We start from the raw sequence: 57,671 nt of genomic DNA on the forward strand, positions 1-57,671 counted from the left end.
AAAAGGCAGGTAAACCAGGGGGTACTCCAACCCTTTAGACGCATGCATGGTGACAATTTTAACCAGATCGGCATCACTCTCCAGACGCAGCTGAGTGCCCTCGTAGCTCGGATTAGCACACTGAGATTGTAACCAACGCATGACCCGCTGCGTACCTTCAAGTTCGATTTGTTTATGTTGCAACAACTCGGCCAGGTGGCGGTAATCAGTCAGCCAACGCTCTACTTCAAAGCCTGCTTGCTGCCACAGTCTGACTAATTGGTTGTCTACCAGTAAAGACTCCAAAGTGGCCATGGCTCCCTGTTGATACCAAAGCTGTTTCAAGTGGGCAAACTGCATCAGATAACGCTGCCATTGCCCTTCCTGGGTACGCAGTGCAAAAATTTGCTGTTCACTCAACGCAAACAAAGGCCCGGCCAGTACGCCACGCAAAGCCGCCTCATCATAACTGCCATGCACCACGTGTAATAACTGCCACACAGCAACGGCCACGGGCTGTGAAAAAACACTGTCCCGGGCCAGGTATACGCTGCTCACACCAGCCGCCTGTAAAGCATGTTTAATAACGCCCGCTTCTCCCCTGTCACGGACCAGTACACAAATATCTGCTGCCAGCACCGGACGCTGACCTATACAAGCACGCCCTTGCTGAGCCTGAGTGAGGATCTGCGCAATCTGTGCGGCAAACCCCTGCGCTAGCAGTGGGTAGGCAGTGGCCTTGGTCGTAACGGGCGAATCGTCGTCCATGAGTACATTGAATTGCAGGGCCGCAGGTTCAACACCATCCAGAGTAAACGTATTGTCGGCGTCTTTACCTGCCGCCTCAACTTCAATAAAAGGTATGTCGCGATTGAATATAAAACTATCTGCCTGCGCTGTAAAAATTGCATTCACGGCAGCAACTACCCGCTTGGCTGAACGATAGTTCTTATCCAATGTAAATTGCCGGGCTTCGTCGACCTGATGTTTGGCACCGATATAGGTGAAGATGTCCGCCCCCCGGAAGCCATAAATGGCCTGTTTCGGATCCCCTATCATGGTCAGACCGCAACTGCTGTCAGTGCCATAAACACGTGAAAATATGCCAAACTGGATCGGATCTGTATCCTGAAACTCATCAATCATGGCGACCGGATAAAGCTGTGCAATTTTCTCTGCCAGCGCCTCACCTTGTGCGCCATGCAATGCCTGGTGTAAATTCTGTAGCAGGTCATCGGGCGAGATCAGGCTGTGTTCGAGCTTAGCTTGCGCCATCAGAGCACGCACTTCACCCAGTGCATGTTGTAACAATGCAATAGGCAGTCCCCTGGCGACACTCTTATGTAACTGCGCCATTTCATCAAACCAACCCAGCGCCGGATGTACAACCGGTTTACCTGTTTTAGTGTAGTTCTTCGGATCGCCTAACTGCGCCTCTCCCCATAAAGCAAAGGAATGTTTACTGGTACCAAACTCAAAATACCAGCCATCCCCCATACAGTAGTCGATTAACGCCTGTATATTGGCAGGTCGCCCGGGCGCTTTATTCTTCGCAATACCGGAATCGCGCAGCACCTGAAAAAAGTCTGAGTTTAACAGTTGCTGTTTAAACTTACCTGCGCGGCTCTGATATTCGGCCCGCTGCGCCAGCACAACTGCCAAATCCAGTTCTGGCTGTAATCGAGCGTCACCGCGCTTAAGCAAGGGATAGAGGCGTTTTGCCAGCGCCTGCGGATGAGAGAAATGCGATAAAACCAGCTCAGTTTTGTCTGAGTCTAACGGGTAAACAAAGCGCCGCCAGTGATCCTCCACAGCCGCGTTAAACAACTCGCTGTCATCCAGAATGAATTCCAGATTAAAGCTGAGGTTAGATTCAAATGCATGCTGCTTTAGCATGCGCTGGCAAAAGCCATGAATGGTGAAAATGGCCGCTTCATCCATGGACTTAGCGGCAGCATCTAGTAAGTGATACGCAGATTCCTGATCAGCCACTTGTGCCAGCAATTCGATGATCAGCGTGTCATTGCATTCACTACCCAACAAAGCATCCCGCGCCTGTACGATCCGTTTGCGTACCCGATCTTTGATCTCCTGGGTGGCTGCATCGGTAAACGTCACCACCAGGATTTGCTCAACACTAAGTGGGGTGGTTTGAGTCTCGGTATCAATTAACCCCAGTAAGTAACGCAAATACAACCCTGTGATGGTGTAAGTTTTGCCAGTGCCGGCACTGGCCTCAATCAGGTTATGGCCCGACAGAGGCATGGTTTGGGGATCAAGCCGTCTCATAGCGGGTCTCCTGTGCAAGATCAATAAGGGGAGTCAGCAGATCACCACTCAACTGAACAAACTCGGCTTCACACGCCTGTAAAGACGGGAAACTCAACGCGACATAAGGGTCCTCACTGTCGCCAAACCCTATGTACTGACCGCCCACAAATTTATTCAGGGCTTTGCTCATATCTTGCGTTTTACAATATTCGTAACTGGTGGCGGGGAAAAATGGCACAACATGGGTAACCAGTTGGCTATAGAACGCCAACCATTTTGACAGCTGCGTATGTGCCACATCACGGCCAAGCGGTGCAAACACAACTTGCTCATCCAACCCATAGATATGGGTTTCTATATCCTGGGTTACACAATTAGCTATCAGATGCATCAAATAGCCACGGATCCTATCTTTACCTTTGATGCTGGCTGTACGATAAAATACCTGTTTGCTCTGATAGACATTGGCAAGCCAACCGAGTAAGTGTGTTGCTCCAATTTGCAGCGATACTTCTATGGGTTCCGCATGCTCAGTCATCACGTCTTTTAAACGCCCCGACATGGCAGCAACACGCCCTTTAAGCTTTTGTAGTTCCACCACACCCACATTAGCCTGCGGCAGCTGAGCTCGCTGTAGCAGCTGGGCTTCAGACAAAGGGGCATCGGTCAGTTCACTGTGCAAAATTTCATCCAGATATTGATAGCGCGTCATAGGGTCTAAAGCAAATGGTTCACTGTCCGGCGTGTCCTCTTCCAACGTGACCAGACGTACGCCCAATGTATGTTGATAAAACCAGCGCTGCGGTGCCAGACAGGCACGCAAAAAGTCGGGTAACTCCAGCTCTTCAGCCAACTTAACCTCAATATTGGACTCCGTGCATTGTTGCGCCAGTTCACTCTGTATCTCTTGCTGTGACGGGCACCAGTTGGGATTAAAGCTATGCAATGTGCCCGGCTGATAATGCAGGTTGCTGAACGGCTGCAAAGGGGCCTCGCGATACACCTGCTCACTGGGTTTGAGTGACTCATCGGAATAGCAAAAAGCCCGGTCCAGATATTCACATAGCTCGCTGACCAGGATCGACGGTACCTGCGGCTCATTGTTATAACAAGAGCGCCCCAGATAACTGATATAGAGATGCTGACGTGCACTGAGCAGTGCTTCCAAAAACAAATAACGGTCATCCAGCTTACGGGAGCGGTCCCCTTTCCGGCGGCGCGAATAAGGCACTAAATCAAAACCAATGGGTTGCACTTGTCGCGGGTAATCGGCGTCATTCATACCCAATAAGCAAACGACTTTAAACGGTACCGCCCGCATTGGCATCAGAGTACAAAAGTTCACAGCACCGGCCAAAAACCGTTGTCCTACACCCTTATCTTTGATTCCCTGACGAACTTGATGCAACACAATTTTTGCGTCAACGGCACCTGAAAAGTCGCCATTCTCATGGTGCTTTTCCAGTCCATCGATCACCTTATGCAACTGCATCAGATCCCAGCTCTGCTCTGTGTCCTGGTCGTAAAAGTCTGCCAGTATCTGTCTCAACACTGCGCATTTCTCATTCAGCGGTGTCGCAACTAATAACTGCTCACGCGCCTGTGCCAGTGCTTCAATAAAGGCAATCAGCTTACTCAGTGTATTCACTGCCATACCTTCTACCGCATCTGCCGGATATATCTCATTGTACGCCGTCAGCTCATCGGCACTCGCAATCCCCAAAAGCAGCCGTCTGAGTCCGTGTCGCCAGGTATTGAGAGCAATCTCCGGTAATCCATAATCACCTTTGTGTTCACCATTAAGCCCCCACTTTACAGCCACCTGTTGAAGCCAGGTCTGGATCTGAACAAATTCACTCAGCTCAACATCAAAGCGGTTACTGATGGGTTCAACCCCCAACAGGTCCAGTATATCCGACACACTAAAACGACTAAATGGCAGGCCAACCAGCGTTACAAACGAGTTCAGCACAGGCTTTTCTTGATCTATGCTCATATCGGCCAGTGCAAAAGGTATTTTTCTCGCTCCCGATGCACTGCCAAATACGGCTTCAATATACGGGCTATAGGTACCCACGTCTGGCATCATCACAATGATGTCTTTGGGCGTCAGCGTTGGGTCTTCGTGAAACAAACCCAGCAGGTGATCATGCAACAGCTCAACTTCACGCAAAGGAGTATGGCAATCACACAGTAGCAACGAGCTATCCGCCTGATCTATGGTCAGACGTCCTTGGGTACTCACGTACCAATTTGGATCATCGACCAGAGACTCACCTTTAAAAGCAAGTTGATATATTTCCTGCTGCAACTGGGCCAGCAAACTGTCGCCAAACTGATCAACAAAACCATCCAGCCAGCGTGCATCAGTTTGCAATAGCTGCTCCAGATAATCTCGCCCAAGCTTACCCCAGGACGACAACAAGGGATTACCTGTATTGTAATAGCTGGCTTCCCCTGATTGTTTTTGCAGCTGCGCATCCACTGCTGGCCTTACCTGATACTTGGCCAGGATCTTAGCCTGAGTTTTCTCATCAACCAGATCGCCCCAATAATGCTCACTGGGATTAAAAAAGAACAGTATTACATCACTCTTTTGCGCCAGTGCGGTAAATATCTCTAACTGGTTAGTCGCCATGGCTGAAAGACCAAATATGCAGATCCGCTCAGGCAACGTTGCCGGGTCGGCTTCGGCCAGTTTAATCAGCAGCTGCTGGTGCATATTAGCCCGGTTATAAGGGCTTTGCCCCAGACTATGGGTGTGTGCGACCAGTATCCGCCACAGATCAGGCTGCCAGGGCGCGATACTGATATCAACATCCTCAAGCGTATCCGTGCCTTGCTCCCACTGCTCTAACCAGTTTGGTCGGTACATTAAATATTGGTCATACACGTCGGCGATTTTCTCACACAAAGCAAAGCGCTTTAGCTCACTTTGTGGCTGGTCACTGGCATCCTCAAGGTAGACTCTGAGCGGCTCGTAAAGCGGATTTGAGAGCTGCTGTGGTAGCAAAGTGAAAAGCTTCCAGCTCATGTTATTTTTATTAAACGGCGACTCTTTCGGTACATCTGGCAGAAACTGTTGATACAGCTGCCAGATAAAGCTCAGTGGCAACGGAAACTCCACCTGTGCAGCATACCCAATATCCCGGCTCAATCCGTTCTTGAGCCACTGAGACATGCCCGGAGACTGAACCAGTACAATGTCATTGGCAAAGGGATCCGTGAGCGGAGCCTGCTTCAGCAAGGTCGTAAATTGCGCTTGAAGGGCTTCCATGCGATTTGATTGGATTATATGCAACATAATGATGTCTCGGGCTTTTTAACCAAGTATTCGGGCATTGGTCAGTGTAAGAGATTTCGCAGGCTAATATCAACGTGCCTGATCGCCTGTAACCTGAGGAAAATGAATAAAGGGCGCGGTAACTGAATGGTGTTACCGCTGAATGTGCGAGCCGTTTAAAATAAGTCGATCCCGGAGCCTTCGTCATGACGCTCCAGTTTATGTTCATTTAACAGCGCCTCAAAAAACGCCAGCTTATCGCGGCCATTTTCTTTTGCATAATACAAAGCTCTGTCTGCATTCTCTAATACATTGATTGGGAAATCATAAGGGCTGATCCGCGCAAGCCCGGCACTCACCGTAAGGTTCTTTACAAACGGAAAGTGCGTTTCACGAATAAGCGCTAAGAACTCTTCTAGTTTTGCCTCAATGGACGCCTGATCTGTGGGCTCAAACACTAAGACAAACTCTTCGCCACCAAAGCGAAATAACAAGTCCGTTGAACGGAAGAACTGTTGCATTTTTTGCGCAACCAGCAGGAGCACTTCATCACCGCATACATGACCATAGTTATCATTCACTTGTTTGAAGTGATCTATGTCTACCATAGCTAACCAGGATGTGGCACCTTGGTGAAATGTGCGTGGATCCTGATCATCGCGAATATGGCGGTTTTGTTTTATAACTTGCTTCTCTAGCAGCTGCTTGAGTTTTTTCTCAAAGGTCTGGCGATTCAATAACCCGGTCAGTTTATCCCGCTCATTTTCGTGCAATATGGTCAGATAATTTTCGTAAATGCGCACAAAGGCATTAAGCAGCACCTGCTCACTACTGTTCAGGCCACCTGAGTGCACTTCTATAGCACCCACCGGCGTTTCATGGATGTTGATAGGCAGCCAGCGCTTTTCTATGCCATCTGCGCTTTGCACCGTAATAATACAGGACGACTGCAAACAAGAAATCAACTCGGACTGAGGTTGCTCAATCACTTGTCTGTCGAGCCATTCAAATTCCCGCTCACCATGCATGGTTAATCCAATACTCCGCTCAACCGCCAGATCTTCCTGAGTATTAAAGTTTTTATACACACACAGATGCTTACACCCCACCAGCTCCTGGATCGTCGAAAGCAGGCTATACTCGAGTGAATCTATGTCTCTTGTTTTTGTTATTTTGATGACTGAATTGAGTAGTTCTTCTTGCATTGGATATTCGCAGACTCGATTAATGCCGAATATAGTAACGGCTTTTTAGCCAACTGTGTACTACCAAGTATAGCGTCACCAGAAACTATTAGGCGATAAGACAGGAAAAATAAAACGCAAAAAGGCGTCCGATGGACGCCTTTTTTAAATTAGGAATGGCGGAGAGAGAGGGAGTCGAACCCTCGATACGCTATAAACGTATACACGAGTTCCAGTCGTGCGCCTTAAGCCACTCAGCCATCTCTCCGCACTGTAGCACCGCTAAGGTGCGGCGCTAATACTATGAAAAGCGTAACACTTTAGCAAGTATTTTTTGTAAAAACACACCTAAGTGCTTAGTATCTAAGCAACTTAGCCTACTTTCGCAGACTTGCTGAGAAGTCCAACATGCGATTCAGTGAGCGCAAAGCACCTTCACGAAGTGCCATATCAACGAAGACTTCTTTGCCATTCGGATCAATCAAGGCTTCTTCAATGGCTTTAAGGCCATTCATCGCCATCCACGGACAATGCGCACAGCTCTTACAGGTTGCCCCTTCACCTGCAGTAGGTGCTTCAAAAAACTCTTTTTCAGGACACAGCTGCTGCATTTTGTAAAAAATACCGCGGTCAGTTGCCACTATGAACTTCTGATTCGGCATATCCTGTGCAGCTTTAATCAACTGACTTGTTGAACCAACGGCATCTGCCAGGTCAACAATTTCAGCCGGAGATTCAGGGTGCACCAATACTGCTGCATCCGGGTGCAATGCCTTCATGTCTTTCAGTGCCTTGGTTTTAAACTCATCATGAACGATACAGGCGCCGTTCCACATGATCATATCCGCACCGGTTTTCTTCTGAATGTAAGAACCAAGGTGTTTATCAGGGCCCCAGATGATTTTCTCACCTTCAGAATCCAGGTGCTCCACAATCTCAAGTGCACATGACGAAGTAACAATCCAGTCGGCTCGTGCTTTCACCGCGGTTGAGGTGTTTGCATACACAACCACTTTTCTGTCCGGGTGTTGATCACAAAACGCAGAAAACGCATCTATAGGGCAACCTACATCCAGTGAACAGGTTGCTGCCAGAGTTGGCATAACAACGGTTTTTTCTGGTGTCAGGATCTTGGCCGTTTCACCCATGAAGCGTACACCAGCAACGATGATCATATCAGCATCTTGTTGCTTAGCACCAAAACGCGCCATTTCCAGTGAATCAGCGACACATCCGCCCGTTTCTTCAGCCAGAGCCTGGATCTCGGGATCAGTATAGTAATGGGCAACCAAAACGGCGTTCTTTTCTTTTAACAACGCTTTAATTCTGGTTTTATATTCGGCTTGTTCCTGCTTAGTTAAAGGGGCAGGTTTTGGAGGAAAAATATAATCCTCCGGCATAATTTGTTCTGCTAGACTCATTCTCTCGACCACTAGTCCACATATACGGGATATTCGCGAATTATACGAAAATCGGGGCGATAATCCTAGTTGAAGTCGGTATTTTGAAGGAATATTTAAAAGATTATGATAAGAAAGAGAGGTAACGAGAATGGTGGGTCATGATGGACTCGAACCATCGACCAATGGATTAAAAGTCCACTGCTCTACCAACTGAGCTAATGACCCGCTCGAAGATACTTAAGTAATACACCAAATTTAAAATGGTGGGTCATGATGGACTCGAACCATCGACCAATGGATTAAAAGTCCACTGCTCTACCAACTGAGCTAATGACCCGCTCGAAAGTTACTTAAGTAATACGCCAAATTTGAAATGGTGGGTCATGATGGACTCGAACCATCGACCAATGGATTAAAAGTCCACTGCTCTACCAACTGAGCTAATGACCCGCTCGAAAGTTACTTTAGTAATACACCAAATCTGAATGGTGGGTCATGATGGACTCGAACCATCGACCAATGGATTAAAAGTCCACTGCTCTACCAACTGAGCTAATGACCCGCTCGAAAGTTACTTAAGTAATACATCAAATCTGAATGGTGGGTCATGATGGACTCGAACCATCGACCAATGGATTAAAAGTCCACTGCTCTACCAACTGAGCTAATGACCCGCTCGAAAGCTACTTAAGTAATACACCAAATTTAAATGGTGGGTCATGATGGACTCGAACCATCGACCAATGGATTAAAAGTCCACTGCTCTACCAACTGAGCTAATGACCCGCTCGGAGTTACTTAAGTTATAGACCAAATTTGAATGGTGGGTCATGATGGACTCGAACCATCGACCAATGGATTAAAAGTCCACTGCTCTACCAACTGAGCTAATGACCCGCTCGGAGTTACTTAAGTTATAGACCAAATTTGAATGGTGGGTCATGATGGACTCGAACCATCGACCAATGGATTAAAAGTCCACTGCTCTACCAACTGAGCTAATGACCCGCTCTGGTTTTACTTAAAGTAAATATAACAAATTTGAATGGTGGGTCATGATGGACTCGAACCATCGACCAATGGATTAAAAGTCCACTGCTCTACCAACTGAGCTAATGACCCACTAAATTGTTTCGCTGCAAGAAGTGTGTAACACTATCGGCTGCTGCGGGCGCTTATAATACTTATTTAAAAATCTTGTGCAACCGAAATCGCCTGTTTTTTTCATTTTTCGCGTCTAAGCGCCTAATTTTAAATCACTCTGAGAAAAATTCAGCCATTTATATTTTGCTGAGTCGTTCTGTCGCCAGTTTTGCCGCTGTGGTACTGGGGTATTCTTTGATTAAATTCTCAAACAGAGCCTTTGCATCAGCAGATTGCCCCACTTTTTGCAGTAAGGTTCCCAGCTTTAACATCGCATCAGGTCGCTTATTTGAGTCAGCAAACTGATCAACCACTGTGCGAAAGTGCACCATAGCCTGAGCATCCTGATTCTTAATAGACTGAAGCTGACCCAGCCAGTAATGTGCATTCGGAATATAAACAGAATTTGGGAACTGCTTTAAGAAGCCTTCAAATTCAGGAATAGCAGCATCGTAGCGCTTATCCTTCATGATCAAAGCAACCGCTCTGTCATAGGCTTCATTTTCAGATAAATCTGTGCTCACAGCCTGCGCAGTCGCACTATCAGGCGTCACAACGGGTTGTAGCTGCTTACTTTGCTCATAAACTTGTGTAACACGTGTTTCGATTTCCTGATACAGCTCACGTTGGCGCTGCAGTACTTTTTCGAGCTTGTAACTTTGCTCCTCTGTCACACCACGGATCTGGCTCACTTCATCCTGAAGTTGATCAAGTTGCGTTTGCAGTTCAGCCTGGATCAAGTTGCGATTACGCATCAGGTTTTCAAGCACAGACAAACGTTGTTCAATAGTTTGGTTAGCACCAGCAGCATCAGATACAGCAGCGGGAGCTGCCCACAATTGGGAGCTCCCGCTGACTAAGATGATGGCTGCCAAAATAGTATTCGGCTTCATAGCATCTCTTTACAATTAGTATACCAGTACCGCGCGGCGGTTCTTAGCAAAAGCTTCTTCGTTGCGCGCTTTGTCCATTGGCTTCTCTTCACCGTAGCTCACAACAGAAATTTGGCTGTCAGATACACCCAGGCTCTGTAAGTACTTAGCAACGGCTTTACCACGGCTTTCGCCCAGTGCGATGTTATACTCAGGCGTACCACGCTCATCGGCGTGACCTTCAATCAGTACTTTTACGCTTGGGTTTTTAACCAGGAAATCAGCGTGTGCTTGTAGCAGCTCTACAAATTCGCTGCGTACAGTAGAACGGTCAAAGTCGAAGTATACGATCTGCTCTTGACGCAACGCTTCATACTTTTCTTTCAGTAGCTCTTCTGCTGATTTCTGACGTGTTGCAGTGTTCACATCAACATTGCTGCCATTAGATGCAGTAGCTGCGTTTGTTTCGCTGCCAGCGCCTTCACCAACATCTGACGACGAGCTACATGCAGCCAGCGTCATCACAGGCAACGCGACCAAAAGGGCCTTGAGAGTTTTGTTAAGTTGCATCGAGTATATTCCTATATCTTTTATAAGTCTTACCAGCAAAATTACTGTAAAAATGGCGACCAAGCTGGTGCCTTAACCTGTCCGTCTAATACCGGCAGGCGAGCCTTAAAGCGGCCATCCATCGACACCAACGCCAGTACCTGCTTATTATTATGCAAGGTACTATAAATAATCATAGAGCCGTTCGGCGCAATACTCGGTGATTCATCGAGTCTGGTGCGCGTTAATACCTGAAACAGCCCAGAGTCCAATTCTTTCTTGGCAATATGGTAACGACCTAATGTCCGATTTACCATTACCAGTTGTTTACCATCAGGCGTGATTGACCCGGCTAAGTTCATGTCGCCGTCAAAAGTGACACGCCGTGATCTTCCTGTATCTAAATTTAACTTATATATCTGGGCATTACCACCCCTTTCAGATGTATAGACTATTTCTTTGCCATTTGGATGCCAGGTTGGTTCAGTATCTATACTACGGTGCTTAGTCAGGCGTCTTTCTTTACGCGTTTCAAGGTCAATCAAATAGACCTCTGTTGCGCCGCCTTTATCTTTTGACAACACGATCAACATTTGTGTGCCGTCCGGAGAAAATTGCGGTGCACCATTAATCCCGGAATAACTGGTTAAGATCTCACGCTTACCCGTATAGATATCCTGAATATAAATTTGTGACTGACGATTCTCAAACGTGACATACGCCAGTTTGTTACCATCCGGTGACCAGGCCGGCGACATCAACGGCTCTTTAGAGCGCAACAGCACCTGTTCATTGTAACCATCATAATCTGCCACAACCAGCTGATAAGGTTTATCCTGCTCCTCACGAACAATGACATAGGCAATTTTAGTACGAAATGCGCCTTTTTCACCCGTCAGAGATTCGTAAACAACGTCGCTGATCTGATGCGCATAATAACGAAAGCTCTGCGCATCAATGACACTCTGGCGCGCCTCCAGGACATGATCCTGGCTTTTCATCAATTTGCCGTTGGTCATCATGCGAGTTTCCCCACCGGTGATTTGAGCACGGATCACATCGATCAGCTCATATTTCACCAGATAACGATTCGCAGGCTGTTGAGTAATGGTGCCCACAACAACGGCTTCGACGCCCAGTTCAACCCAGGCGTCGTAATCTACTTCTTCATCTGTTGTTGGTAGCTGAGGCATTTGTTCCTCTGCCACCGGCTTAAACTTACCACTGCGGATCAAGTCCGCTGCAATCACTGAGCTCAGCTCAGCAGGTGCTTCGCCATTGCCAATGTATTTAAACGGAGCTATCGCAATCGGTCGGGCACTGTCGACCCCTTCTGTAATTACGATCTCCAGTGCGGCGTAGGCGACCCCCTGCGCAGCGAAAGCCAGAACCAAGAGTAAATTTCTTAAATGGTTGTACATGGTCTTCCTTTATAGAGTTGGTTTAATCGTCAGGTTAATATTCTTAAGCTGTTCGAAAACATCTTTATTTTCAGAAACAGGTAACGTATCTGCCATTCGCACTGCTCGTAAAGCCGCTTCACACACCAGTTTGTCACCACCGAGTGACTCTGCTTGTGTAACCAGACCATTGAAGCCCAGGCGAATATTCAGACGACACTGCTTACCCTTCATTTTCTCATCGATCAACAGGTTAGATTGGATCCGCTGCATGATCAGTGCCTTGTACTTGTCGACTTCCGTCAGGATCTGTTGCTGGCGGACCTTGGCTCTGGCGGCTTGTTCCTGTGCCAATTGCTCCTGAAGCAGTTGCTCTTGCAAAGCTTTTTGGCGCGCTTCTTCAGCAGCCTGAGCCTTACGTTTAGCTTCTTCTTCTTGTTGCTTGCGCTTGGCTTCCGCCTGTCTCAACCTGCCTTCCTCGGCTTTACGCTTTTCGGCAGCGGCTTTAGCAGCCTGCTCTGCGGCATGAGCTTCCTGACGGGCTTTTTCAGCCTGTTGACGCTCTTTGTTTTGAATTTCCTGAGCGCGTTTCGCCTGCGCTTCTGCCTTACGCTTTTCTTCAAGCTTGGCCAGACGCTGCTGCTCTAGCTTTTTGATCCGACGGGCTTCGGCTTCACGGTCTTTACGTGCCTGAACAGCACGACGCTCTAAATCACGGATCCGTTTCTCTTCGGCTCGTTTTTGTTGCGCTTCTTTTTCACGAAGCTGAGCAATCTTCTTTTCTACAGCCTGCTGGTCAACCGATATCGCTGACACGGCTTTGGCTTCTTCAATTTCATTAACGGCCGGATTAAGTTGAACTTCCATCACGCTCGGGCTGGAAAATTGGAAATTAGCCGTTGCAAACAATAACCCGGCTATCGCGAAATGAAGTAAAAATGACTTAAATATGCCGCTGGTTAAAGCATCCATTAACTATCCTCAAACGATTTAGTCATTAACCCAACAGACGGCACACCGGCATTTTTCAAAAAATCCATGAGTAACAGAACTTCCTGATATGACACATGCCCTGAGCCTTTAATCATCACTGGGGTCTCCGGGTTTTGCTGTAACTTCAGCTTAATAATGGCTGCCACTTCGACGGCATCCATTGGTGCGTCAGGGTCAGTGCCCACGGTCACATAGTAACGGCCTTCAGCATCGATAGTAGCAATAATAGGTGGCGCATCTTTGGTGTCTACCAGATCTGACTCCTCCATCTGCGGTAAGTCCACTTTAACACCATGCGTGATCAGCGGCGCCGTTGCCATAAAGATGATTAACAGCACCAGCATAACATCAATGTATGGCACCACATTGATCTCTGCGACAGGACGGCGCCTCTTATGCTGATACATTTTGCTTAGCCTCAGTTAAGCTGGCAGCCTGGCGATGCAGAATATTGGCAAACTCTTCCATGAAGTTGATGTAGTTTGACTCCAGCTTTTCTACATTCTTTGCAAAGCGGTTATATGCCATGACCGCCGGGATGGCCGCAAACAGACCCATGGCCGTAGCAATCAAAGCTTCAGCAATACCAGGCGCAACCATTTGCAACGTTGCCTGCTTCACTTCACCCAGCGCAATAAAAGCATTCATGATCCCCCAAACAGTACCGAATAGGCCGATGTAAGGGCTAATAGAGCCAACCGTTGCCAAAAATGATAATCCAGATTCAACTTTCTCAACTTCGCGTGACAGAGCTACACGCATGGAGCGATGTGTCCCTTCTATGATCATGCTCGCCGATCCTGTGTTTTGTTTTTTGTGGCGTGCAAATTCTTTAAATCCGGATACAAATAGCGCTTCTAAGCCACTTGAGCTGCCCGCTCTGGCCGTAATTTCATTATATAACTTGCCCAAATCCATTCCCGACCAGAACTTTTGTTCAAATTTTTTCGCATCTGCCAGAGACTGTGCCAATATGCTGCGGCGCTGAAAAATAATGGCCCATGAAGCAACCGACATGCCGACCAGTGTCAACATTACAAGTTGCACGAGGATACTGGCTTCTAAAATGAGATCTACGAAATTAAGTCCCGATTCCACGTTGTTATACTCCTAGAAAATAATTGTGTTCTCGGCCAAGGCAGCCGTCACCGTATTGACTGTAAGCCAGCAAAAAGGTTCCGGTAGTTTAACCACACTAATAAGGGCTTACAATCTCAATGCCGTAAAATCCACTTAAATGCCGATAATTCGCACATTCAGCCCCTTGACTCTATATTTTGGCCCGATTGACGGACCTCCACCCAGCACCGGAGCAAATATAGCTCATACAAAACCCCACCTTCATTACACACGGTTAGCAATAAAAACAGCCCATAACAAAGTGAACTTGATCCTTATTTGCAAAGCCTAGCGCGTGTTTGTGACATAAAATTAATGTGGTCGGAACTGTACAGCGTTGAGCGTGTTTATTTATTTATGCAACCTGCATAAAAGTAAAGTTTTATTCACTATCTCCGAATAAACCCTCAAAAACCGATTGGTAATACCAATTAACAACAAATAATCTAATATTCACAAATTGGGTATAATAAATACAACTCCTTATTTTACATAAACTTACAAAACACCATCAGTTTATGTTTTATTCAATAAGGGACTAAAAAAACTCATCGCATTAGTTTTTTTTATAGCAAAACCGCAATTTTTCTAGTTTGATAAAATCCCTCAGTCACCTTATTATACTCCCCGTACTGAGCGAGCAGCATCTCTCAATGCAAATGCACAGTTACTTAGGCCGCAGAAGTCTGATTTATTCTGCAGTCATGATGAGGAAATTTTGGATAACACCTTAATGTACTCATCTGTTCCCTGGATTACTTCCTTCAACTTGTTGTTTTCGCCCGCACACTGTGCGGGCTTTTTTTTGTCCGCAGTTTACGAACACATCAGAATATTGATCTGCTTAAAATAAATGAAGCAAAATGAGCATGAAATGAATACGAGTGTGCAGAGGTGGGAGTGTAAGATCCAGGAAGCGCATTGCGCGCTGCCTGGCAGGTCGTCTGAGAATTAAGAGTATACGCGTTAGTCGCCTGGTTTCGCTAAATCGAAATGCAGATAAGCCCTGTCTGATACGATCCGTCCTCTGGGCGTGCGCTGAATGAAGCCCTGCTGGATCAGGTAAGGTTCTATCACATCTTCTATGGTTTCACGCTCTTCACCTATGGCCGCTGCCAGATTATCCAAACCCACAGGACCCCCCATGAATTTTTCAATAATTGCAAGTAAGTACTTACGATCCATGTAATCGAAACCACACTTATCGACGTCAACCATGTCCAGCGCCTGACTGGCAATCAGCTCGTCTACGCTGCCGTCCCCTTTAACCTGGGCGAAATCCCGAACCCGTCGCAGCAAGCGATTAGCAATACGCGGGGTGCCTCGGGCACGTTTCGCCACTTCAACCGCACCCGCGTCACTGATTTCAAGATTAAGAAAATGCGCAGAGCGCGACACAATCGATGCCAGCTCAGCCACAGAGTAAAACTCAAGACGTTGCACAATACCGAAACGATCTCTCAGAGGGGAAGTCAGAGATCCTGCACGGGTCGTAGCCCCCACCAAAGTAAAAGGTGGCAAGTCCAGTTTAATCGACCGCGCGGCGGGCCCTTCACCAATCATAATGTCGAGCTGATAATCTTCCATTGCAGGGTATAGGATCTCTTCAACCTGAGGGCTCAAACGATGTATTTCATCAATAAACAACACATCTCCTTGCTCCAGATTGGTCAGCATTGCAGCAAGGTCGCCGGCTTTTTCAAGCACCGGCCCTGAGGTGGTTTTAATATTCACACCCAGTTCATTCGCCACAATATTTGCCAAGGTCGTTTTACCTAAGCCCGGCGGGCCAAATATCAGCAAGTGATCGAGTGCTTCTTCACGACTGCGTGCAGCTTCAATGAAGATTTCCATTTGCTGCTTTACATGCTGCTGACCGGTATAGTCCGCCAACAACTTAGGTCGTATTGCTCTGTCTACGGCCTCTTCACTGCCCTGCACTTCTGGCTCAATGAGTCTGTCTGCTTCAATCATAATTATCTAGTCAGCCTTTCTTACATCATAGATCTCAGGGCTTCTTTGATTAGCCCTTCGGTATCCATGCCTGGTTTACTCACCGCTTTCAGTGCTTTTTGCGCTTGTGCAGGTTTATAGCCAAGAGCTAACAATGCTGCCAACGCATCGTCTTCAGGCGTATTTGCCACAGTAGGATCTTCCTGAGGCGCTAAAATAGCGTTATCGCTGAATGGAGTCAGTAAATCATGACCAAAGTTCTTCAGCTTGTCTTTCATCTCAAGCACCAGCCGCTCAGCGGTTTTCTTGCCTACACCCGGGATTTTCACCAAAGTAGACGCGTCGCCCTGATTAACACACTGTACAAACTGCTCTGCCGACATACCGGATAAAATCGCCAGTGCCAGCTTAGGGCCAACACCATTAGCCTTGATCAGCTCGCGAAATAACGCCCGCTCAGTTTTGTGGTTAAAGCCAAACAGTAATTGTGCATCTTCGCGCACCACAAAATGAGTATAGATGGTTGCTTCATTACCCGCCTGAGGTAACTCATAAAAGCACGTCATCGGCATTTGCACTTCATAACCGATGCCACTTACGTCTAACAGGATCTCTGGTGGCTGTTTTTCTACCAAAGTACCTTTGAGTCTGCCTATCATAATTACCTCAATCTTCCTCGTACGGTTTTTTTCGCACTACCTGCCAGCTTGATCAGATTTTGCTCTGAATGAGCATGACAAATTGCAATGGCCAGCGCATCAGCGGCATCGGCCTGGGGAGTACCCGGGAGTTTTAATAGTCGTTTCACCATTTCCTGAACCTGAGACTTATTCGCTCCGCCAGTGCCAACAACGGCTTGTTTGACCTGCCGGGCTGAATATTCAAATACCTCAATCTCGTTCATCGTGGCTGCGACAATGGCTGCACCGCGTGCCTGACCGAGCTTTAAAGCGGAATCAGGGTTGTGCGCCATAAAGACTTGCTCAATCGCAAACCCCTGCGGGTTAAACTGTTCGATAATCTGGCTTACGCCCTGATAAATCATCTGTAGTCGTTGTGGGAATGGCTTATCACCAAGTCGAATACAACCGCTGCCCAGATACTGAAACTGACTGCCTTGACGTTTAACTACGCCGTATCCGGTCAGCCTGGAGCCTGGATCTATGCCTAAAATTACTGCCAAGGCGCATACTCTCGTTGTTTTTTCGCTATCATGCCAAAATACTGTATGGATTTCCAGTTATGTATAACTTGCAGAATAAAAAAAGCGGCATAATCGCCGCTCTTTCACTCTATTCGCTGTAATTATTCAGCATCTTTTTGTTGCGCGGTTACTGTTACCGCGAGCTCTTTCAGTGCATCCGGGTTTGCAACGCTAGGTGCATTGGTCATCAGACATGATGCCTGAGTCGTTTTCGGGAACGCAATCACATCACGAATGTTGTCTGTACCACACAGCAGCATTACCAGACGATCCAGACCAAATGCCAGACCTGCATGCGGTGGCGTACCGTACTTCAGTGCATCCAGCAAGAAGCCGAATTTGTCTTGCTGCTCTTGCTCATCAATACCCAGGATACGGAAAGCCGCTTGCTGCATATCGTTGTTGTGGATCCGCACAGAACCCCCACCGACTTCGTATCCGTTCAATACCATGTCGTAGGCATCTGAGATTGCACCAGCCGGATTGGCTTCCAGCTCTGCCGCTGAAATGTCTTTAGGTGCTGTGAACGGGTGGTGTACTGCGTGCAGGTTACCTTCGTCGTCTTCCTCAAACATTGGGAAATCAACAACCCACAGCGGTGCCCACTGGTTCAGGTTTGTCAGCTCAAGGTCCTGGCCCACTTTCAGACGCAGTGCACCCATAGCTTCGTTAACAACATTACGCTTATCAGCACCAAACAGAATGATGTCGCCAGTCTGTGCATTTGTGCGTGCCAGGATCCCTTTGATCACTTCTTCATTCAGGAACTTGGCAATCGGCGACTGAATACCTTCAAGGCCAGCGTCCAGATCGTTCACCTTCATCCATGCCAGGCCTTTGGCCCCATAGATACCAACAAACTTTGTGTACTCATCAATTTGCTTACGAGACAGTGATGCACCACCCGGTACAGTCAACACAGCGACACGGCCTTTCTCGTCATTTGCAGGGCCGGCAAGTACTTTAAACTCAACGTCCTTAACCAGATCAGCAACATCAATCAGCTCCAACGGGTTTCGCAAGTCAGGCTTATCTGAACCATATCGACGCATTGCCTCTTCGTAGCTCATTACCGGGAACTGGCCCAGATCAACCTCAAGCAGTTCCTGCCACATTTCGCGGATCAAGCGCTCTGTGATATCTCGCACCTGATCAGATGTCATGAACGACGTCTCTAAATCGATTTGAGTGAATTCAGGCTGACGATCCGCACGTAAATCTTCATCACGGAAACATTTCACGATTTGATAGTAACGATCAAAGCCAGACATCATCAGCAACTGTTTAAACAGCTGAGGCGACTGTGGCAATGCATAGAAGCTCCCTTTGTGTACACGGCTTGGTACCAGATAATCACGCGCACCTTCTGGAGTTGCTTTTGTCAGTACCGGCGTTTCAATGTCCAGGAAGTCATTGCTATCGAGGAAGCGACGCACAAAGCTCGAAGCTTTAGCGCGTAATTTAATGCGGTCGCTCATTTCAAGACGACGCAGGTCAAGGTAGCGATAGGTCAGACGACGCTCTTCTGAGTTTTCCTGGTTAAAGTCCAGTGGTAGTGGCTCAGCGCGGTTAATAATTGTCAGGCCCGTACCGAGGATCTCTACTTCACCGGTTGCCATATCCTGATTAATTTGGCTCTCAGGACGCGCACGAACTGTACCTGTCACTTTAACACAGAACTCTTGACGCAATGTGTTAGCAACATCCATCAGGCCATCTACTTCTGGATCAAACACAACCTGGACCAAACCTTCGCGATCTCGCAGATCAATGAAGATCAGGCCACCCAGATCGCGACGTTTGTTGATCCAGCCACATAGCTCCACTTCCTGACCTACATGGTCCTTGTTTAATTTTCCGCAGTATATTGAGCGCATAATAATCCTATTTGCCTACTTACTCTAAAGGGCATAATGAATGATAAATTTAATCGCCAATTATATAAAATTGCCACGCTTTGTCATCCCACAAAGGCCGGATTCTTTCGCTGTTGCGATTTTTTCTCCATCCGGACTTTGCTAGACTCCAACGCAAAGCAATATGGGAGCGAATGAGATGCTGTATTTGGGGTGCCCTCAGTGGAGCGCAGCGCATTGGAAAGGCCGTTTTTTTACGAGTGACTGTAAAACCGCAGATATGTTGCGTGAGTACGCACAGATCTTTAATAGTGTAGAGGGTAATACCAGCTTTTATGCCAGTCCTAAGCCAGAAACTATCACAACCTGGTCAAACGCCGTCCCCGACACCTTTCGCTTTACCTTTAAAATCCCGAAATACATTTCTCACGAGCTGGCGTTAAGCCAGTGCCAGCAAGAGCTCAAGCAGTGGCTCGATTTATTCTCGCCACTCTTTTCACGCCTTGGCATGGTGATGTTGCAACTCCCTGCCAGTTGCAGCCCCGAGTACCTGACCCGAATTACAGACTTCATAGCACAAATACCAAAAGAACTAACACTGGGTATTGAAGTCAGACATCGGGATTTTTTTGCCAAGGGGGACGCAGAAAAACGCTTTAACCAGCTCTTAATGCACACAGGTGTGAATCGTATTATCATGGACACACGGCCGTTGTTTAGTGAGCCCCCGGCGACCCCCGCCATCATAGATGCTCAGCAAAAAAAGCCCCGGGTCCCCGTAAATGTCATCGCTACTGCTCAGGCACCGATGCTGCGCTTTGTTGGCTGTTCAGATTTAGCTGCAAACCGCACATTTTATGCACCCTGGCTTAACAAAATTCGTGGCTGGTTAAATGAAGGCCGTACCCCTTATGTGTTTTTTCACACTGCCGACAACCATGATGCCCCGTTGCTGGCCAGACAGTTTATTGAGGATCTGGGGATACCGCATCAAGTGTTGGCTCCCTTTCCTGCAGAGCGTCAGCCCCAACAACAGACGTTAATTTAACCACTTGACAGTGAATGGATTTTGCTGGATGTTAAAGGGGCAAACAACAATAAGGAAAATACTATGCAATTAAAACTCAATAAAAAACCAGTTAAACAACTCTCTGATGACCAGTCAGCATTGCCAGCAAAAGCAACGCGTGCGGTTGGCGGTGCAGGAAGAGCGGCACTGCAAAAAACAGGTGGCAACTCACGTGCATCTGATTGCTGTACAATGACAGACAACTAAGCTGACAATAGCAGGGCATGCTGGCCCTGCTCATCATTCCCTGCCCGGCTCTTTAGCCTCATAGCGAGGTAAGCTGGCATCTAACTCTTCCCAGTTTGCTTTCGACGTCACATAATTATGCGACATAGGCCGCTCCGAAATATCAGAATCCAGGATCCCCAGCCGCAGCCTGAGCTTGCCCGGATTGTCCTCATTAGAACTGAATAAAGGCGATGCGCAAACGCCACAAAAATGTCGTAACCTGCCAGGTTTGAAGGCATAGTGACGAATATGTGTTTCTCCGGTAACGATCTGCAAATCGTCCCGATTGACAAACCCATTTGTGGCATAAGCTGTGCCTGAAGATTTACGACATAAGGAACAGTGGCAATGGATAATACTCGAAATAGGCCCGTTTAACTCCAGTTTAACCGCACCACATAAACAACTGGCTTGATACATTTATTATTATTCCTGTTATGATCATGAGCTAACTAGCTTAAAATGTTTGTTTCCTATTTACTACCGCCATTATGAACTATTTGCAGTACTTTCAGCACTATCCACCCAGCTTGCAAGCACAGATCGAGGCCCTGCTGGAGCCCAGTAAACTCGCCAACTACTTTAAAAATAAATATCCGCAAGGCCATCAGCTGCAACATACGCAGGCACTTTACGATTACTGCCATGTTTACAAAAACAAATACCTGAAAAACGTGCCGCGTCTTCATAAAGTCCACTATGCAAAAGGCCGGGATCTGATGACGGGGACGCTGGGGCATCACAGCCAGACACGTAAACAACACGGCGGAAAAGTCAAAACACGCTATGAAATTGTACTTTCTCAATTGGTGAAACATGCTCCGGAGGCAGTATTAAGAGCACTGGTTGTTCACGAACTTGCGCATTTTAAAGAATTGGAACATAACAAAGCGTTTTATCAACTTTGTTGTCATATGGAACCGGATTACCATCAACTAGAGCTGGATCTCAGACTGTTTATTGTGCTCGACAAACTGGGCAGTAACTTTTATCAGAGCCCCGCCCAGCAGCTTTAGTTTACCGGCAAGATGGGTTACGCCCCTGCCGCTTTGCATCAGCAGCCAATGTATTTGCCTGTGTCATTTTGCTTTTTAGCATAGCTATTCTGTTTTGCGGCGATGGGTGCGTGGATAAAAATTCCATCGGGCGATCTCCTCCGGCTTTTTCCATGTTTTGCCACAGCTCAACGGCACCCTCTGGCTTAAACCCGGCTTTTGCCATCAGGTCGAGCCCAATGACATCCGCTTCACTTTCATGAGTGCGACTAAATGGTAGCGCTATCCCATATTGTGCACCTAGGCCAAGGCCCTGCATGATGGCATTTCGATACTGCACATTGCCCATTTCAAGCGCCGCATTACCGGCCTGAAGCCCTAGCTGCAACAGGTTGTTCTGAGATACCCGCTCATTGGCATGCTGGGCAATCACATGGCCGACTTCATGGCCCATCACAGCAGCGAGCTGATGTTGATTTTTAGCTACCTTCAACAGTCCGGTATGAACCCCTATTTTACCACCTGGCAGGGCAAATGCGTTCGCACTGGATTCTTTAAAGACAACCACTTCCCATTGCTGTTGAGTGTATTGCGCTGGTAACTGTGCGATCAGTGCATCTGCAATGCACTTCACATAGCGATTTGTACTGACATCGCGCTCTATGGTCTGCTCCTGCTTCATTTGCTCAAAGCTCGCCACCCCCATTTTATCCATCTGCTGCTCTGAATACAGGGCTATCTGGGTACGCCCGGTCGGGGACGTTTTGCAACCAACCAGTGCTAACGCTATGGCCGTTGCAACTATGATTTTTTTATTCATCGAGTCATGCCTGCTAAAACATACTAATAATTAGTGTAAAGGAGCCTGTGGGCTATGCAAATCAGATCAAAAAAGCCCGCACTAATGCGGGCTTCATAACTTTTTTTTCCGTCGCTTAATCGGCCGCTTTTGAAACCATCACCATGGCTGGGCGAAGCAAACGACCATTTAACGTATAGCCTTTTTGCATCACAGCTAATACTGTGTTCGGCGACACGTCATTGCTAGGCTGAATTGACATTGCCTGATGCAGTTCAGGATTAAACGCTTCCCCTTGCGGGCTTACCGCTTCAACACCAAACTTAGCCAATGCATCGTTAAATGATTTTAACGTCATTTCGATGCCTTCTAAAATTGACTTAGTCGCTTCGTTTTCTTTATCAGCAAACTCAATGGCGCGTTCTAAGTTGTCAACCACAGGTAGCAACTCATTTGAAAACTTTTCCAAAGCAAACTTCTGTGCTTTTTCTACATCCTGTGCGGCACGGCGACGGACATTTTCAGAATCCGCAGCGGCACGTACCACGCTGTCTTTCTGACCTTCAATGGTTTGTTTCGCCGCTTCCAGCTCTGCATACAGACCTGCAATCTCTTCTTCTGGGCTCAACTCAGCTTGCTCAGTTTGTGCACTCTCTTGCGCTGGTTCTGCTTGCTCAGCCGTATTTTCCTGTACGTCTTCTTGCACTAACTCTTGTTCCTGCTCTTGGGCTTTTGTCTGCTCAGACATGAAAAATTCTCTCCGATTCTTTACAACTGCCGTAATTATGGGGATTCAAATTCGTTATTCAAGCTTCTTTTTTTGGGATTTGCGTAAATTCACCGATAATTGCTTCAATTGGTGCATCGGCCGGACAAATCAAACAAAAACGACTCTGGTATTCACTGGCCGTAAAATAAGGCACGCTCAGAACAACAAACCGTTCTAAATTCAAATAGCTAAGTTCACTACCAAGTAACACGGACAGACCGTTTTTGAATGCCAGATGATCTTCTACCTGATGCAAAAAGCTCACACCCAGATTCAGTTCATTGTTCCCTTCCAGGCGGTTATACAGATACCGCTCTCCAACCACAATGCTGTTATCTGTGCCCAGCTGCAAACTTAACTCACGGCTCCATTGCATCAAAGAGCCCCGGCAGTCGGCCATCGCACTTTTGGCCATCGCCCGCATTCTGTGTAGCCCTTCTTTGAGTGTTTGCTGACTAAATACGGTATTCATCCAGGCCGCAAACTGATAGCGCACCTGATCGGAATTCGACTCCGGTTTATTAATCAAAATATTATTGGACTGGCCTGTGCGGTCAATCAGTAATACCAGCCAGTGCTTACGGTCAAAATCTAATACCTCAACCCGAAAGATGGTCTGTTCACTCACCTGAGGTAAGCCAACAATACAACACACTTGGTATTTCTGACTTAACGTATGGGCAAAGCCTGTTAATTGTTCGCGCTCAGGCTCCCAATAAGGCGCAATGTCCTCAAGCCCGAAATACTCCTGTAGCCAGTATTTGATCCCCAAATCGGAAGGAACTCGCCCTGCCGATGTATGAGGGGAAAAAAGCAACCCCTGATTTTCGAGGCGAGCCATGGCATTGCGCACTGTCGCAGAGCACACCGCCATACCTTTTAGTTTTGCTATCTTACTCGATGCCACAGGGTGGCCGTCACCATTACAGTAAAGACTCATTACGGCAGAGAAGACTTGTTTATCACGTGCACTAAGTTTCATAACATTATAAATAAGGCTAAATTTGCGAGTTTCAAGCAAATTCATTTTAAGATAATCTTGGCAACAGATATTTTGCCAAGGAAACTCACTGAATGAGCACACCATTTAAAACCATCGGCCTGATTGGAAAACCCAACCATGATGGCGCTGCCCTGACATTACAACGCCTGTACACTTTTTTGCAAGCACTTGGCTATGAAGTTTTTGTGGAGCAACGCGTTGGCAGACAGATAGCAGAATTACCCGACTCACATATACTCGATGTGGTTGCGCTGGGCGAGCGCTGCGACCTGGCAGTGGTTGTGGGTGGAGACGGTAATATGCTTGGAGCTGCCCGGGTACTGGCCAGGTTTGATGTGGCTGTGATAGGCGTAAACCGAGGTAACTTAGGATTTTTAACCGACCTTGATCCGGATGATTTTGAAGCCGAGCTGGAGCAGGTGCTGAGTGGCAAGTTTGTTGAAGAACAGCGCTTTTTACTTGAAGTTGAAGTATTTCGCCATGCCGAACTAAAAAGTGCCAACCTGGCCGTTAATGAAGCAGTACTGCACGCAGATAAAGTGGCCCACATGATTGAATTCGAAGCCTTTATTGACGAGCAGTTTGTGTTTTCTCAGCGCTCCGATGGTCTGATAGTGACCACCCCAACAGGATCTACTGCCTATTCGTTATCGGGCGGTGGCCCTATTTTAACCCCGGAACTGAATGCCATGGCACTCGTGCCTATGTTCCCGCATACCTTATCCAGTAGACCACTCGTGGTCGACGCCAGTAAACAGGTCAAACTCAAACTGAGCCCGGAGAATACCGCAAGCCTACAGGTCAGTTGCGACAGTCATGTAGTACTCGCGCTGCTACCCGGTGATGAAGTGGTCGTAAAAAAAGCAGAGAAAAAGCTTCGTTTAATTCATCCTGACAGTTATTCCTACTACAATGTTCTGAGACAGAAATTAAATTGGGGCAGCAGGCTTTACTAAGCGCTGGAAGTTCAGCAGAATAAGTGAAATTTGTTTTCTATTTTAGGGAAAAGTAAACCAACATGAGCTACGTTGTTTTCGTATCTATTACTTTGTTGATCACCATTTTAGGTGTCTATGTGGTAATTGAGAATAACCGTAAAAAAGCACGCGAAGCCGAAAAGCGCGTGTTCAATGAGCGCCTGAAAGAGATCAGCAGCCACTTTAAAAGTAAAATCAGCGAATTTGTAAATTATAAACTGATCCGCCCCAAGCATGCGCCCCAGTTTAACGCCATTGTCGGCAACTTTTTTGTTGTTCAGGCCCATAATGATGACAATCTTGAAGCGCTGGAGCGTGTGACAGATCAACTACTTGCAACAATAGGTAAAGAACTGAATAAATGCAGGGAAAATGGCAATATGGATTTATTGGCCGACCAGCTGTTTATGTTTGTCAGCGAGTTACCGTCTGCCGGGCTTGCCTACAATAAAGCATTTTACAGTGAAATATTACCTGCGCTGATATCTCGGATCCAAACCCCTGATACGCCGGCTCAGGCCGATACTCAGGAAGCCGTGCAGAATGAGGAAGAGTCTGTAACATCGAACGAAAGTGACGACTCTTCAACACATCAGCAAAAAGCGGCGGCTCTGTAAGAGCACTCACACACCAAAGTGCAATTTCAAGTTGCATTTCCTAAGAATGCTGTATAAATTAACAGTAATTACACTGTTTGGATATACAGCATGCTTATCAGTCTGCAAATTAAAAACTTTGCCATTGTTAACGAACTAACCATCGACTGGCGCTCAGGTATGACCGCTATCACAGGTGAAACCGGAGCGGGTAAATCCATTGCAATCGATGCATTGTCTTTGTGTCTGGGTGAACGCGCGGATGTTGCCAGTATTCGTCCGGGTGCCGCCAAAGCTGAGATCTCCGCTCAATTTGATATCAGGCAGCTCCCCTACGCACAGCAATTTCTGAGCGATCTCATGTTAGATGACGAAGAGCAAAACTGCATATTGCGCCGAGTCGTCATGCAAAATGGCCGTAGTAAGAGCTTTATTAATGGCAATTCAGTGACCGCGGCCCAGTTAAAAGAACTAGGGCAACGCCTCATCGCCATTCACGGTCAGCATGCTCATCAGCTATTGCTCAAGCCCGAACACCAGCTCGGTTTGCTGGATGCCTATGCCGGGCACGACACTTTGCTGCATGCAGTACGCGCTCAGTACCAGCACTATCACACGCTGCAAAAAGAGCATGCCGAGCTTATTAAACAGCAACAAGCACAAGCTGCCAAAAAACAGCTGCTTGAATACCAGGTTCAGGAGCTGGATGAATTCGCTTTGGAAGAGGGTGAGTATGAGCAGATTGAAACGGAACATACACGACTCAGCCACAGCCAGACACTGGCTGAAAGCTGCCAGCGCGAATTAATGTGCCTGTCAGAACAGGACGATCAGACTGTATTGGGCCAGCTGCAACATAGCGTGCAGACTTTCATTGAGCTCAGTAATTATGATCCCAAATTGCAAGAGATCAGTCAGCTATTAGGAGAAGCCGCGGTACAACTCGAAGAAGGCTGCCGGGAGCTGCGCGCTTATGGTGAAAACATAGAGCAAGACCCGGAGCGCCTACAGAGCGTTGAAGACCGGCTGGCACAGGCCATGGCTTTATCACGTAAGCATCAGATAAACCCGGAGTTACTGCACCAGCATCATCAGCAGTTACATGAAGAGTTGGCTTCCATTTGCTCTAACAACGAACGCATTGAAGATCTGCAACATGAAATAGCGGAGGCACTACACGCCTATCAGATCTCAGCAGCACAGCTTAGCGAAAGCCGCGCACAGGCGGCACTAACTCTGAATGATCTGATCAGTGAAAGCATGCATGAACTGTCAATGGAAAACGGCCACTTTGCGATTCAACTCAGTCAGCATGAAGACAGGCGCCCGAATGAACTGGGCATGGATCAAATTGAATTTCTGGTTTCGACCAACCCAGGCCAACCTCTGCAAGCGCTGGCCAAAGTGGCTTCTGGCGGTGAACTATCGCGGATCAGTCTGGCCATTCAGGTGATTATCGCAAATCGCGTAACCACCCCCACCCTGATTTTCGATGAAGTCGATGTGGGGATCTCCGGCCCAACCGCTTCTCAGGTCGGTAAACAGCTGCGCTTACTTGGTAAGTCAACTCAGGTTATCTGTGTAACGCACCTGCCTCAGGTTGCCTGTAGTGGCCATCATCAGTTCTTTGTATCTAAGCGCGTTGAAGGCGGAGAAACCTTTACGTCTATGCTCCCACTGGTTCAGGAGCAACGCATTGATGAAATCGCCCGCCTGCTTGGTGGCGACAAAATCAGCAGCACTACACTTGCCAGTGCTAAAGAGTTGCTTGAGGTGCAAGGGGCATAATGCGGTAACTTAGAGTAGTTTGATGTAAAAACAAAAGCCTACCGTACAGCACAGCTGATGCACGGTAGGCTTATTTAGAAACAGAATCACTCTTAGTGCAATTTCACAACTTTATACCCCAAGATAGTCCATGATCCCTTCTGCAGCATTCCGGCCTTCGAAGATGGCTGTTACCACCAAGTCAGAACCACGCACCGCATCGCCACCTGCGAAGATTTTTTCATTGCTAGTTTGATGTGTGAAGGCGCCTTTTTCAGGGGCAACAATACCACCCCACTCATTGATGGCAACGTCATATGCAGCAAGCCAATCAAGGTTATGTGGTTTAAAGCCAAACGCCATGATCACCGCATCAGCGTCTATCAGATGCTCTGAACCAGAGACTTCCTGTGCACGCCTGCGCCCATTCTCGTCTGGCTCACCCAGCTCAGTTCGAACCATGCGTACACCCGTTACCTTGCCGTTTTGGTCTAATTCGATGCCTTTAGGCTGAACGTTAAAGCTAAACTTAACCCCCTCCTCTTTGGCATTTTTTACCTCACGGCGTGACCCCGGCATATTGGCTTCATCACGACGATAAGCACAGGTTACCGACTGCGCGCCCTGGCGCACAGAAGTGCGCACACAGTCCATCGCGGTATCACCGCCACCTAACACCACCACACGTTTACCTGCCATGTCGATATACGCCTGCTTATTCTCGTCGTATCCCATCACGCGGTTGGTATTTCCAATCAAAAACGGCAGTGCGTCATACACCTGATCTGCCTCTTCATTGTCCAGCCCGGCACGCATGTACTGATAGGTACCCACGCCGATAAACACCGCATCGTACTGTGACAGTAGTTCATCCATACTGATATCTGTGCCAATTTCAGTATTCAGGCAAAACTCCACCCCCATTTCCGTAAATATCTCTCGACGCTTCTCCATCACCGATTTTTCCAGCTTAAATGATGGTATGCCAAACGTCAGCAAACCGCCGATCTCTGGGTTGCGATCGAATACCACAGGTTTCACCCCATTGCGTACCAGAATATCGGCACAACCTAGCCCGGCAGGGCCCGCGCCAATGATGGCTACCTTTTTATCGGTCCAGGTCACATAAGACATGTCAGGCTTCCAGCCCTGTGCAAATGCCGTGTCTGTGATGTATTTCTCAATATTGCCTATGGTCACGGCACCGAACTCATCGTTCAATGTACATGAGCCCTCGCAGAGCCTGTCTTGTGGACAAACTCGACCGCACACTTCTGGCAGACTATTGGTCCGGTGCGACAACTCCGCAGCTTCCTGGATCCTGCCCGTACGGATCAATTTAAGCCACTGCGGAATATAGTTGTGCACCGGACACTTCCACTCACAATACGGGTTACCACAATCCAGACAACGATCAGCTTGCGAGCTGACCTGCTGCTTGGAAAATGGTTCGTAAATTTCAACGAAAGAGCTCTTACGCGTCGTGATTGGCTTCTTTCTCGGGTCGATGCGCTGAACATCGATAAATTGATAGACATTTTCGCTCATACTTCCCCCTACTGTGCCTGTACACGTAATTCAGCACTGCTGCGTGCACGATGCCCCAACAAGCTCTTCACATCGCTAGATTTTGGTTTGATAAGCCTAAACATAGGCACATACAGCTCAAAGTTAGCCAGGATCTGCTCTGCCCGGCATGATGACGTGTGCTCAAGATGTTCTGCGATCAAACCCCGCAAGTGCTCCTGCATGGTTGCCAGCCCTTCCAACGACAACACTTCGACTAGCTCAGGGTTATAGCGTTTATCAAAATCCCCCGCTTCGTCCAACACATAGGCAAAACCGCCTGTCATACCAGCACCAAAGTTAACCCCCACCTGACCAAGCACGCATACCACGCCCCCAGTCATGTATTCGCAACCATTATCACCCAGCCCTTCCACTATGGCCTGAACACCTGAATTACGCACTGCAAAGCGCTCTCCAGCGCGACCAGCTGCATATAACTTACCGCCGGTGGCCCCATACAAGCAGGTATTACCAGCAATCGTGGCAAGGTGCGTCTGGAAGCTCGAACCAACCGGTGGGCGCAGCACCAACTTACCACCCGCCATGCCTTTACCAACGTAGTCGTTCGCATCGCCAACCAGAGTCATTTCCAGACCTCCGGCATTCCACACACCGAATGCTTGTCCGGCAGTACCATGTAGTTCAATCACAACAGGATCAGCAGCCATTCCCTGATTGCCATGACGAGATGCAATATAGCCAGACAACATGGCGCCCACAGAGCGATCGGTATTTTTGATCCGATTCACCAAAGAGGTGCCTGTTTTATCGTCTATCGCCTGCTTTGCCTTATCCAGTAAGCTCTCATTAAGTTGTCCTTGGTAGTGCGATGTATTCGGCGCACTGCAATAGAGCGTTTCGCCCGAAGGATTCGCAGGTTTTGCCAGTAAAGGTTGTAGATCAAGCTTTTGCTGTCTTGCAGTCGTGCCTTCCAGCACCTCAAGCAGGTCCGTTCGACCAATCAGATCGGTCAGCTTGCTTACCCCCATCGACGCCATAAGCTCTCTCGCTTCCTGAGCGATAAAGCGGAAGTAATTCATCGCCATTTCTGGCAGGCCATGGTAGTGCTTCTGTCGCAGTGTCTCGTCCTGTGTTGCGACACCTGTCGCACAGTTATTGAGGTGACAAATACGCAGGTATTTACAACCCAGCGCAACCATAGGTCCGGTGCCGAAGCCAAAGCTTTCAGCGCCGAGAATGGCCGCTTTGATGATGTCCAGACCGGTTTTCAAGCCACCATCCGTTTGTAAACGGATGCGGTGACGCAGCCCATTTTCAACCAGAGCCTGCTGAGTCTCAGCGAGACCAAGCTCCCAGGGGCTGCCGGCATACTTAACCGAGGTAAGCGGACTGGCGCCTGTACCACCGTCATATCCCGCTATGGTAATTAAATCTGCGTAGGCCTTCGCCACACCAGTGGCTATCGTGCCCACTCCAGGCTCAGACACCAATTTGACAGAAACCATGGCCTGAGGATTGACTTGCTTGAGGTCAAAGATCAGCTGCGCTAAGTCCTCAATGGAGTAAATATCATGGTGCGGCGGTGGAGAGATCAACGTGACCCCAGGCACTGAGTATCTTAATTTAGCGATATAAGGCGTCACCTTTTCACCCGGTAACTGACCGCCTTCTCCAGGCTTCGCGCCCTGCGCGACCTTTATCTGGATCACATCGGCACTTTGCAGATAATGGGGTGTCACCCCAAAACGGCCTGATGCCACTTGCTTGATACGCGAGTTTTTCTCCGTACCAAAGCGGAGTTTATCCTCACCGCCTTCACCGGAGTTAGAACAGCCACCAAGCCGGTTCATAGCAATCGCCAGGGCCTCGTGAGCTTCTGGTGAAAGCGCGCCAATACTCATTGCCGCTGAGTCAAAACGTTTATATAACTCAGTGGCAGGCTCAACCTGATCAACATCTATTGCAGGACCGCTGGTATTGAGCTTGAGTAAGTCCCGTAAATTGGTCACTGGCCGGTTGTTTACCAGATCCGCATATTTTTGATAATCCGTGTAATTACCGGAGCGCACTGCAACCTGGAGTGACTGTACAACATCCGGGTTATAGGCATGATACTCGCCACCATGGACGAATTTTAATAAACCACCGTGTGACAGTAACTTGCGCTTACTATACGCCAGCTTGTGTAACTGCACGCCGTCAGCCTCAAACTCCGCAAAGCCTGCACCCTGTATCCGACTGCTGACACCTTTAAAACACATATCAACGATTTCGTCTGACAGACCGACCGCCTCAAACAGCATAGAACAACGATAAGACGCGATTGTACTGATCCCCATTTTGGACATGATCTTGTACAGGCCTTTATTAATCGCATTGCGATAAGCTAGAGTGACATCGCGATAAGTTTTATCAATGACTTTACTGTCGCACAAAGCAACCAGCGTCTCGTAAGCCAGGTATGGATAGATAGCGGTTGCACCAAACCCGAGCAATACAGCAAACTGATGTGGATCGCGCGCACTGCCCGTCTCCACGATAATGTTAGAGTCACAACGCAGATTGGTATTTACTAACCGTTGCTGTACTGCTCCGACTGCCATCGCTGCGGGTATCGGCATAGTATCTTTACTGATAGCTCGGTCGCTTAATAACAACATCACACAGCCATGCGCCGCTTTTTCCTGTGCTTCATCACAGACTCGAGCGATTGCACTTTGCAGACTTTCGGTTTGCGGATCGTAGTGCAATGAAATACGACACGCACTGTAATGGTCATCGTCAGCAGCCAACAATTGCTGAATGTCTGAATAGGTCAAAACTGGTGAATCAAACTGGAGCCGTTTAGCATGCCCGGTGGTTTCGTTAAACACATTCTGCTCACGACCAATACAGGTCGCCAGTGACATCACGTGGTTTTCACGTAACGGGTCAATTGGTGGATTGGTAACCTGTGCGAATTTTTGTCTAAAGTAGTCGTAGAGCGAACGGATCCCTTCCGACAACACAGCGAATGGCGTGTCATCTCCCATAGACCCTGTTGCTTCCTGACCATTTTGGCCCATCACCCGGATCACTTGCTCAATTTCTTCGTTGCTGTACGCAAACAACTTTTGATAAGTCAGCAAGGTATCGTCATCAAAATCCCTCTGACCCGCATCCGCCTCAGCCAGGGCTTCAAATGGTGTCAGCCGCTTCACGTTTTGCTCTAGCCAAGTTTTATATGGGTGTCTGGCTTTAAGATCTTCGTCGATTTCGTCGGATTGCCAGATCTTGCCATGCAGTGTGTCCACCACCAACAATTCACCTGGTCCAACACGGCCTTTCTCAATGACTTCATCGGGCTCGTAATCCCAAATTCCGACTTCAGAAGCCAAAGTAATAAAACCATCTTGCGTTATCACATACCGCGCAGGTCGCAGGCCATTTCTGTCCAGATTGCACGCCGCAAAACGACCATCAGACATCACGATACCTGCTGGGCCATCCCACGGCTCCATGTGCATTGAGTTAAAGTCGTAAAATGCTCTGAGCTCATCATCCATAGCACGGTTTTTTTGCCAGGCAGGCGGCACCAACATACGCATCGCGCGAAAGATATCCATGCCACCAGCCAGAAATAATTCGAGCATGTTATCCAGGCTGGAAGAGTCTGAACCGCTTTCATTGACAAACGGCGCAGCATTTTGCAAGTCTGGCAACAACGGCGAAGCAAACTTATAAGCCCGCGCTTTTGCCCACTGACGGTTGCCGGTAATGGTATTTATTTCGCCATTGTGCGCCAGATACCGGAATGGCTGCGCTAACGGCCAACGCGGTTGCGTGTTAGTTGAAAAGCGCTGGTGAAATACACAGATAGCGCTTGTCATACGGATGTCTGCCAAGTCCAGATAAAAGTTTGGCAGATCGACCGGCATCATCAGGCCTTTGTATATAGTGACAAGGCCTGACAGACTCGCTATATAAAAGTCCGGATCTGCTTCCAGGCGCTTTTCAATACGTCGTCGCGCAATATACAGTCGGCGCTCCAGGTCTTTTGGTCGCCACCCTTCCGGTGCAGACACAAACACCTGTTCAAACTGAGGTAATTGCTCGGTGGCAATAGGACCTAACATGCCTGGATCTGTCGGTACTGTCCGCCACCCTACGAGCGTTAAAGTTTCTTTTTCTAATTCTTCGTTGATGATGTCACGTGCTTGCCTGGCAAACGACGTATCCTGGTTAAGAAACACCATACCCACGGCATAGTTTTTCCCCAGATGCCAGTCATTTTCAGCCGCGATTGCTCTGAAAAAACTATCAGGCTTTTGCAGCAGCAAGCCACATCCATCTCCAGTTTTTCCATCCGCAGCTATGCCCCCACGGTGCTGCATTCTATCTAGGCCAGTAATTGCCGTACGGATCAGCTTATGGCTCGCCTGACCTTGCGTGTGTGCAATCAAGCCAAAACCACAGTTTTCTTTTTCTAATGCCGAGTCATATAACATGGACTCCTCCCCTTGCTACAACTGCCAGCCGGTAATTTCAGACGAACTACTGGCAGATAATCAAAGCTAGCCTTGATTAGTATTCGAGTCAATACAATAAAGAATAGTTATTCACATACATGAATATTTCTCATTAAAAGGTACTCAAACCACTTCTTCTCATATAAAAATATATTGAATAAAGGTAGAGAACCACAAAATGACACCGGTATCAAATCAAAAAAATAGGACAAACCGCACAAAAAAGGGGAAGTTTACGTTAACGTAACCCAACCATTATAATGAATAAATATTCACTATTCATCTTGTGAATTTGGCAACCCCTTGATTTGTACAGGACGCGCGCTTGACGCATGCGTAAACTGAGTGTTGCAAAACTTAAAGTACACCGTGAAACAAGAGAAAAGATATCAATGATAAAAGCACAAATAAGCTGATGCGGACCAAGATCAGAAAGGAGGGAAAAGAAACAAAAAAGGGGCATGCAACCAACAGTCACATGCCCCACTATGAGTTAAATCAGACTCACTCGGCTTTTTCAGCGTCGTCTTCTTTGTACTTAGCGGCAGTTTCAGCAATCAATGGCTGCAATTCGCCTTTTTGGAACATCTCGATAATGATGTCACACCCACCGATAAGCTCCCCCTCAACCCACAGCTGCGGAAAAGTCGGCCAGTTGGCATAATGAGGCAGCTCAGCACGAATGTCCGGGTTAAGCAAAATATCGACGTAAGCAAACTGTTCACCACACGCCATCAGCGCCTGAGATGCCTGCGAAGAAAAACCGCAGTTAGGTAACTTAGGTGACCCTTTCATATATAGAATGATCGGATTCTCTGCGATTTGCTGTTTAATCTTTTCAATGGTTTCCATTATTTACCTCAAAATGACGATAGCATAACTCATAACCGCACCCGCTTTGTCGGGCACTGCCTGTCAGCCGTTACTCTGCCCGTACAAAATAAATGCAATCTGAGCCATTCATTTTACAAGTCTTGGCTATTGCCATTGCTGTTTGCCAAAACTTGAGTAAAATACTCAGGAATTATAGTATCACTATATGCCGTCAAATCGTATAGAAATGTAAGCTAAGAAAGATATTGCTTTTATTTGCTTTGACAATTAAACAACGAAATGGAGATTAACATGGCTTTTGAACTACCGTCACTTCCGTATGCTATCAACGCGCTTGAGCCGCATATTTCTCAGGAAACGCTTGAGTTCCACCACGGTAAACACCACAACACGTACGTTGTAAAACTGAACGGCCTTATCCAGGGCACAGACCTTGAGAACAAATCTTTAGAAGAAATCGTATGTAACTCAGAAGGTGGTGTATTCAACAACGCGGCACAGATCTGGAACCACACTTTCTACTGGCACAGCCTTGCACCAAATGCAGGTGGTGAGCCTACTGGTAAAGTCGCTGAGCTTATCAATGCAAAGTGGGGCTCTTTCGCAGCATTCCAGGAAGCATTCAATGATAAAGCTGTTAACAACTTCGGTTCTAGCTGGACTTGGTTGGTACAACTTGCTGACGGTTCTTTGGATATCGTTAATACATCTAACGCAGCGACTCCGTTAACAGAAGCAGGCGTAACGCCAATCATCACTGTAGACCTGTGGGAACACGCTTACTACATTGACTACCGTAACGTTCGTCCAGACTACCTGAAAGGTTTCTGGGCACTGGTTAACTGGGATTTCGCAAACGCAAACCTTGCTTAATTCTGAGATAACGCAAAAAGGCGCGTTTTAGCGCCTTTTTTGTTGCCCTTTATATCTGATTGCCATCACTTATCACCGCCCCGTTATCCCAATAAATAATACTTCAATTCCATCACCTGCGATCTAATCCGCATAGGCCATTTCCGTTATAAGCTGCTGACACCAAATCAGGGACTGACAAACATCTTCAACCCGGCCAATCGGCACAAAGATACCTGCCTTACTATCCTAATTAGACCATTTATATGAAATCTGTAAGTAAAAGCTCCTTAAAGTCAATTGGCACCCACATTCCGCACTAATGCATTGAGCTGAATAGACATTAAATTACTGGAATTTTTAGGCAATTTTTAAATAACCCGACTAAGCTTTAAGTAGCCTTGCATTAAGAGACCGCATCATCAACAGGTTATTGGAGTTCATTATGAGTATATTTGAGCACTACCAGTCCAGATACGAAGCGTCCCAAGAAGAAGAGTTCACGATTGCGGAATATTTGGAAATATGTAAAGAAGATAAAGCTGCATATGCGAGCGCCCCTGAGCGCCTGCTAATGGCAATTGGTGAACCTGAAATGGTTGATACTTCGACAGATGCGCGGCTCAGCCGCCTGTTCTCAAATCGCGTGATCGCGCGCTACCCAGCTTTCCATGAGTTTTATGGCATGGAAGACGCCATTGAACAGATCGTTTCTTACCTAAAACACGCCGCACAAGGCCTGGAAGAGTACAAGCAAGTACTTTACTTACTCGGCCCGGTCGGTGGGGGTAAGTCTTCGATTGCCGAGAAGCTCAAATACCTGATGCAACAGGTGCCCATTTATGCAATTAAAGGCTCTCCGGTCAACGACCACCCGTTGAGCTTGTTTAATCCGCTCGAAGACGGTGAGTTACTCAACAAAGAGTACGGCATTAACAGTCGTTATTTACGCACCGTGATGTCCCCCTGGGCGACCAAGAGATTGCATGAATTTAACGGCGACATTTCTAAATTTAGAGTGGTAAAACGCTATCCCTCTATCTTAGACCAGACAGCCATCGCGAAAACTGAACCTGGCGATGAAAACAATCAGGACATTTCCGCATTGGTTGGTAAAGTCGATATTCGGAAATTGGAGCATTACGCTCAAAATGATCCGGATGCATACTCTTATTCAGGCGCACTGTGTTTAGCGAATCAGGGCTTAATGGAATTTGTGGAAATGTTTAAAGCCCCCATTAAAGTGCTACATCCATTGCTCACCGCGACGCAGGAAGGTAATTATAACGGCACAGAGGGTATCTCTGCTCTGCCCTTTAACGGGATCATATTGGCGCACTCCAACGAGTCCGAATGGCAATCATTCAAAAATAATAAAAACAATGAAGCGTTTCTGGATCGGGTCTTTATCGTTAAAGTGCCGTACTGCTTGCGTGTTTCAGAAGAAGTTAAGATTTACAAAAAGCTCATTGAAAACAGCGAACTTAAAACTGCACCTTGTGCACCAGGTACGCTTGAAACCTTGGCTAAGTTTTCGACTCTGTCGCGTATCAATGAGCCTGAAAATTCCAGTATCTACTCTAAGATGCGTGTTTATGACGGTGAGAGCCTCAAAGACACAGATCCAAAAGCGAAGTCTTATCAGGAGTATCGAGACTACGCCGGAGTCGACGAAGGTATGACTGGCCTGTCTACGCGCTTTGCATTCAAGATATTGTCTCGCGTATTTAACTTTGACCATGCAGAGGTTGCTGCAAACCCTGTACACTTATTCTATGTACTGGAACAGCAGATTGAACGTGAGCAGTTTAGTGCCGAAGTTCAGGAGCGATACCTCAGCCACCTGAAAGGCTACTTGATCCCGCAATACGTCGAGTTTATTGGTAAAGAGCTACAAACAGCATACCTCGAATCATACTCAGAGTACGGACAAAATATTTTCGACCGTTATGTTACGTATGCTGATTTTTGGATACAGGATCAAGAATACCGCGACCCGGATACTGGCCAGCTATTCGACAGAGCGGCGCTCAATGCTGAGCTTGAGAAAATTGAAAAGCCAGCTGGTATTTCAAACCCCAAAGATTTTCGTAATGAGATCGTCAACTTTGTCTTGAGAGCCCGCGCTCACCATAATGGCGCGAACCCTGTCTGGACCAGTTACGAAAAACTCAGGACGGTGATCGAGAAAAAAATGTTCTCAAACACAGAAGAGCTGCTACCGGTTATCTCATTCAATGCGAAAACCTCAGCTGAAGATCAGAAAAAACACGAAGACTTTGTCAATCGTATGATGGAAAAAGGCTATACCCAGAAGCAAGTCCGCTTACTTTCCGAGTGGTATTTACGGGTTAGAAAATCTCAATAACATTAGCGGTTGGAGGGTGTTCTATGGCACATTTCATCGATCGTCGACTGAATGGCAAGAATAAAAGCACGCTGAATCGTCAGCGCTTTATTAGACGCTACAAGAAACAGATAAAAGAAGCTGTTTCTGATGCCATCAATAAAAGAAGTGTCACTGATATTTCCAGCGGTGAGAGCATCTCTATACCGCAGCGAGATATCAGCGAGCCAATTTTCCATCAGGGCAAAGGTGGTAATCGCGAGCACATTCACCCAGGCAACGATCAGTTCACAACAGGTGACAAAATTCAGCGCCCGCCCTCTGGTCAGGGCGGAGGCGCTGGCGAGGGTAATGCGAGCGATCAAGGTGAAGGCCAGGATGATTTCGTTTTTTCCATATCGAAAGACGAATATCTTGACCTGTTGTTTGAAGACCTTGAGTTACCAAACTTGCAAAAAAGCCAGCTCGACAAATTGGTACAAATGAAAACACACAGAGCAGGCTTTTGTAATGACGGTATGCCCAGCAATCTCGACATTGTACGATCTTTAAAAGGATCTGTTGCACGCCGAATTGCCATGACAGCCAGCAAAAGAAAACAACTCAAAGAGTTGGAAGAAAAACTAGCGCTCTTGTTACAGGAACCTGTTCCCAAGCAAACCGAGATCCAACAACTAGTGCAGGAAATCGCAGAACTCAAACGCAAGATTGATGCAGTCCCATTCATTGATAATTACGATTTGCGGTTCAGAAACTACGAAAAGCGACCACACCCTACGAGCAAAGCTGTTATGTTTTGTTTGATGGATGTATCAGGCTCAATGGATCAAGCAACTAAAGATATGGCAAAGCGCTTTTATATTTTGCTATATCAGTTCTTAACACGTACCTACAAAGACATTGAAGTTGTTTATATTCGCCACCATACGCAGGCCAAAGAGGTCGACGAGCAGGAGTTTTTCTACTCGCAGGAAACCGGCGGTACCATTGTATCGAGTGCGTTGAAGTTAATGGATGAAATTATCGCTGATCGATACGCGCAGGGCGATTGGAATATCTATGCTGCGCAGGCATCTGATGGCGATAACTGGGCAGATGACTCTCCACACTGTACTGATATACTAACGAACAAACTGCTAAACACGGTGCGTTACTACGCCTATATCGAAATCACCACACGTGCTCACCAGAGTTTGTGGCGCGAATACCAAGGTATTGCGGACACATTCGACAACTTTGCCATGCAGCATATTCGGTCAGTGGAAGATATCTATCCGATATTCAGAGAGCTGTTTAAGAAAAACCGACAACAGAATGCAGCCTAACAAGGGGAGTGCCTATGACGTATAACCCGCTAAATGATGGCCCGGATTGGACGTTCGACCTGCTTGAAGAGTATCAGGCTGAGATTGCCCGTGTAGCGGCCCATTACAGACTGGATACCTATCCGAACCAAATTGAAGTGATCACCGCAGAGCAGATGATGGATGCCTACTCCAGCGTGGGCATGCCCATTGGCTATGCGCACTGGTCTTACGGTAAGAAGTTTATTCAGACCGAGCAAACTTATAAACGAGGGCAAATGGGACTCGCTTATGAAATTGTGATTAACTCAGACCCTTGCATTGCCTATCTGATGGAAGAAAATACCATGCCAATGCAGGCGCTGGTTATGGCACATGCATGCTACGGACACAACTCGTTTTTCAAAGGCAATTACCTGTTCAAAACCTGGACAGATGCCTCTTCAATTATTGATTACCTGGTTTTTGCAAAAAACTATGTTGCCAAGTGCGAACAAAAATATGGGATAGATGAGGTAGAAAACCTACTAGATTCTTGTCATGCCCTGATGAATTATGGCGTGGATCGCTATAAACGCCCTCAACAGATCTCAATGTACGAGGAACAGAAGCGTCAAAAAGAGCGTGAGGACTACCTGCAGTCACAAGTCAATGAACTTTGGCGAACCATTCCACAAGGCAAGCAACAGGACGAACGAGAAGACGTCAAGTTCCCATCTGAGCCGCAGGAAAATATCCTGTATTTCATCGAGAAAAACGCACCGCTGCTAGAATCCTGGCAACGTGAGATAATACGGATTGTACGCAAAGTCTCTCAGTACTTTTATCCACAACGACAAACGCAAGTCATGAACGAGGGGTGGGCGACATTTTGGCACTACACAATCCTTAACCACCTATATGACGAGGGTAAGTTGAGCGATGCATTCATGCTGGAGTTCTTGCAAAGCCATACCAATGTTGTTTATCAGCCTCCCTATAACAGCAAATTTTACTCGGGCATTAACCCCTATGCGCTGGGCTTCAATATGATGGTCGATATACGTCGGATCTGCGAGAACCCGACTGATGAAGACAAGTATTGGTTTCCGGAGTTTGCAGGTAAAGACTGGTTGGATACCCTGCACTTTGCTATGGAAAATTTTAAAGATGAGAGTTTTGTGAGCCAATTTTTATCGCCAAAGATCATGCGCGATTTTAAGCTGTTCACCATTATAGATCAGGAAAAGTCCCCTCATCTGGAGGTTGGCGCTATTCATGATGAATCGGGCTATCAGAAAGTCAGAAATAGCCTGTCTGCTCACTATAACTTGAGTAACCATGAGCCCAATATTCAGGTTTACAATGTAGACATACGAGGTGACCGCTCACTTACTTTGAGGTACGTACCACATAACAAAGTGCCTCTTGCAGATTCAAAGAAAGAGGTTATAAAGCATTTGTATCGGTTGTGGGGCTTCCCCGTTAAGCTTGAAGAGCTTCAGGACGATGGGTCAGTGAACATATTAGGCCAGTGTCCTCAGGAAAGTAAAGAAGACGCTTTATAGCAAAAAGCCCTTTAAAAAGGGCTTTTTTGTTTTTACAAATACCAGGCTTAGTTAATGAGCCATCGAAGGGTCGTATACAGTCACCGTGTTACGACCATTTTCTTTTGAATGATACAAAGCGGTGTCGGCGGCCTCTATCCACTGCTCGTACTTTTCAAAATTGTCGTCACAGCAGGCAATGCCCAGACTCACCGTTAATTTAATTTCTTTATTATCATAATAGATGACTGAGTTCTCAATTAAACTACGCAACCTCTCAGCAAATACTTTGGCCCCTTCGGCGTCAGTATCAACTAACGTTACCGCAAACTCTTCACCACCATAACGCCCCGCAACATCTGTTTCACGGAGTGTCTTTTGCAGCAGATCTGAGATATGGCGAATAGCCTCATCACCACCGCTATGTCCATAGGCATCATTTATACGCTTAAAGAAGTCGATGTCGAACATCAGCAAACTGCTGCTACCATGGCTGCGCTGCAAGCGTTTGAACTCTGTCCTTAAGCTCTCCTCCCAGTAGCCCCGATTGGCCAGTTTAGTCAGGCTATCTGTGCGGCTCATCTTTTCCAGAGTTTTATTGACCTTTTCAAGCTCAAGCTTGTTCATGGCTTCGTCAGTCACATCGTAAATGATGACACAGATGTGCCCCACTTCGCCGGTCACTGTCGTCAGTGGAATAAAGGTCGCATTTTGATACATATAGTCGGCCTTGCCAGTAATTGGCCGATAATTCTTGAACCGAAAAATATAGGGCTGCTGCTCCCAGATAGTAAACGAGCGATTCTTCAATACAAAAACAGGTTCTGATTTACTCTTAAACCAAGCTTCGTCAATACCAGGGAACAAGTCGAACACGTCTTTGTCTTTAACCGCGCTTGGCAATAATCCAGAATGGTTTTCCATAAAACCATTCCAGACGCACACTCGATACTGCCTATCCAGCACAACCAGGCCGACATCCACTGTGTTAAACATATCCATTAACCAATGGATCTCATTCATGTCAAAATCAGATGCAGGCATAATTTTAATCTTCTAGCAGATACTCAACTTTATATTTGAGTGTTTTTAGTGAGTCTTCGGTAAACAACAACATTAAATCACAATTAATGTCATGGTTTTCGATCCCGTAACTAATTTCAATCGCTAACGTACGCTGCCATCTGGCTTTATTTGCCTTCACCAGTTCAGACACTTCGCAGTGCTGTCCTAGTACCACAGGATGACCCTGGCTGAATGGCATGTCGAGTTGCTTCGAGAGTCCTGTCAATATTGCCCCTATCAGAATATTACTGATGTCCATGAGCAACTCAAGCTCCACTTTTTGGTTGAGCTCTCCCTGATAACTCATCAGCGACGCAATTTCTTTAAAACTGGAATCATTGAGCAGCAGTAAGGCTTCTCCGGACACGCCACCACCAATGAACCCCTGACACACACCCGATGTTGTTGCACTGGCATCGATGGCTTGCAATGCCATATGCAGTTCACTGACTTCAAGGACATTGACATTCGGAATAGGTAATTCCACGAAAACGTTCAACAGACGAGCTAGCAGATCACCAGCCTGGCCCATTGCCACATTAGTAATTTCCTGATAGATATCACGGATCTCAGGTTCAAGTTGCTCCCCGAGTTTATGCACCAGATTGGCCCGGATGGCTTTGTCTTTGATCCCATGATGCGTGATGATTTCTTCCAACTTCGCGGCATCACAGGGTTTTCGAATAAAATCTATTGCACCTAGCTCCATGACTCTTTGGTGCGCGTTTGGCTGGATATCTCCAGAGACGACGACTGTCAAAACATTCAATCCTTGTTCGTTTATTGCTTGTAGCACCTCATATCCATCCATGTGAGGCATATTTAAATCTAGAAAAAGTATCTCTGGCGAGACCACTTTTATTTTTTCAATACAGTCCAGGCCGTGCTCAGCAAATTCTACTTTAATATCCCAGTCGTCCGGCAATGACCGCGCCAGTTGCCGGCGAGCCAATTTTGAATCATCGCATATCAGGACAGGTGTTGACATAAAAGCTCTCTTCGCTTAGCGGCTAACTCGTTGTAAGAAGCCTTAATTTTTCTAATTATAGTTATGGCACAGCAGCATTTAGGGACCTACATGGTAATCAAAGCTTGGCCGATTTACAATCCAATTTACTGCAAAGGTTGGTTATATAATTTCAGTATAATACACTGACGAGAATTGCAAAAAATTTAAAAGGGAATACGTTATGCGGATCATCACCTTGCTTGCTGCGTCTTTATTGACAATGACCAACCCAATCCATGCCAGTGAGCTGCCTGAGAACCTGGTTGACGCGGGCAAAGTCAACGCTCAGGGGAAGCCTGTAACCTTATTAGGCCAGGGTATTAAAGTCGGGGACGCTGCACCGGAATTCAAAGTTGTCGATGGCAACTTTGTACCTGTTACCTTAGCCAACTATCAGGGCAAGCCCGTTCTGATCAGTGTGGTGCCGAGCCTGGACACCGGGATCTGTAGTCTGCAAACCAAGTACTTCAATGAAAAAGTAGCTGAGGAGTTTGCAGACGTGGCAATGCTCACCATCAGTGCGGACCTACCCTTTGCACAAAAGCGTTTTTGTAAAACAGAAAACATCGACCAAATTGATACCCTGTCGGATTCAGTCTGGCGCGACTTTGGCGCTAAGTACGGACTTTACATTAAAGATATGGGACTATTGAGCAGAGCAGTTCTGGTGTTAGACAAAGACCACAAAGTCGTATACAAGCAGTTAGTCAGTAACCTGGCCAGTGAGCCTGACTACCAAGGTGCCATCGAAGCACTTAAACAACTCTGACTAGCATAATATGCTACTGCCCTGGTATACAGTAAGCACTGTATACCAGTACCTAACCTAGCGTAATATCATATCTATATGCTCAATCCCATCTTCCAGATAGGCCTCGCCACAAGGTACAAAACCGAGAGACTGATAAAATTGAGTCAGGTAAGTTTGCGCTGCGATTTTTATCGGTTGTGCTCCATAGTGTGCGTGACAAGCTTCTATCGCTCGGGCCATCAAAGTTTGTGCAACTCCCTTCCCACGACATTCTGGTGACACCAACACACGTCCAATTGCACTGACAGTAGATTGCGGCTTGTAACACCGTGCATAAGCCTGCACTTCACCCTGCTGAATTAAGAAAACATGAAGTGTATCAGCGGCTCTGTCAACTTCATCAACTTCCTGATATGCGCAGGCTTGCTCAACAACAAACACGGCAACTCGGGTCTTCAAAATGCTGAAGAGCTCGTCGTGTGACAACTGGTAAAAGGTTTTAACTTGCATGGGTTTTATCACTGTGGGTAGATACGCCTCCGGTGAGGCGTAGAATAGAGTTAGGCAAATAGCCTTTCAAGCTGATCGCACAGTTGAGACAGGTTCACGTGGTCATGCTCAATTGTCAGGTCTACATAGCCATCTCCACGAAAGGCTCTGTCGAGTTCAATCAACACATGGGTGCGATGTGCTTCCGGCACAAAGGATAACTCAACTTCCTGAAGCCCGAACAAAGACGTATTCGCCGGGCGGTATTCAATTTCCTGATAGCAACCAGATACCGACTGAAAATTCGACGCTTTCAAATAGCCACGCTCAACATCCGCTTTAATCATCCGAAAGCCGAGCTTCTCCATAGCCATTAAACAGTTCTTAACCGCTTCGTTTGGATAAATATGCAATAGGTCTTTATCACTGGGATCTAAAGCAAGATCGATATCCAATCCGGTTTCCAGCCACACATAACTGTGGTTATACGGCGCATTAATTTCAGTGATTGGGGTTTCTGAATGCAACCGGGCCTCAAACGGGAGCACTTTTTTCTCACCTGGTGCTATGGTGAATTGGCTACCCACACGCCACTTTTCAATGACCTGATTTGCGTAGTACTCGCCATTGTCTCCTTCAACCTTGACTTTGGTCATCAGCGCTAACTCTAAACCGCTAATTTCTTGTTCGACATCTCCACCCACAACAACGATCTGGGCCTGAAATTTCTGACCCGGATGCAGGTGTTCTGTTTCTAAAATTGTATCTACTTTCGCGGCACCAATACCTACGGATGCCAAGAGCTTTTTAAACATCTTATCTCCTCTCGAGGATGTCCCCTTATCCGCATCTTAACCACATTTTTTCTGGTTTGTCAGCGAAAATTTATAGCAATCAGCTAAATAGTTGAGGATAAACCTTATAACAATCGCCATGCGGCACTTACCATTCACTAGAGCAGCCAATTTTTCATTTATATATCAGATTGTTTTGTTACACTGCTAACACCTTCGACTTGACTGAATCACTATGGAATTACTGTACTTTGCCGTTGCCTTTGCCTGTGGCTTTTCTGTCTACCAACTTAAACTCCCGCCTTTAATTGGCTTTTTGCTGGCGGGTTTTGTGCTCAATCTGTTAGGCCACAGCAGTACCGATTTACTCACCCAGCTGGCCGACTTGGGTGTCACACTATTACTGTTCAGTATTGGTTTAAAACTGAAGGTTTCGAATTTGATTAAACCTCAGGTTTGGGCGCCCGCCAGCTTACACCTGTTCACCAGCATTGCCTTCTTCGCCTCCCTGTTATTGATGTTGGGTGCGTTTGGCTTACCCTTATTTGTCGACTTGTCCTGGCAAAGTGCCTGTCTGGTTGGGTTTGCGTTCAGTTTTTCAAGTACCGTATTTGCAGTTAAAGTACTGGAAGAGCGAGGCGAGATGGCCAGCTTGCATGGTAAAATTTCCATCGGGATCCTGGTTATGCAGGATATTTTTGCAGTGATCTTCCTCGCTATTAGCACAGGAAAATCTCCCAACATATGGGCGCTTGCTCTGCTAGTTGGACTGCCACTGTTGCGACCGCTGCTATTCTGGGTACTCAACCGCTCAAAGCACGGCGAACTCTTACCCTTGTTCGGGTTTTTCTTTGCACTTGTGCTCGGTTACCACGGGTTCGAGTTAGCTGGTCTGAAAGGTGATTTGGGCGCACTGATAATAGGCATGTTGTTTGCGCCACATAAAAAAGCAGGCGAGCTATCCAAAGCTTTGCTGAATGTTAAAGATATCTTATTGGTTGGCTTTTTCCTCAACATCGGACTGAATGCCAATATCTCACTCGAAGCCGTGTTGATTGCCGTGCTACTTGCCGTCGTGCTACCAGTTAAAGTCTTTATTTATTATCTTTATACCAACATGTTCAGACTGCGTGCCCGGACGTCACTACTCAGCGCATTTACACTGTCAAACTACAGTGAATTTGGTCTGATCGTATGTGCTGTCGCTGCCAGCAGTGGCATGATCACCGCCGACTGGCTCGCCGTGGTCGCATTGGCTGTCTCAGTTACATTTGTGCTGGCCACACCGCTCAACAAGAAAGCCAATGAAATCTACGTGAAGCTGGAACCCCTGCTGGTTAAATTCGAGAGTGATAAGCGGCTCGAAGAAGAGTTACCTGTTAATCTGACCGACACACGTATCGTGATCTTTGGCATGGGACGTATTGGCACAGGTGCTTATGAGACCATTCATGCCTCTTATCCGGGCTCAGTCGCAGGGGTCGACATCAAGCCCGAAGTCGTCGAAAAGCATATTAGTCTGGAACGTCGCGTACTACTGGCAGATGCAACGGACCCTGACTTCTGGCAACGCGTCAATCACTCCAATGTTGCTATGGTTATGCTGGCAATGCCAAAACACATGCAGAATATTTACGCACTGGAGCAGCTAAAAGCGTCAGGCTTTTCAGGTCAGGTTACTGCTATCGCCAACTACCCGGATCAGCAAAAAGAACTTGAAGATTTAGGGGTACATTCCACTTATAACTTCTACCTGGAGGCCGGTAGCGGCTTCGCAGAACACGTTAAAGAAAAATTATTTTCATAGACTAAAAAATAATTCTCAGTATCGATAAGGGTACTGAGAATTATTTCTAATTCCGCATCATATAGTTACATCTAGACGTCTAAAAATCAGGCACATAACTCTGGCGGTTTTGTAACTCTACGATTTACAAAGCTTTACATCATCGTTGGTAATTGCCCCTCAATTCGAAGTACACTGAGCTCAGTAGGTAGGTTGCACTAATCTATTTTCTCAATTTAAATCTTATACTTATACCCCTTAATCAGGAACATTGAGTGGGGACCATATTATTCGAGAGGGCAAGCATGTTAAAAAATAAATCGGCTTCTTACTTTCCTGCAGCGGTGGATGATGCAAGTGCAGGCCCGCTCGCAAAATTGCAAGCGCAGTTGGATGCTATACAAGATTCAGGAATGACAGCGTTGACAATTAGGGACATTCTTTTTCACAAAATGCTGGACATGCATGCGGTCCCTAAAGAACACTTTTTACGCGATCAGGCAACCCCTGACAGATTAGACGACCCAGCGATTATTGAACAACTAAACGCACTGGGATTCTACCGCACCTCGCCAGGTCAGGTGCACTAAGTCTCAATTTATGGGAGCCTACTCTCCCTTATAGGCTGGCAATGCCCGTCGCCAGCCTATTTCTCTTCTCTCACATCGCCACGCGCTTTTTTAGACAACACGCTAAGCCACGCTTCTCGCAGCGGTTTCAGATATATGGCGCTCAAGCTATCATGGCCAGCATCATAACGACCTACGCCGATTTCAATATTGCTCACTGCTGATGCGCGGATCAAGCTCCTGCCCATTCTGTCCCATATGGCCAGCGCCGAGCCCAGGTTCGTATCAAAATGAGCCGGATCTGCACTATGATGGATCTGATGTTGTGCCGGACTAATAAACCAGTTTTCTATCTTGTCTCCCCAACTGAACCAGATGTGTGAATGCCTCAGATTTGAGCCAAAAATGTTGAATAGAAAGACAAAAGCATTCGCACCTAAGATATCAAACATACTCAGCGCCGTACCGAAGACAAAGTAGCCCAGCCCAACCACAACCCCCTGCGTCAAAGCCATTCGACATGCATACAAATAACTTTCAACCGGATGGGAGCGATAAATGGTGAATGGGGTCAGCACTTTTGCAGAATGATGCACCTTATGAAATTCCCAAAGAAACGGGATTTTATGTAACGCCAGATGTAACAGATAGCGAGTAAAATCATCGACCAAAAACAACATCAGTGTAAACAGAAAAATCACCACGGAATCATCCCAGGCCAAATGCAGAGGTGTCCCAAATAGCCATTCGAGACCATCAGAGACAGCAATCGCAACCGGCACCATAGTTAATACGATAGGTGCAAAAGTCAGGGCTTTGATCAATTTGTTGACGACAAATAAGCCATAATCCAGCTTCGCACTGTCAGACAACCACACATCACGCGGGAACAGAAACCCCAGGAAACCTTTAAGCGAACGAGGGCCTTGCAGTTTGTTGTAAACCAGGCCAGCCATCACCACTGCACTCAGCAGGTACAGCCAATAAATGCGTTTATTTGCATCCAGTAAATAACCGGGCAAAGATAACAAGCTTTGCCAGAGCGTTTCGATCATAAAGTGGACTGACTCCTGTAAAAAAGGCCACTAATGAGTGGCCCTGTTAGTATACATAATTATGTCATATACACCGCAGATTGTGCATCTGACATTGTTTCATTCAGATTAGAATGAGTACTTATAACCCAATGTAAACTGGCGAGGTTTGCCTGGTCGAGCCCCATAAGGACGACGACTAACAATCTTGGTCTCATCCAGCAGGTTATCAACTTTAGCGTAGACCTGACCATATTTGCCCAGCTCATAAACAGCTGACAGATCAACGGTTGTGATCGCTGACACCTCTTTGCCTTCAAGTACCAGGTCATAGCTACCATTTGGCGCATTCGGATCTGTACTGCTATCCCAGCTTCGTCCAGCCGCTTCAGACATAGAGCCAACATACTTGACAGCAAGCGATACACGCCAGTCCGGGGCAGATACACCAATGTTAAAGCTAGCCTGGTGCTCGGGCAAGTATGGCAGCTCGTCACCACTTTTCACATGACCCCATTGCGCAAAATTAGTGTATCGATCGTTTTTGAATTCACCTTTGGTATAGGTGTACACAAACCCGTAAGGAATATCAATTTGCAGGTTCAAAGGGTAACGCTGACTAAACTGGGCTTCCAGACCATATACATGTGCCTCACCACCGTTGAACTCTTTGCCGACTTCCAACGCACCACAGTTAGACTGACCACAGCTTTCTTTCAAATTACTGTAATCATTGAAAAAGCTTACTACCTCAAGCTGCGTTATCCCATCATTAAAACGGCCGCCGAATTCATAGTTAGTGCTCTTCTCAATTTCGATATCAACCGATTGTTGCGGCGATGCTGGAGAGAAACCCTGATGAACGCCAAACAAAATACCGGAGTCTTCCGACAACTGATAGAAGCCACTCATACCCGGTAACCAGATCCGTGTGGTTTTGTCCTGCCAGTCATCCGCATTAACAGTATCCTGATACGCCATATCCATCAGCTCACCACGTATACCCAGGCCAAGAGTCAGGGCATCTATGGTGACCTTGTCCTCAAGATAGACAGACCAGGCCTTGGTATTTTCGGTGTTCTGAGAGGTATAAACCTTATCCAGGCCCAGATTAAACGCACTGCCATCTTTCATCCCGTAGGTTTCTTTAAAGTGCTTACGCTCAATCTCGTCTTCATGAAAGCGCACACCAAATGACAGGGTATTGTCATAGCCTGCCAATTTAAACTTAGCTGTGCCATCTACCTGCATACCTTGTGAGAAATATTCTCTGTCATTCGTCCCCATACTAAGGAAGTTTGGTCGCCCACTAAATGGGATCGAATCTTCTACCCCACTTAATACATGGTACAAACGTTGATACTCTTCATCTTGCGGATTTGCCAGTATCTCAGGCAATGTTGCTTCTGTATTGGTCACTCCATCCAGCTTAAGCCAGGCACGTTCATAGTCATTACGATAAACACGCGACGTTAAACTCACATCCTGATACTTCAGATGGTGGGAGAACATCACCTGACTGTGCTTAGTATCCATGTTGTCTGGCTGAGATGCTGCATAACGACGATAAGGCGTAGCATCAAAATCCGCATCTGTCAGGCCAAGATACGTTTCATTAGAAAGCTCATCAGCATAACTGAGCTTAAGTCCGAACGTGTGCTCAAACTCCCCTTGTTGCAGCTTATAATTGAACTTTGCCAGCAGGTCATTTTTCTCGAATCCGGTATCTGTACCACCATCCAGGTCTTTAAACCCATCCGCTTGCAGATTCACCCCTTCGAGTAAAAACCCAACATTGTTCACTACAGACCCAAAATACGCATGCGCTTTGGTATATCCGTCACTGCCCATGGCAAGATCAATGGCACCCTCCGAAAACTCAGGTACAGCACGAGTCACCAGGTTCAGTGCACCAGCGACAGACTGTGGCCCATGTTTGATAGCAGCAGGGCCTTTAAAGACCTCAACGGCTGTCATCCTAGTTGTCACAGGGAAATAATATGCAGCTGGTGCTGAATAAGGTGCCGGGCCAATCAACACACCATCTTCCATAATGGTGATTTTCTTACTTCGTTCTGGTGTTACACCACGAAAGCCGATGTTAGGGCGCAAGCCATAGCCATCTTCCTCACGGATATTCACTCCCGGTACTGACGCTAGAATACGATGGATATCATCATACTCAAACTCCGCTAATTGCTCCTCACTTAACAGTGTTGCAGAGCCCGCTTCTGTGCGAAGTTTATCGTAATGACTCAGGATCTGAATATGCTCCATGTCGTCACTTTTTACGTCATCATTTGCCAGTGCCTGAGGCGCAGCCAGCGCAACGGCAATGGCTAACATAGATCTCTTCATCATAGGTCCTTTAGTCATTGTCACCTGCCGATGTTTTTGGAAGTTCAAGTGCCAGCTTTTGGATAAAATCATTCTTTAGTTGATCCGTAACATCCTTCACTTTGTCATGCGTATTCTGCACTCCAGCGACATTCTCTTCCAGAGATTGCTGTAAACTGTCATCAAGTGCGCCAGTTGCCGCCTTAGCGCTTGCGATACCAGCCAACATAACCTCTTTGGTCTGGCTGGCATTTTGCTCATCCAGGAAATCATCAAAGCCTGTTGTGTCTTCACTGTCTGTGCCCTGACCCAAGAAAATCTGCTCAAAAGCAGCTATGTTGGCCTGAATATTCTCTATAGAATGCTTGGCAAAACGAGACTCAACAGCTTCAGGACACAGATCAATGCCACACTGGTTAGCAAACATGCCTAATGGCGTGGCAAGCTTATAATCTTTCAACTCTTCAGTCATATAAAACAAGGCATCTGAGATATGATTAACAGCCTGAGTAACAGACGTAAACTCACTGCCTGATTCACCCGCCTTTTTCAACTTAGCAGCATAACCCTGGTCTCCCGCCCACTCGAACATCAAACGTTCAGACGTCGTCTTAAGATCACCAGAAACTTCCACTGCATATTGACAACGCATCGTACGTCGCTGCTGTTCACTTAACGTATTCCATTGAGCCAAAACTTGTCCACTGGCCGCAGTCGAGCAGCTATGATTGAGATCATTGTTGAACAGTAAATATTCGAGCGCATCCAAGCCGCGACGCTTGTCACTGCGCTTGCTAATGTCGTAAGGAACACCGTTAATGTCACCTTGCGCAAAATAAGCTACATCCTGATCAACATTACAATAGTTGGTATCCGGCCAGGAATAGATGTCTTTACGTAGTGCTTTATCATCTTCCAAAAGCGGACCGACGATCATTAACTCGGCATGCTGCCAGCTCACCATCGTTTCTTTCCAGCTATTCTGCGCAGCCAGCTTTGCTTCATCTCTTGCTGTTTTTGCCGCATCATCATTCAATGTCGGATCAAACACAGTTTCCAGATCGCAATATGCCCGTATTACATCAGGCTGAGCACTTGCTTTACTAGCAAACTGTTGAAAGGTAGGAGTAAATACATTATCAGTCAGGTTAGCAATCAGTTTTTTTTGACTGAAACTTGTCTGATTATTGTCATCACCAGAATTAGGGTTATCACCCGTCGAATCCTGATTATCACCTGATGAATCCTGGTTGTCGTTTGACGAATCCTGGTTGTCGTTTGACGAATCCTGATTGTCATTGCTCGAGTCTTGGTTATCGCCCGGGTTAGCTGCTTGTTTATAACCTGGACCCGCAGAGCTCGATGTGCTTTCACCACACCCGCTTAATGCCAACCCAATGGCTACAGCCAATAAAAGAGGTCTGGATTGTATTTTCATTGTCTGCCTCAAATGAATAGTCTAGATACACAAAAGGCTAGCAAAACCTGCTAACCTTTTGACAGTTCAAAGAATGATTTATAACTTACCAGTTAGCAACATTCTCTGCATCAAAGCCGTATACTTCCTGAAGGATGTCACGTGCTTTTTGCAATTCTTCCTTATAAGTCGGAATAGCATCAGCTGTTATAGCAGGCTGTGTGCCCATGAAGTCATGCATTTCCTCGAATTTACCGATATTGCTTTCAGTGTAGAAAGGTGAATGTCGATTAAACTGGAAATTCAGTGCAAAGCCTTTCATTTCAGACCAGTGCTTAGCTAACGTCGCAAAATCTGAAGGCTCGTATTGTTCACCGTCATAATCATCTGCATGTGTTCCTGCCAGCTCTGACGCTAGACGGTCCAGGTCTTTTTGAGTGTCGTTGATATAGTGAACAACAGTAGCAGCAATCGCTTTCTCCCACGCAAGTAACGCATCTTTCGCGTGACCTTGCAGCGTTTCCATTTGCGTTTCGCTCAATGCACCTTCAGTTGAATTAATCAACTTACGACCATTGTAAAATGCTTCAAACGCTTCTTTCGTCAGGTCCGTTGGTTTTGCGTTATCTACAGTACCGCGGTCACGCTTAGCTGCGTTAGTCGAGTTACCGAAGTTATACTCTGAGTTAAAGTCAATTTTACCGTCAGCATTGGCATCGTTGTACCCAGCACTAAAGCCATCACGTCCGCCCTTACCGGCAATCTCGTCATCCGAGTAGTTCATGTAATTACGCGCCGCGCCGAAGTAGCCAAAACCTTCGTCCCATTGGTGCTCAAGATTGGTGTAAGTCTTGCCCTCAACAGCTTCTGTATTGTCAGTCAGCAAGCCTTTCCCTTCTGTATTATAGTCCAGATAATCATCTGCTGACTGAGAGAAAGCCAATGCGCCATACAAGAACTTTTGGATCATCTGATTCAGATCGACACCGGTTTCAGTGACGTAAATAGTCTCGATTTCTCGACCAGTTGAATCTGATGGAGCTTCAGACTGAGCACGTTCCGCCAACTGAGCAAACAACTGTCTTACAACTAACTCAGGAATGGGTGTCTCACCATCTGCGGCAATCGCTGTCCAGCCTGCAAAGCTGCCATCTTCTTTCCAGTCTTTGTGCTGACCTTTGGCATCATTGCCTGCCACTTTGCCGTTCAGATCTTTATGAGATGACGAAATATCTGTCAATTTAGTCTGTGCAGCCGGATCTGTCACAACGGTAAGATCACGCTCTCCCCAGATACTTTCATAATCTTCTTTAGAAACGGCATAAAATTTATCCAACTCTGTCAAAATGGCATCTTTGCCTTGTTTTGAATCAGTGACAAACTGCTCACTTTTGATGTAATTGAATAATTCTTTGATTAACACGTGACGCGCAATCTGGCCTGAGTAAGCAACACTGGATTCACCTTCTGCAAAGCGGCTGATGAAGTCATAGTCCATTTCGTCCAGTACTTTAAATTTAACCTGAAAATCTTCAGTATTATCACCGTCATTAACGGTAACAGTCACAGTAACTTCCTGCTCTAGTTCATAGTTCAGGTGTTCACCGGCTTTTAATCTTAAAACGCCTTCAACAACTTCAAAACGCGCATCAGACACATCAAAAGTGTGGCTGTCATTATCGCTGTCAGTTACAACCAGTGTACCAATCTCTACCGCAACCATGTTTTCAGTCACCGTGACTTCTGTTGCGTCTGCATCCTTACCTGTCAGAGTAACAGCGGTTGGCGCTGCATTTGTCGATTGTTCAGGTGTCTGACCATTATTGATATTGTTGTCATTTGAGCTTGAACCACCGCATGCGGTCAAACCTAAAGTGGCAACTAAAATAGAAGTAGCAAGCAGAGATTTTTTGAAAATCATTGAGCATTCCTTAATAAAGCAATGTTAAAAATTAATCTTAGTCGCGTTAAGTATACACTGCTTTAAATAGCAATCAATTCTATTTACGTTGCTAAATACACGATTTAGATCAAGGAATGCGCAATTTCACTCTGCATGTAAAACAAGCTGGGGCCGTTTATGCAAATGCAATACAGGCCTATACAATTGATTTATATAGACTATAAATCTAAAATGTCACTAAAACAGAAGAGAGAAAAGAAGGGATGTACAAACGAGAGCGAATGGATAGTTCGAATAATTGGAACTATCCAATGTGGGAATTTCACCAAATTATGAGCTAAGCGTTAAGATCACCAGGCATCTTTTACAAACAAATAACCTTTGCGCCAAACCGTTTTGATTTTTTCTGCGCCGACAGCATTATCCCCCAGCTTTCTGCGCAAACAGGATACACGCACATCTACGGTTCGACTATTCGCCTGGTAATGCTGTCCAACCACTTTTTTATATATGTCTTCGCGACTAACAACATCAGGAGCGCGAGAAGCCAGCAGCCAGAGCAGCTCAAACTCATGACTGGTCAAGCTAACCGGTTGCTTTTTCAGTGAAACACTGCGCTCATGCAAATTCAGGTAAAGCTGACCAAAATGAAGCTCATTTGGCGTTTCAGAATGAATGACCGATGTGGCCGGATGTCTACGTACCAAAGCATCTAGCCGGGCACGCCATAACCGAGGTTTCGCGATACAAGGGATAACGTCATCCGCCCCCAGTTCCAGCATCAGGCTCTGCAAGTCTTCGTTGTCCTCATCAAGCGATACCATCAGGGGCGCATTGAAGTGGGATTTGAGTGTGTTGATAGTATCGTACTGCGCACTGGTCGCCAGGGCCTGACCAATCACAATGCTGTCTATCTGTTGAGCCGGACACCCTTTTCGGGTTGCCTCATGAATATTCATAAACCGCATGACATAGCCGTGCTGCTGCAATGCCTCAAAAGGTGCGATGCTGTGTCCTTTTTCATCTTGTGCAATTAATACCGTTGACACGAAAAAGCCTCGTTCAAACTAACTATGCTGGCTAGTCTAGTGACCCTAGCTGAACAACCGCTTTACGCAGCAAACAATCGCGCTGCAACCCGAAATAAGGCACTCACAACAGGGTCCTGCAGGCGTTTCTTTTTACATACCAGGCCAATTTCAATCTCTTCACTTTGCAATCCCAACGTTTGCACCTGGTTTCTGAACGGGCTCTGCTCCAATACGACTTCTGGTACATAAGCTATGCCAAAACCCAGGCTGGTCAAGGCAACCATGGCTTCATGACCGGAGACATGTGCATAGATCTTTGGCTGCAGTGCTTTTTTCTTGAAAAACACATCAAGGCGCTCCTTCAATACGCCATGCTCGGGCACAATGAAAGGTAATTGCTGCCAGGGCAAATCACCACGGTGCTGCTCCAGCAGCTCACTCAAGGGGCATTTCATCGTTGGCGCTATAAACAACAGCCGCGAGCGACCAATACTGAGGTACTCCAATCCCTGAGGCAGGTTACGAGGCCGAACGGCAACGGCAACGTCAACCACCTCTCCCTGTACCTGGGAGATAGAGTTTGCCGGATCACCAGTCAACAAATTGAGTTCGACCTGAGGGAAATCCTGTCGGTAACGCGCAAATAAATCGTAAATAAAACTGTAAGAAGCTGTCACAGAGCAAAACAGACTCAGTTCACCACTAAGCGGCTTGTCTTCATCCAGACATTCACTTTTAAACTGCCGCCAACTTGCCAGCGTCGCCTGTGCATATTGAATAAAAGCCTGCCCTTGTGATGTCAAAGCGACACTGCGATTGTCCCGGATAAATAGCGGCGCACCAACTTCTTCCTCCAGCTGTTTTATCTGCCGGCTCAGCGTCGGGGGGCTTATGTAGCAGCGCTCGCTGGCGCGGGAAAAATGTAACGTATCCGCCAGCGCCAGAAAGTACTTTAATTGTTTATGGTCCATCTTGTTATCACTTAGTGTGTTTCACAATGTGAAATACAATAGTTTAAATATATCATTTTACGCAACTTAAACTTATTACTAGTCTAGAACTTAACTCATAATGTTAGAACATTCAGACAGGACAAATCATGGCGAACTATTTCAATTCACTGCCACTACGTGAGCAACTAGCCCAACTGGCACAGTGCCATTTCATGGACCCCAAAGAATTTGAGGACGGCGTTAACGTCCTGCTTGGTAAAAAGCTGGTTATCATTGGGTGTGGCGCTCAGGGCCTGAACCAGGGTCTGAACTTACGCGATTCAGGGTTAGATGTCAGCTATGCGCTGCGACAGTCTGCCATTGATGAAAAGCGTCAGTCTTTTAAAAATGCCAGCGAAAATGGCTTTGAAGTGGGTAACTACGAAACCTTAATCCCACAAGCTGATCTGGTTCTTAACCTGACCCCCGACAAACAACACTCTGCGGTTGTTGAAGCGGTGATGCCACTGATGAAACACGGGGCTACCCTCGCCTACTCCCATGGCTTTAATATCGTTGAAGAAGGGATGCAGGTGCGTGAGGACCTTACCGTTATCATGGTGGCACCTAAGTGTCCTGGCACCGAGGTTCGGGAAGAATACAAACGTGGCTTTGGCGTACCGACCTTAATTGCAGTGCACCCGGAAAATGACCCACAAGGTCATGGTCTGGCTCAGGCTAAGGCCTATGCAGCCGGTACAGGTGGACACAAAGCCGGTGTGCTTCACTCATCCTTCATCGCCGAAGTGAAGTCTGATTTGATGGGCGAACAGACCATATTATGCGGTATGCTGCAAACCGGGTCTTTGTTATGTTTTGATAAAATGGTCGAGCAAGGTATTGAAGCAGGTTATGCCTCAAAACTTATCCAGTACGGTTGGGAAGTGATCACAGAAGCACTTAAACACGGTGGTATCACCAATATGATGGACCGCCTGTCTAACCCAGCCAAAATCAAGGCGTTTGATTTAAGTGAAGAGCTTAAAACACTCATGCGACCTCTTTACAACAAACATATGGACGACATCATCAGTGGTGAGTTTTCTCAAGGCATGATGGCTGACTGGCATGAAGACGATGCCAAGTTACTTAGCTGGCGCGCTGAAACCGCTGAAACTGCGTTCGAAAAACAACCGAACTGTGAACAAGAAATTACCGAACAAGCCTTTTTTGACAACGGTATTTTGATGGTCGCTATGGTTAAGGCGGGTGTGGAGCTGGCGTTTGAAACGATGACCGCTGCGGGCATCATAGAAGAATCTGCCTATTACGAGTCCTTGCATGAGACGCCGTTAATCGCCAATACAATTGCCCGTAAAAAGCTGTTCGAAATGAACCGGACAATCTCAGACACAGCGGAATACGGCTGTTATTTATACAACCACGCCTGTTTACCATTGCTTAAACCGTTTATGGAGAAAATCGGTACAGATGTCATTGGTAAAGGTTTACCTGAAGATAGCAATGAAGTGGATAACCAGACGCTGATCCAGGTCAATTCGGCAATCCGTAATCATCCAGTTGAAGTGGTTGGTAATACCTTGCGAGGCTACATGTCCGCCATGAAGAAGATAGTCTAACCACTTGAAAAATAAGAGTACAACAGCCTTTTAAGTGTTTTGTACTTTGCCATTTTAGTTCGCTTGTTAGAAACCAAGGCCCGCCTGCTATGCAGCGGGCTTTTTTACCTTATAAAATATGACAGTATTATGACAGTAACTTTATACCTATAGGTGTTAATTATTGTCCATGCTAAAATTATAAGCCACGGGATCTAGAAGTAGTAACTTTAAATGCATAACACTGGTTTAACAATTACACAACGTATTACTCTGCTGGGCAGTCTAATCGCGGTTGTTGTCGCTTGTCTGATCGGCTTTATTTCAACCTATCAGGCTAAGTCTATGATCGAGACGCGCATGCTGGGCTCTGAATTACCCAGCAAGGTTGAGAGCATCAACAAGTCGATTAGCCAACAAATTGACCAGCTCAAGAGTGCGGCAAAACAACTTTCAAGCAACCAATTTTTACTCGATGCGGTCAACAAAGGTAATTTAGATGAGCAAGTTTTGCTTACTGAATTGGCGCGAGTGCAAAATCAATACGCGCTGGTTACCGCCTCCTGGGCAAACAGAGAAACACAGCAGTACTGGAATCAGAACGGCTTTTTGCGTGTCCTGA

46 protein-coding genes and 10 tRNA genes (2 of these 56 only partly in view) are annotated in these 57,671 nt (G+C 46.7%); 15 read left to right on the forward strand and 41 right to left on the reverse strand.

What is annotated here, in order from left to right; all coding sequences use genetic code 11:
* From recB to aspS, 24 genes are all read right to left on the reverse strand, one after another.
* Window positions 1-2,268, reverse strand: the 5' portion of a protein-coding gene (gene recB / locus AT705_RS05625) for an exodeoxyribonuclease V subunit beta (protein ID WP_058795842.1). It extends 1,272 nt beyond the left edge of the window; the window shows 2,268 of its 3,540 coding nt (coding positions 1-2,268); its start codon is at window positions 2,266-2,268; the stop codon falls past the left edge of the window.
* Window positions 2,255-5,554 carry an exodeoxyribonuclease V subunit gamma gene (gene recC / locus AT705_RS05630; protein ID WP_058795843.1) on the reverse strand — a complete coding sequence of 1,100 codons (3,300 nt, stop codon included), beginning with the start codon at window positions 5,552-5,554 and terminating at the stop codon, window positions 2,255-2,257. Before recC ends, recB begins: the two co-directional genes overlap by 14 nt.
* Window positions 5,555-5,709: 155 nt before the next feature.
* The gene (locus tag AT705_RS05635) at window positions 5,710-6,738 is read right to left on the reverse strand and encodes a GGDEF domain-containing protein (RefSeq protein ID WP_058795844.1); all 1,029 of its coding nucleotides are present in this window, start codon (window positions 6,736-6,738) and stop codon (window positions 5,710-5,712) included.
* A 156-nt stretch (window positions 6,739-6,894) separates the two neighbouring features.
* Window positions 6,895-6,985 (reverse strand) — tRNA-Ser (locus tag AT705_RS05640).
* 109 nt (window positions 6,986-7,094) lie between these two features.
* Entirely contained in the window at window positions 7,095-8,138 is a 1,044-nt protein-coding gene (gene nadA / locus AT705_RS05645; RefSeq protein WP_058795845.1) for a quinolinate synthase NadA, read from the reverse strand.
* Between the two features lie 131 nt (window positions 8,139-8,269).
* Window positions 8,270-8,345, reverse strand: a tRNA-Lys gene (locus AT705_RS05650).
* 36 nt (window positions 8,346-8,381) lie between these two features.
* Window positions 8,382-8,457, reverse strand: a tRNA-Lys gene (locus tag AT705_RS05655).
* Window positions 8,458-8,494: 37 nt separating this feature from the next.
* Window positions 8,495-8,570: transfer RNA gene (locus AT705_RS05660), tRNA-Lys, on the reverse strand.
* A 36-nt stretch (window positions 8,571-8,606) separates the two neighbouring features.
* A tRNA-Lys gene (locus AT705_RS05665) sits at window positions 8,607-8,682 on the reverse strand.
* Between the two features lie 36 nt (window positions 8,683-8,718).
* Window positions 8,719-8,794: transfer RNA gene (locus AT705_RS05670), tRNA-Lys, on the reverse strand.
* Between the two features lie 36 nt (window positions 8,795-8,830).
* Window positions 8,831-8,906, reverse strand: a tRNA-Lys gene (locus AT705_RS05675).
* 35 nt (window positions 8,907-8,941) lie between these two features.
* Window positions 8,942-9,017: transfer RNA gene (locus tag AT705_RS05680), tRNA-Lys, on the reverse strand.
* A gap of 35 nt (window positions 9,018-9,052) precedes the next feature.
* Window positions 9,053-9,128: transfer RNA gene (locus AT705_RS05685), tRNA-Lys, on the reverse strand.
* A 38-nt stretch (window positions 9,129-9,166) separates the two neighbouring features.
* Window positions 9,167-9,242 (reverse strand) — tRNA-Lys (locus tag AT705_RS05690).
* A 158-nt stretch (window positions 9,243-9,400) separates the two neighbouring features.
* The gene (gene ybgF / locus AT705_RS05695) at window positions 9,401-10,156 is read right to left on the reverse strand and encodes a tol-pal system protein YbgF (RefSeq protein ID WP_058795846.1); all 756 of its coding nucleotides are present in this window, start codon (window positions 10,154-10,156) and stop codon (window positions 9,401-9,403) included.
* A 15-nt stretch (window positions 10,157-10,171) separates the two neighbouring features.
* Complete coding sequence (gene pal / locus AT705_RS05700) at window positions 10,172-10,705, reverse strand: peptidoglycan-associated lipoprotein Pal (protein WP_058795847.1); 534 nt, start codon at window positions 10,703-10,705, stop codon at window positions 10,172-10,174.
* Between the two features lie 41 nt (window positions 10,706-10,746).
* Window positions 10,747-12,105 carry a Tol-Pal system beta propeller repeat protein TolB gene (gene tolB, locus AT705_RS05705; protein ID WP_058795848.1) on the reverse strand — a complete coding sequence of 453 codons (1,359 nt, stop codon included), beginning with the start codon at window positions 12,103-12,105 and terminating at the stop codon, window positions 10,747-10,749.
* Between the two features lie 9 nt (window positions 12,106-12,114).
* A complete protein-coding gene (tolA, locus tag AT705_RS05710; protein WP_058795849.1) occupies window positions 12,115-13,056 on the reverse strand; it encodes a cell envelope integrity protein TolA in 942 nt (313 codons plus the stop codon).
* The gene (gene tolR, locus AT705_RS05715) at window positions 13,056-13,484 is read right to left on the reverse strand and encodes a protein TolR (RefSeq protein ID WP_058795850.1); all 429 of its coding nucleotides are present in this window, start codon (window positions 13,482-13,484) and stop codon (window positions 13,056-13,058) included. Before tolR ends, tolA begins: the two co-directional genes overlap by 1 nt.
* Window positions 13,471-14,175: a protein TolQ gene (gene tolQ, locus AT705_RS05720; RefSeq protein ID WP_010382197.1), complete on the reverse strand. Its 705-nt coding sequence runs from the start codon at window positions 14,173-14,175 to the stop codon at window positions 13,471-13,473. The genes tolR and tolQ overlap by 14 nt, the downstream gene beginning before the upstream one ends.
* Before the next feature lie 987 nt (window positions 14,176-15,162).
* Window positions 15,163-16,170, reverse strand: coding sequence for a Holliday junction branch migration DNA helicase RuvB (gene ruvB / locus AT705_RS05725; RefSeq protein WP_058795851.1), 1,008 nt, complete (start codon window positions 16,168-16,170; stop codon window positions 15,163-15,165).
* A gap of 20 nt (window positions 16,171-16,190) precedes the next feature.
* Window positions 16,191-16,808, reverse strand: a complete 618-nt coding sequence (gene ruvA, locus AT705_RS05730; RefSeq protein WP_058795852.1) for a Holliday junction branch migration protein RuvA — start codon at window positions 16,806-16,808, stop codon at window positions 16,191-16,193.
* Window positions 16,809-16,810: 2 nt separating this feature from the next.
* Complete coding sequence (gene ruvC, locus AT705_RS05735; protein WP_058795853.1) at window positions 16,811-17,332, reverse strand: crossover junction endodeoxyribonuclease RuvC; 522 nt, start codon at window positions 17,330-17,332, stop codon at window positions 16,811-16,813.
* Window positions 17,333-17,454: 122 nt separating this feature from the next.
* The gene (gene aspS, locus AT705_RS05740) at window positions 17,455-19,230 is read right to left on the reverse strand and encodes an aspartate--tRNA ligase (RefSeq protein WP_058795854.1); all 1,776 of its coding nucleotides are present in this window, start codon (window positions 19,228-19,230) and stop codon (window positions 17,455-17,457) included.
* A 178-nt stretch (window positions 19,231-19,408) separates the two neighbouring features.
* Here aspS and AT705_RS05745 point away from each other — a divergent pair, with 178 nt between their 5' ends.
* Together AT705_RS05745 and AT705_RS25185 are read left to right on the forward strand one after the other, a co-directional pair.
* Window positions 19,409-20,257: a DUF72 domain-containing protein gene (locus tag AT705_RS05745; protein WP_082668925.1), complete on the forward strand. Its 849-nt coding sequence runs from the start codon at window positions 19,409-19,411 to the stop codon at window positions 20,255-20,257.
* A 63-nt stretch (window positions 20,258-20,320) separates the two neighbouring features.
* A complete protein-coding gene (locus AT705_RS25185; protein ID WP_157576681.1) occupies window positions 20,321-20,485 on the forward strand; it encodes a hypothetical protein in 165 nt (54 codons plus the stop codon).
* A gap of 33 nt (window positions 20,486-20,518) precedes the next feature.
* On the opposite strand, the gene AT705_RS05750 is transcribed toward AT705_RS25185, so the two are convergent.
* Window positions 20,519-20,926 (reverse strand): GFA family protein, encoded by a 408-nt coding sequence (locus AT705_RS05750; RefSeq protein ID WP_058795855.1) that lies wholly within the window; start codon window positions 20,924-20,926, stop codon window positions 20,519-20,521.
* A 71-nt stretch (window positions 20,927-20,997) separates the two neighbouring features.
* On the opposite strand from AT705_RS05750, the gene AT705_RS05755 reads away from it, so the two are divergent.
* Window positions 20,998-21,522: a M48 metallopeptidase family protein gene (locus AT705_RS05755; protein WP_058795856.1), complete on the forward strand. Its 525-nt coding sequence runs from the start codon at window positions 20,998-21,000 to the stop codon at window positions 21,520-21,522.
* 1 nt (window position 21,523) lies between these two features.
* Here the strand turns inward: AT705_RS05755 and AT705_RS05760 are convergent, their stop codons facing one another.
* From AT705_RS05760 to AT705_RS05770, 3 genes are all read right to left on the reverse strand, one after another.
* Window positions 21,524-22,321 (reverse strand): M48 family metallopeptidase, encoded by a 798-nt coding sequence (locus tag AT705_RS05760; RefSeq protein WP_058795857.1) that lies wholly within the window; start codon window positions 22,319-22,321, stop codon window positions 21,524-21,526.
* 115 nt (window positions 22,322-22,436) lie between these two features.
* Window positions 22,437-23,048: a nucleotide exchange factor GrpE gene (grpE, locus tag AT705_RS05765; RefSeq protein ID WP_010382216.1), complete on the reverse strand. Its 612-nt coding sequence runs from the start codon at window positions 23,046-23,048 to the stop codon at window positions 22,437-22,439.
* 58 nt (window positions 23,049-23,106) lie between these two features.
* The gene (locus tag AT705_RS05770; RefSeq protein WP_237113791.1) at window positions 23,107-24,051 is read right to left on the reverse strand and encodes an HrcA family transcriptional regulator; all 945 of its coding nucleotides are present in this window, start codon (window positions 24,049-24,051) and stop codon (window positions 23,107-23,109) included.
* A gap of 92 nt (window positions 24,052-24,143) precedes the next feature.
* On the opposite strand from AT705_RS05770, the gene nadK reads away from it, so the two are divergent.
* The 3 genes from nadK to recN all read left to right on the forward strand — a co-directional run bounded on the left by nadK (window position 24,144) and on the right by recN (window position 27,433).
* Window positions 24,144-25,028: an NAD(+) kinase gene (gene nadK, locus AT705_RS05775; protein ID WP_058795859.1), complete on the forward strand. Its 885-nt coding sequence runs from the start codon at window positions 24,144-24,146 to the stop codon at window positions 25,026-25,028.
* A gap of 62 nt (window positions 25,029-25,090) precedes the next feature.
* A complete protein-coding gene (locus tag AT705_RS05780; RefSeq protein WP_058795860.1) occupies window positions 25,091-25,666 on the forward strand; it encodes a hypothetical protein in 576 nt (191 codons plus the stop codon).
* 90 nt (window positions 25,667-25,756) lie between these two features.
* Window positions 25,757-27,433 carry a DNA repair protein RecN gene (gene recN, locus AT705_RS05785; protein WP_049863982.1) on the forward strand — a complete coding sequence of 559 codons (1,677 nt, stop codon included), beginning with the start codon at window positions 25,757-25,759 and terminating at the stop codon, window positions 27,431-27,433.
* A gap of 111 nt (window positions 27,434-27,544) precedes the next feature.
* Here recN and AT705_RS05790 read toward each other — a convergent pair whose 3' ends face one another.
* The 3 genes from AT705_RS05790 to AT705_RS05800 form a co-directional block, all read right to left on the reverse strand.
* Window positions 27,545-28,960: an FAD-dependent oxidoreductase gene (locus AT705_RS05790; protein WP_058795861.1), complete on the reverse strand. Its 1,416-nt coding sequence runs from the start codon at window positions 28,958-28,960 to the stop codon at window positions 27,545-27,547.
* 8 nt (window positions 28,961-28,968) lie between these two features.
* A complete protein-coding gene (gene gltB / locus AT705_RS05795) occupies window positions 28,969-33,429 on the reverse strand; it encodes a glutamate synthase large subunit (protein ID WP_058795862.1) in 4,461 nt (1,486 codons plus the stop codon).
* Window positions 33,430-33,954: 525 nt separating this feature from the next.
* Window positions 33,955-34,302: a Grx4 family monothiol glutaredoxin gene (locus tag AT705_RS05800; protein WP_046006741.1), complete on the reverse strand. Its 348-nt coding sequence runs from the start codon at window positions 34,300-34,302 to the stop codon at window positions 33,955-33,957.
* A 273-nt stretch (window positions 34,303-34,575) separates the two neighbouring features.
* Here AT705_RS05800 and AT705_RS05805 point away from each other — a divergent pair, with 273 nt between their 5' ends.
* From AT705_RS05805 to AT705_RS05820, 4 genes are all read left to right on the forward strand, one after another.
* Window positions 34,576-35,157: a Fe-Mn family superoxide dismutase gene (locus AT705_RS05805; RefSeq protein ID WP_010382239.1), complete on the forward strand. Its 582-nt coding sequence runs from the start codon at window positions 34,576-34,578 to the stop codon at window positions 35,155-35,157.
* Between the two features lie 424 nt (window positions 35,158-35,581).
* Window positions 35,582-37,504, forward strand: coding sequence for a PrkA family serine protein kinase (locus AT705_RS05810; protein WP_058795863.1), 1,923 nt, complete (start codon window positions 35,582-35,584; stop codon window positions 37,502-37,504).
* 23 nt (window positions 37,505-37,527) lie between these two features.
* Window positions 37,528-38,808 carry a YeaH/YhbH family protein gene (locus AT705_RS05815; protein ID WP_058795864.1) on the forward strand — a complete coding sequence of 427 codons (1,281 nt, stop codon included), beginning with the start codon at window positions 37,528-37,530 and terminating at the stop codon, window positions 38,806-38,808.
* Between the two features lie 14 nt (window positions 38,809-38,822).
* Entirely contained in the window at window positions 38,823-40,334 is a 1,512-nt protein-coding gene (locus tag AT705_RS05820) for a SpoVR family protein (RefSeq protein ID WP_058795865.1), read from the forward strand.
* 51 nt (window positions 40,335-40,385) lie between these two features.
* Here AT705_RS05820 and AT705_RS05825 read toward each other — a convergent pair whose 3' ends face one another.
* Both AT705_RS05825 and AT705_RS05830 read right to left on the reverse strand, forming a co-directional pair.
* The gene (locus tag AT705_RS05825; RefSeq protein WP_058795866.1) at window positions 40,386-41,357 is read right to left on the reverse strand and encodes a sensor domain-containing diguanylate cyclase; all 972 of its coding nucleotides are present in this window, start codon (window positions 41,355-41,357) and stop codon (window positions 40,386-40,388) included.
* A 4-nt stretch (window positions 41,358-41,361) separates the two neighbouring features.
* Window positions 41,362-42,366 carry a response regulator gene (locus AT705_RS05830; protein WP_049863986.1) on the reverse strand — a complete coding sequence of 335 codons (1,005 nt, stop codon included), beginning with the start codon at window positions 42,364-42,366 and terminating at the stop codon, window positions 41,362-41,364.
* 202 nt (window positions 42,367-42,568) lie between these two features.
* Between AT705_RS05830 and tpx the strand changes: the two genes are divergently transcribed.
* Complete coding sequence (gene tpx, locus AT705_RS05835) at window positions 42,569-43,156, forward strand: thiol peroxidase (protein ID WP_058795867.1); 588 nt, start codon at window positions 42,569-42,571, stop codon at window positions 43,154-43,156.
* A gap of 57 nt (window positions 43,157-43,213) precedes the next feature.
* Here the strand turns inward: tpx and AT705_RS05840 are convergent, their stop codons facing one another.
* Window positions 43,214-43,648, reverse strand: a complete 435-nt coding sequence (locus AT705_RS05840) for a GNAT family N-acetyltransferase (RefSeq protein ID WP_058795868.1) — start codon at window positions 43,646-43,648, stop codon at window positions 43,214-43,216.
* Window positions 43,649-43,698: 50 nt separating this feature from the next.
* Window positions 43,699-44,442, reverse strand: coding sequence for a sporulation protein (locus tag AT705_RS05845; protein WP_058795869.1), 744 nt, complete (start codon window positions 44,440-44,442; stop codon window positions 43,699-43,701).
* A 214-nt stretch (window positions 44,443-44,656) separates the two neighbouring features.
* Between AT705_RS05845 and AT705_RS05850 the strand changes: the two genes are divergently transcribed.
* Window positions 44,657-46,228, forward strand: coding sequence for a cation:proton antiporter family protein (locus tag AT705_RS05850; RefSeq protein ID WP_058795870.1), 1,572 nt, complete (start codon window positions 44,657-44,659; stop codon window positions 46,226-46,228).
* A 284-nt stretch (window positions 46,229-46,512) separates the two neighbouring features.
* Window positions 46,513-46,797: a hypothetical protein gene (locus tag AT705_RS05855; RefSeq protein WP_010382259.1), complete on the forward strand. Its 285-nt coding sequence runs from the start codon at window positions 46,513-46,515 to the stop codon at window positions 46,795-46,797.
* Window positions 46,798-46,853: 56 nt separating this feature from the next.
* On the opposite strand, the gene AT705_RS05860 is transcribed toward AT705_RS05855, so the two are convergent.
* The 6 genes from AT705_RS05860 to ilvY all read right to left on the reverse strand — a co-directional run bounded on the left by AT705_RS05860 (window position 46,854) and on the right by ilvY (window position 55,469).
* Entirely contained in the window at window positions 46,854-47,831 is a 978-nt protein-coding gene (locus tag AT705_RS05860) for a sterol desaturase family protein (protein WP_058795871.1), read from the reverse strand.
* Window positions 47,832-47,939: 108 nt separating this feature from the next.
* On the reverse strand, window positions 47,940-50,168 hold the full coding sequence (locus AT705_RS05865) for a TonB-dependent receptor family protein (protein ID WP_237113816.1): 2,229 nt from the start codon (window positions 50,166-50,168) through the stop codon (window positions 47,940-47,942).
* A 10-nt stretch (window positions 50,169-50,178) separates the two neighbouring features.
* Window positions 50,179-51,585 carry an imelysin family protein gene (locus tag AT705_RS05870; RefSeq protein WP_058795873.1) on the reverse strand — a complete coding sequence of 469 codons (1,407 nt, stop codon included), beginning with the start codon at window positions 51,583-51,585 and terminating at the stop codon, window positions 50,179-50,181.
* Window positions 51,586-51,670: 85 nt separating this feature from the next.
* A complete protein-coding gene (locus AT705_RS05875) occupies window positions 51,671-53,485 on the reverse strand; it encodes a DUF4856 domain-containing protein (protein WP_058795874.1) in 1,815 nt (604 codons plus the stop codon).
* Between the two features lie 332 nt (window positions 53,486-53,817).
* Window positions 53,818-54,516, reverse strand: a complete 699-nt coding sequence (locus tag AT705_RS05880) for a response regulator transcription factor (protein ID WP_058795875.1) — start codon at window positions 54,514-54,516, stop codon at window positions 53,818-53,820.
* 62 nt (window positions 54,517-54,578) lie between these two features.
* Window positions 54,579-55,469, reverse strand: coding sequence for an HTH-type transcriptional activator IlvY (gene ilvY, locus AT705_RS05885; RefSeq protein WP_058795876.1), 891 nt, complete (start codon window positions 55,467-55,469; stop codon window positions 54,579-54,581).
* A 128-nt stretch (window positions 55,470-55,597) separates the two neighbouring features.
* Here ilvY and ilvC point away from each other — a divergent pair, with 128 nt between their 5' ends.
* Together ilvC and AT705_RS05895 are read left to right on the forward strand one after the other, a co-directional pair.
* A complete protein-coding gene (gene ilvC / locus AT705_RS05890; protein ID WP_058795877.1) occupies window positions 55,598-57,070 on the forward strand; it encodes a ketol-acid reductoisomerase in 1,473 nt (490 codons plus the stop codon).
* Between the two features lie 213 nt (window positions 57,071-57,283).
* Window positions 57,284-57,671, forward strand: the start of a protein-coding gene (locus AT705_RS05895) for a methyl-accepting chemotaxis protein (RefSeq protein ID WP_058795878.1). It continues 1,520 nt past the right edge of the window; 388 of the gene's 1,908 nt are visible here — the first part of the coding sequence; its start codon is at window positions 57,284-57,286; the stop codon falls past the right edge of the window.

Origin of the sequence: Pseudoalteromonas rubra (assembly GCF_001482385.1) — a bacterium.
GTDB lineage: Bacteria > Pseudomonadota > Gammaproteobacteria > Enterobacterales > Alteromonadaceae > Pseudoalteromonas > Pseudoalteromonas ardens.

What these genes read in the sequence shown, in the direction of transcription:
- nadA (WP_058795845.1), bottom strand. Translation starts at nt 8,138, where the DNA reads ATGAGTCTAGCAGAACAAATTATGCCGGAGGATTATATTTTTCCTCCA.
- AT705_RS05815 (WP_058795864.1), top strand. Translation starts at nt 37,528, where the DNA reads ATGGCACATTTCATCGATCGTCGACTGAATGGCAAGAATAAAAGCACG.
- aspS (WP_058795854.1), bottom strand. Translation starts at nt 19,230, where the DNA reads ATGCGCTCAATATACTGCGGAAAATTAAACAAGGACCATGTAGGTCAG.
- AT705_RS05820 (WP_058795865.1), top strand. Translation starts at nt 38,823, where the DNA reads ATGACGTATAACCCGCTAAATGATGGCCCGGATTGGACGTTCGACCTG.
- AT705_RS05790 (WP_058795861.1), bottom strand. Translation starts at nt 28,960, where the DNA reads ATGAGCGAAAATGTCTATCAATTTATCGATGTTCAGCGCATCGACCCG.
- AT705_RS05870 (WP_058795873.1), bottom strand. Translation starts at nt 51,585, where the DNA reads ATGAAAATACAATCCAGACCTCTTTTATTGGCTGTAGCCATTGGGTTG.
- recN (WP_049863982.1), top strand. Translation starts at nt 25,757, where the DNA reads ATGCTTATCAGTCTGCAAATTAAAAACTTTGCCATTGTTAACGAACTA.
- ruvB (WP_058795851.1), bottom strand. Translation starts at nt 16,170, where the DNA reads ATGATTGAAGCAGACAGACTCATTGAGCCAGAAGTGCAGGGCAGTGAA.
- AT705_RS05760 (WP_058795857.1), bottom strand. Translation starts at nt 22,321, where the DNA reads ATGAATAAAAAAATCATAGTTGCAACGGCCATAGCGTTAGCACTGGTT.
- nadK (WP_058795859.1), top strand. Translation starts at nt 24,144, where the DNA reads ATGAGCACACCATTTAAAACCATCGGCCTGATTGGAAAACCCAACCAT.
- ilvY (WP_058795876.1), bottom strand. Translation starts at nt 55,469, where the DNA reads ATGGACCATAAACAATTAAAGTACTTTCTGGCGCTGGCGGATACGTTA.
- recC (WP_058795843.1), bottom strand. Translation starts at nt 5,554, where the DNA reads ATGTTGCATATAATCCAATCAAATCGCATGGAAGCCCTTCAAGCGCAA.
- AT705_RS05745 (WP_082668925.1), top strand. Translation starts at nt 19,409, where the DNA reads ATGCTGTATTTGGGGTGCCCTCAGTGGAGCGCAGCGCATTGGAAAGGC.
- gltB (WP_058795862.1), bottom strand. Translation starts at nt 33,429, where the DNA reads ATGTTATATGACTCGGCATTAGAAAAAGAAAACTGTGGTTTTGGCTTG.
- AT705_RS05865 (WP_237113816.1), bottom strand. Translation starts at nt 50,168, where the DNA reads ATGAAGAGATCTATGTTAGCCATTGCCGTTGCGCTGGCTGCGCCTCAG.
- tpx (WP_058795867.1), top strand. Translation starts at nt 42,569, where the DNA reads ATGCGGATCATCACCTTGCTTGCTGCGTCTTTATTGACAATGACCAAC.
- AT705_RS05800 (WP_046006741.1), bottom strand. Translation starts at nt 34,302, where the DNA reads ATGGAAACCATTGAAAAGATTAAACAGCAAATCGCAGAGAATCCGATC.
- tolA (WP_058795849.1), bottom strand. Translation starts at nt 13,056, where the DNA reads ATGGATGCTTTAACCAGCGGCATATTTAAGTCATTTTTACTTCATTTC.
- AT705_RS05830 (WP_049863986.1), bottom strand. Translation starts at nt 42,366, where the DNA reads ATGTCAACACCTGTCCTGATATGCGATGATTCAAAATTGGCTCGCCGG.
- AT705_RS05770 (WP_237113791.1), bottom strand. Translation starts at nt 24,051, where the DNA reads ATGAAACTTAGTGCACGTGATAAACAAGTCTTCTCTGCCGTAATGAGT.
- AT705_RS05845 (WP_058795869.1), bottom strand. Translation starts at nt 44,442, where the DNA reads ATGTTTAAAAAGCTCTTGGCATCCGTAGGTATTGGTGCCGCGAAAGTA.
- ruvA (WP_058795852.1), bottom strand. Translation starts at nt 16,808, where the DNA reads ATGATAGGCAGACTCAAAGGTACTTTGGTAGAAAAACAGCCACCAGAG.
- AT705_RS05755 (WP_058795856.1), top strand. Translation starts at nt 20,998, where the DNA reads ATGAACTATTTGCAGTACTTTCAGCACTATCCACCCAGCTTGCAAGCA.
- AT705_RS25185 (WP_157576681.1), top strand. Translation starts at nt 20,321, where the DNA reads ATGCAATTAAAACTCAATAAAAAACCAGTTAAACAACTCTCTGATGAC.
- grpE (WP_010382216.1), bottom strand. Translation starts at nt 23,048, where the DNA reads ATGTCTGAGCAGACAAAAGCCCAAGAGCAGGAACAAGAGTTAGTGCAA.
- pal (WP_058795847.1), bottom strand. Translation starts at nt 10,705, where the DNA reads ATGCAACTTAACAAAACTCTCAAGGCCCTTTTGGTCGCGTTGCCTGTG.
- AT705_RS05860 (WP_058795871.1), bottom strand. Translation starts at nt 47,831, where the DNA reads ATGATCGAAACGCTCTGGCAAAGCTTGTTATCTTTGCCCGGTTATTTA.
- AT705_RS05825 (WP_058795866.1), bottom strand. Translation starts at nt 41,357, where the DNA reads ATGCCTGCATCTGATTTTGACATGAATGAGATCCATTGGTTAATGGAT.
- AT705_RS05780 (WP_058795860.1), top strand. Translation starts at nt 25,091, where the DNA reads ATGAGCTACGTTGTTTTCGTATCTATTACTTTGTTGATCACCATTTTA.
- AT705_RS05840 (WP_058795868.1), bottom strand. Translation starts at nt 43,648, where the DNA reads ATGCAAGTTAAAACCTTTTACCAGTTGTCACACGACGAGCTCTTCAGC.
- tolR (WP_058795850.1), bottom strand. Translation starts at nt 13,484, where the DNA reads ATGTATCAGCATAAGAGGCGCCGTCCTGTCGCAGAGATCAATGTGGTG.
- AT705_RS05855 (WP_010382259.1), top strand. Translation starts at nt 46,513, where the DNA reads ATGTTAAAAAATAAATCGGCTTCTTACTTTCCTGCAGCGGTGGATGAT.
- tolB (WP_058795848.1), bottom strand. Translation starts at nt 12,105, where the DNA reads ATGTACAACCATTTAAGAAATTTACTCTTGGTTCTGGCTTTCGCTGCG.
- AT705_RS05750 (WP_058795855.1), bottom strand. Translation starts at nt 20,926, where the DNA reads ATGTATCAAGCCAGTTGTTTATGTGGTGCGGTTAAACTGGAGTTAAAC.
- ybgF (WP_058795846.1), bottom strand. Translation starts at nt 10,156, where the DNA reads ATGAAGCCGAATACTATTTTGGCAGCCATCATCTTAGTCAGCGGGAGC.
- AT705_RS05805 (WP_010382239.1), top strand. Translation starts at nt 34,576, where the DNA reads ATGGCTTTTGAACTACCGTCACTTCCGTATGCTATCAACGCGCTTGAG.
- AT705_RS05850 (WP_058795870.1), top strand. Translation starts at nt 44,657, where the DNA reads ATGGAATTACTGTACTTTGCCGTTGCCTTTGCCTGTGGCTTTTCTGTC.
- AT705_RS05635 (WP_058795844.1), bottom strand. Translation starts at nt 6,738, where the DNA reads ATGCAAGAAGAACTACTCAATTCAGTCATCAAAATAACAAAAACAAGA.
- AT705_RS05810 (WP_058795863.1), top strand. Translation starts at nt 35,582, where the DNA reads ATGAGTATATTTGAGCACTACCAGTCCAGATACGAAGCGTCCCAAGAA.
- AT705_RS05875 (WP_058795874.1), bottom strand. Translation starts at nt 53,485, where the DNA reads ATGATTTTCAAAAAATCTCTGCTTGCTACTTCTATTTTAGTTGCCACT.
- ilvC (WP_058795877.1), top strand. Translation starts at nt 55,598, where the DNA reads ATGGCGAACTATTTCAATTCACTGCCACTACGTGAGCAACTAGCCCAA.